Origin of the sequence: Pseudonocardia sp. NPDC049154, from assembly GCF_040648315.1 — a bacterium.
GTDB lineage: Bacteria > Actinomycetota > Actinomycetes > Mycobacteriales > Pseudonocardiaceae > Pseudonocardia.
On record NZ_JBEZDN010000012.1, the window covers coordinates 1 to 54,715 of the forward strand.

Sequence of the window (54,715 nt, forward strand, 5' to 3'; positions counted from 1 at the left end):
GTGTTTGTGTTTTTATCCGGTCTCTTCTACGAAACCCCCACTCCGCAGTTTTGGGGGCTTAATGGCCCACCCCCCACCCCCGCCACTCACAGGGTGGGGACGGGCGGGCTGAGCAGGGTCACCACCGTGCCGTCGGAAGGCGCCGGGCCGCCGCGGTGGATCAGGACCTCGGCCATCAGCACGGACATCATCGGCAGCCCGCGGCGCCGGTTGACGTCCTCCTCGGGGCCGGGCCGCGGGAGCCAGCGACCGGTGTCGCGGATCCGGACCCGGAGGCGCCGCTGCCGGTCGACCGGCTCGACCTCCGCGACGACCTCCACCGTCCCGTCCGGCGCCCCGGGCGGGAAGGCGTGCTCCACGGCGTTGCTCACCGCCTCGTTGACCGCGAGGAGGACGTCCAGGGCGGCGTCGTCCGGCCACTCGAGCTGCGCCAACCGGCGTCGCAGCCCGGTGCGTACCAGGCCCAGCGTCTCGAGTACGGCCGGGAGCCGGATCTCCCAGGCGTGCCCGTGGCGGGCGGCACGGGGCGCGGCACCACCCGGACCCGCGCCGGGGAGCGGGCCCGCACGGTCCGACCGGTCCCGATGCGCTGGCACTACCCGAGAGTGTGACGCGCCCCGCCCCCGCAGGACCAGCCGGGCCGCCGCACGCCGGTCCCGCCGGGTCAGCCCCTGCTGCCGCGCGGCTCGCCGAGCGCCTCCGCCACGTCGTAGTACAGGGCCAGGACGCGTTCCAGGCCAGTGATCTCGAGCGGCCGGACGACCGGCCGGTTGTGGTCGACGACCACCCGCAGCGGCTCGTCCTGCCGCTGTGCCGCCCGGTGCGCGGTGACCAGCGCGCTCAGGCCGGCCTGGTCGAGGAAGTCGACCCGGGTCAGGTCGACCACGATCACGTCCACCGCGGGGTCGGCGAGCGCCCGGCCGACCGCCGCCTCCACGCGCGGGGCGGTGAACATGTCCACCTCTCCCGCCACCGTCACCACCATCGCGGGCCCCGCCCGGCGCGACTCCACGCGCAGCAGCTGCTCGGCCGCGGGAGCCTGGTCACCCGTCACGCGGCCAGTCTTCCCTGCGACGCGGCCGTCCCGACAGGGCCCCACGCCTCGGGTTCCGGGTGGCGGCCCTCACCCGACGTGCGCGTGGTCGGGCTCGGCGAGGGCGTGCCGGAGCCACTGGTGCATGGCCGGGTGCATCGCCAGCCCGTCGAGCCGGTCGATGGTCACCCAGTCCGCCTCGCTCGTCTCCTCGCCGTCGGGCCGCGGCTCCCCGGACACCGGCCGGGCGTGCACGCAGACCGCGAACTGCTGGCGCACCTCGCCGGTGCCGTCGACGACGACGTGGCCGGGGTCGCTGTAGACCCCGGCCACGCGCACCACCTTGATCGCGACCCCGCTCTCCTCCGCCACCTCCCGCTCCGCCGCGTCGACCGCCGACTCGCCGATCTCGACGCGGCCGCCGGGGAGCTCCCAGAATCCGTCGTCGACGCGCCGCACGAGCAGGACCCGGTCGGCGTCGTCGCGCACCACGGCGAAGACGCTCGGCGCGACGAGGGTGGGCCGCGGCGGGTCCGGATGGTGGTAGTACTCGGTGCGGGCCATGGTCCCGGCACGGTCGCATCGCGGCCGTAGGGCTGTGAAGTGGCCAAAGCCCTGTTCGCGGCCGTGCCCGGCTACTCCGATCGCTCCCACTCCCGACCGACCTTCACCCCGCCGGGGCGAGGCGCGCGGACGTCGGGCCGCCCATCGTCCGACGGACGGCGAGCGGGGGAGGTCGCGGTGCCTGCGGGGGACGAACGGACGGCCACGCCCGGCACGGGGCGTGCACCGTGCTGAGCGGCGACGAGGAGCGCCTGCTCACGGCGATCGAGCGCCAGCTGCGCGCGGAGGACCCGGAGCTGGACAGACGGCTCGGGCGCGGCCTCGGGCCGCCCGCCGGCAGGCGTCGCTGGCTCCTGCCGGTGCTGGTCACGCTGGCCGTGCTGTGCATCCTCGTCGGCCTGGTCGTCGCGGAGGCGGCGGTGTTCCTCGGCGGGCTGGCGCTGGCCGGGACGGCGTGGATCGTCGTCCACCGGCAGCGCCGGGGCCGGCGGACCTGACCGTCACCCCGGCCGCGGCGCGGTCCACCGCGCGCCGGTCTCCCGCCGGAAGACGTCGACGGCGGCGTCGAGGGTCGGGAAGAAGTGCGCGGGGTCGATGGTGCCGGTCAGCTCGTAGCGGTCGATCTTGCGACGCACCGGGTCCTTCATCTCGGCGAACACGAGGTGCACACCGCGGCCGTTGAGGGCGACGTCCAGGTCGTGGAGCATGTCCGCCGCGGTCGTGTCGACGTCCGTGATCGGCTCCGCCGCCACCACGATCCAGCGGAGCGCCGGGTCGCTCCGGCTCCGCCGCTCCAGCTGCTCGCGGAAGGTCCGGGCGTTCGCGAAGAAGAGCGGCGCGTCGAACCGGACGAGGACGCAGCCCGGCAGCAGCTCGGCCTCGGGGTAGCTGCGGACGTCGTGGAAGCCCGGCAGGCCGGGGACCCGGCCGAGCACGGTCTGGTACGGCCACCACGCGCGCCGGAACACGTTGCCGATCGAGAGTGCGACGGCCACCGCGATCCCCGGCAGCACGCCGAGCAGCACCACCCCGAGGAAGGCCGCGACCGACAGCGCGAACTCCGTCCGCCGCACCCGGTACAGCCGCACCGTCCCGCGGACGTCGGCGAGCGAGGCCGACGCGGCGATCACGACCGCCGCGAGGGTCGGCTGCGGCAGGGTGCGCAGCAGGCCCGGGGCCAGCAGCAGGATCAGGGTGATCGCGGCCGCCCCGACCAGGCCGGTGACCTGCGTGCGCGCCCCGACCTGCACCGCCACGGCCGTCCTCGACCCACTCGTGCTGACCGGGAAGCCCTGGAAGAAGCCGGCCGCGAGGTTCGCCGCGCCGATCCCCACCATCTCCCGGTTGCCGTCGATCGTCCGGCCCTCCCGCGCGGCGAACGACGAGGCGGTCGAGATCGTGTCGGTCAGCGAGACGAGCGCGATGCCGGCGGCACCGGCGAGCAGCGGGAGGAGGTCCGACAGCCCGATCAGCGGCAGGGTGGGCGGCGGGAAACCCTGCGGCAGCGTGCCGACCAGCACGACGCCCCGCTCGTCCAGCCCGAACAGGGCCGCCGCGAGCATCGACAGCACGACCACGACCAGCACCCCGGGGATCCGCGGGAGCACCCGCTGCAGCACCCCGATGAGGATCAGGCCTCCCAGACCGACGGCCAGCGCCGCCGGCACGACCTCGCTGCCGAGCACGCCCCGCACGAACCCGGCGACCTCGCCGCCGAACCCCTCGGCGTCGACCGAGAACCCGCAGAGCTTCGGGAGCTGCCCGACGAGGATCGTCAGGGCCAGCCCGTTCATGTAGCCGATCATGGTCGGCTTCGAGATCAGGTCCGCGACGAACCCGAGGCTGCCCAGCCCGGCGACCACCATGATCACGCCGGTCATCAGCGCGAGCGCCGAGGCCAGCGCGACGGCGCGCTGCGGGTCGCCGTCCGCCGCGACGAGCGGGAGTACGGTCGCCGCGATCATCGGGCCGAGCGAGGAGTCCGGCCCGAGCACGAGGATCCGCGACGGGCCGAGGACGGCGTAGGCGAGCAGGCAGAGGATCGACGTGTACAGGCCGGTGATCGCGGGCAGCCCCGCCAGCTCCGCGTAGGCCATGCCCTGCGGCACGAGCAGCGCGGTCAGGACCAGGCCGGCGACGACGTCGCGGGGCAGCCACGCCCGGCGGTAGGACCGCAGCATCGTCAGTCCCGGGACCGGCGAGGACTCCCCACTCACGCCGCCCAGCATGGCGTGACCGGCCGCGCGCACCCTCACCCCGGCGGTGTGGGCGGTTCCTCTCACCCCTGTTGGGTGACGGCCCCCGGCCGCCGCCGGTCCATCGTCGGGCCGTGGCCCGCACACCCGACCGTGACGGCAGCGGGGTGGCGACGGGTGCCTCCCCCGGCGCGTCGACCCCCGCCGCGTCGGCACCGCCCGGCCCGTTCCGCAGGCTGTTCCGCCACACCCCGCTCAGCCGGTACCGGTGGCACAGCGAGGAGGACCTCTCCCAGGCGATCTACGGCACCGTCATCGGCGCGGCCGGGATCGCGGTCGGCAGCGCGCACGGCGACCTCCGCGAGATCGTCCTCACCGTGGTGGTGACCGTCGCCGTGTACTGGGCCGCCGAGCGGTACGCGGACGTGCTGGCCGCCGCCGTCCACGCCGCCGGTCGGGGCGAGCGGGTCCGGGCGGCGCTGCGGCGGGGGCTCCCCGTCGTGGAGGCGGGACTGACGCCGCTCGTGCTCCTGGTCGTCCTCGCGCTGCTCACCGGGCGCCTCCCGCTCGCGGTGTTCGTCGCGCTCGGCCTCGCCACGGTCATGCTCGGCGGCTTCGGGCACGTAGCGGCCCGCCGGGCCGGCGCCTCCGTGGTCCAGGCCGTCTGCTGGGGTCTGTGCAGCGCGGCGCTGGGCGGACTGGTCATCGGGCTGAAGATGCTGCTCCACTGAGGAGGGGACGACTCAGGGGGGCGGCATGGAGATCGTGGTCGTGGGCGCGGGGGCCGCCGGGTTGATGACCGCGTTGCTGGGCGCGCGTGCCGGGCACCACGTCACCGTGCTGGAGCGCGAGCCGCTGGAGCCCGCCGGCTCGGTCGAGGAGGCCGCCGGCCGGGCCTTCCGGCCCACCGCGCCGCAGATCGTGCAGCCGCACGTGCTGCTCGCCCGCTACCGGCTCCTGCTGCGCGATCACCTGCCGGACGTCCACGCGGGGCTGGTCGGCGACGGCGCCGTCGAGTCCCGGCTCGAGGCCCAGCTCCCGCCCACGCTCCGCGACCTCGCCCCCGAGCCCGGCGACGACCGCTTCACCATGCTGCTCACCCGCCGGTCGACGCTCGACCGGGTCCTCGACGCGGGCGTGCGGGCCGAACGCGGGATCACGCTGCACACCGGCGCGACCGTCCGCGGGCTGCGGACCCGGGGCGGCGCCCCGCCGAAGGTCACCGGGGTCCGCCTCGACGACGGCGAGGTGGCCGCCGACGTCGTGGTCGACGCGTCGGGGCGGCGGTCCCGGATCGACGGCTGGCTGGTCGACGCGGGTGCGCGGCCGCGGCCCGTCGTCACGGCCGACTGCGGTCTCGCCTACTACAGCCGGCACTACCGGTTGCGGAGCACGGACGGCCTGCCCGGCCGGGCGGACAACCGCACGATCCTCCCGCTCGACGAGTTCGTCGCCGGGATGTGGGGCGCCGACAACGGGACCGTCGTGCTGGGGCTGTGCCCGCTGGCCGAGGACCACCGGTTCCGCGTCCTGCGGGACCCGGAGGTGTTCACCGCGGTCTTCGACGCCGTGCCGGGTCTGCGGGGCTGGCTCGACGTGCTGGAACCGATCAGCGACGTGTTCCCGATGGGCGGCCTGCACAACACCCTGCACCGGCTGGTCGACGCGGCGGGCCCGGTCGCCCTGGGGCTGCACGCCGTGGGCGACGGCGTCTGCACCACCAACCCGACGCTCGCCCGCGGGCTGGGCGTGGCCCTCCGCACCGCGCTGGACCTCGTCGACGTGCTCGCCGCGCACCCCCGCGACCCGCACGCCCGCGCCCTGGCGCACGACGCGGCGATCACCGAGGGCGTCGAGCCGTACTACGTCGACCAGGCACGCACGGACGCGGCCCGGCTCGCCCGGGTCCGCGGGGTGCTGCACGAGCGGGGCGTGCTCGCCGGCCGGCCCGCCACACCGGCGGCGCCCCCGCCGCCGGCGCCGTCGGCGAGCCGGGTGGGGTTCGACGAGCTGTCCGCCGCGGCCCTGGTCGATGCGACCCTCTTCCGCGCCGCCACCTCGGTGCGGGGCATGCTCGCCCGCCCCGAGGACGTCTACACAGACCCCGCCGTCGTCGCCCGGGTCCGGGAGGTGCAGGCCACGCACCACGACGGGGTCCCCGCACCCGCCCAGCCCGATCCCGACCGCCTCTCCTCGGCCCTCGCCACGCGGGCCTGAGCGGCGGTCAGGCCGGCTCCTCCCCCGCCCGCTTCCGGGCGGCGCCGAAGCGCTGCTGGACGTTCTGCTTGGTGGTGCCGTAGAGCGCGCCGATCTTCGACCAGCTCGCGCCGGCCTCGCGGGCCTCGGCGGCGCGGCGGCGCTCGACCTCCTCCGCAGCACGGCGGAGGTCCCTCGCCGCGGCCAGGGCCTCGAGGGGGCTCCCGGCGGCCGCGAGGGCGTCGAGGGCCTTCTGCACGTGCTTGAGGCCACCGTCAGCCGACACGCGTCAATGCTAGCTTGACGTCTCGGCCGTCAATGATAGGTTGACGAACGTCAACTCGGTATTGACGGGACACCGACGCAGGAGGTGTGTGCGGATGGACGGGCGGATCCACCAGCAGGGCCGGGCGGAGCGCGACCGGCGCGGGACGGCGCCGGACCGGGAGCTGCGCCGCGCTCTCCGCGCGGTCTACTTCGCGGTCGCCGCGCTGCGGCACTCGCCGCGGTCGCCGCAGGTCTCCCGGGCCATCTCGGAGGCGAGCACGGCCGTCGCCACGCTGCCCGGCGGCTTCGTGGCCGAGGCCCTCTACCGGCTCATCGGCACGATCGAGGACTGTCACCGCGCGGGCACGGCGAACTCGACGCGGCTCGACGAGCGGTGGCGCACCGCCACCGCCGCGGTGCGGCTGGCGGACTGAGCCGGACCGGTCAGGTCCGCTCGGCCACCAGCAACTGCCGACCCTCGGGGTCGGTGACGTTCACGAACGTGCCCCAGCCCTCGGTCGTCGGCTCGGTCACCTCGACGCCGGCGGCGCGGACCTCGGCGGCGAAGGCGGCGACGTCCTCGGTCGCGAAGGTCATCGGGTAGCCCTGGTCCGGGTCGCGGCCGAAGTCCTTCGCCGCGCTCAGCACCACCGACGTCTCCGCGCCCGGCGGCCGCACCTCGACCCAGCGCGCGCCAGGCCACATCTCGGCGTCGGTCACGGTCTCGAACCCGAGCCGCCCGAAGAACTCCAGCATCCGGTCCTGGTCGGCCACGGCGAGGATGGCGCCCGCCACCCTCCTGATCCCGCTCATGCGGCCATCGTGGCAGCGACCCGCCGCGGGCGGAAGCGGTCCGTGTGGTCATTTGCGAACGTCGTACGCGATCGGTACCGTCATTTGCGAACAACGATCGCGAAGGAGGCCCCGGTGGTCACGCGGTACGCCGACAACGGTGAGGTCCGGATCGCCTACGAGGACCTGGGCGGGGGCGGAGGCGAGCCGTTGCTGCTGGTCATGGGCCTCGGCGCCGCCCGCGTCCGGTGGCCGGAGGGGTTCGTGGCGGCCCTGGTGGAGCAGGGCTTCCACGTCGTCTCCTACGACCAGCGGGACGCGGGCGAGTCCACGCGTTTCCGCGAGCACGCGCAGGTGCACCCGTTCGTCGGACTCTTCCGGCGGCGGCCGGTGGCCTACACGGCCGAGGACATGACGGACGACGCCGTCGCGGTGCTCGACGCGCTGGGCTGGGACAGTGCACACCTGTTCGGCCACTCGCTGGGCGGCCTGCTCACACAACGCATCGCGCTGCGTCATCCGGACCGGGTCCGGAGCATCACGGTCTCCGGCGCCATGCCGAGCGACGCCCGCGGGCTCGCGCAGCTGCGGCACGTCCGCCTCGGCTTCGTGCTCTGGGCGTCCCGGCTCGGCACCCCGGAGGACGACGAGGGCCACCTCGCCGCGGGGGTGGCCCTGGCCCGGCGGATCTCCTCGCCCGGTTACGCCTTCGACGAGTCCGCCGCCCGCGCCGCCGTCGGGCGGGAGCTCGCGATCTCCCGCGGCGTCCACGACGCCGGGGCACAGGGCAGGCAGACGGGCGCGCCGTGGAGCGGCGGCCGGCTGGCCGAGGTCCGCACGCCCACGCTGGTCCTGCACGGCGAGCAGGACCCGGTCGTCCGCCCGTCGGCGGCCCGCGCCACCGCGGCCGCGATCCCGGGCGCCCGGCTCGTGCTGCTGCCCGGCGTCGGGCACGATCTCCCGCGGGAGCTCTGGCCGCGCGTCACCGGCGAGGTCCGGGCCCTCGCCGACCGCGCCGCACCCACGGCCGGCACCGGACGCTGACCGGCGGCGCCGACCTCACCGCTTCCGGGCGGCGCAGGCCACCAACCGGGCGGGTCAAGCCGGCGGACCGCGGGTACCGGGGATCGCGGAGGAGGTCGAGGCTCACCCGAGGGCCGCCAGCACCGGCTCCTCGACCGGCGTCGGATCCGCGGCGTGCAGGTCCAGCAGGCCCGTCGGGTCGAGGGGCGGCTGGGCCATGAACCGCGGCCGGGTCCCGCGGTGCCGCTGCGCGGAATGCACCAGGAACGGGTGGACGAGGTAGACGTCCCCGGGCAGGCCGGTGGCGAGCGCGACGGGCAGGTCCTCGGTGGCCGGGACGGCCTCGCCGGCGAAGGCGAAGAAGTCCGCGCCCTCGTCGCCGTGCGGAGCGAGCAGCCGGGCTGCCTCGCGGTGCGAGCCGATGCGCACCGTCGTCGGGGCGTCCGCCTCACCGACCTCGGAGAACAGGAAGAGCAGCAGCAGCGCCCGGCCCCGCGAGCGCAGGTTGAGCCGGAACCCGCCGTCGGGTCCCGCGAAGCTGCCCTCGACGTGCCAGCCGGCGTCGCCCGGGTCGTCCGGGTGCGGGAACCGGATCGGGAAGGTGCCGAGCCCGCGCCGCGGCCGCCACCGCCCCGGCCCGACGAGCTGGTCGAGCGCCCCGTGCAGCCGCTCGGTCGTGGCGGCCCGCTGGAAGGGCGGATCGCCCCGGCCGGAGATGCGGTGGACGGGCACGGTCCAGGTGGCGGGGTCGTCGGGCGAGGCGCCGGTCTCGGTGCGCACCTGCTCCCACAGCAGGGTGCGGCACTCGTCGGCGAGCGCGCGGGGGAAGGCCTCCTCGAGCCGGACGAACCCGTCGTCGACGAAGGCGCGGACCTGGGCGGCGGAGAGGACGGTCATCGGCGGTGAAGGGTGGGGCGGTCCGGGTGTCGCCGCCACCGATTTCCCGCCGGGGCGCGGCTACGGTGGATCGGTGCTGCCAGTTCCCCCGTCGCCCCCGGAGCGGGCATGACGGCCGCCGCCCCGTCCGCGCGCGGCTCCGAGATCCAGTCCGTGGCCCGCGCGGCCTCGGTGCTCGGCGTGGTCGTCGACAGCCCGCACGGACTCACCACCACCGAGATCGCCAAGATCACCGGGCTGACGGTGAGCACGGTGCACCGGCTGGCGCACACCCTCGTCTCGGGCAACCTGCTGTGCCGTGACCAGGGCAGCGAGCGCTTCCTCCCGGGCCCGCTGCTGCTGCGGCTGGCGCGCAAGGCCCTCGGCGCCTCGGGCGTCCCGGAGGCGGCCGACGTGCTCAAGGAGCTCGCCGACCGCACCGGCGAGACGGCCAGCATCGGCATGCGCCGCGGCGACGAGGTGCTGGTGCTGCTGTCCGTGCCGTCCACGAAGGCCCTGCGCTACACCGGCCGCCCCGGTGCCCGCGTGCCGCTGCTGGAGTCCGCCATCGGCTGCGCGATCGTGGCGTTCGGCACCGATCCGGTGGGGCAGGCCGCGGAGGTCCTGACGCGGACGGGGAGCGGCAGTCCCGAGTCGTGGGCGACGGAGATCGACCTGCTGGCCACCCAGTTCCGGGGCTACGCCGTGCTCGACGACCCGCACGACCCCGCGTTGCGGGCGGTCGCGGCACCCGTGGTCGGGGCGAGCGAGCACGTCCGGATGGGGGTCGAGATCCAGGGTCCGGCCAGCCGGTTGCCCGACGGGCGGCTCGACGAGCTGGGCTCGGTCGTGCGGTCCGCGGCCGACGCGCTGGAGGGCCTGCCGGTGTCGATGGCGTTCGGGGATTTCTGACCGGACATTTGCTCCACGCCGCTGCTCCTGACCGGACATTTCGCGATGCGCGAATGTGTCCCGCATCCCGCAAAGGGGCGTTGACCATCGCCGCGGGGCCTGCCTACTCTCGGCTCACCCGATCGGGACAGGAGGCGAACGCACGTGACCACGGACCGCGACGACGAGATCGTCGTGTCGCCCAACCACGTCGTCTTCGACCTCCCCGAGATCGTGGCCGTGCAGGAGGGGCTCTTCGAGGCCGTCGGGCTCCGGGTGCGCTTCGCCGACGCCGCGGACCGCTCCGCCGACGCCGAGCGCAACCCGGCGGCGCGGCACAAGGAGTCGCAGTTCACCGCCGCCCGGGCGGACGTCTACAACGTCTGCGAGTGGGGCGGCATCGACCGGCTCGAGCGGGACACCCGCGGCGGCCGGATCGGGCACCTGCGCGCGGCCGTCGTGGCGCAGGCGTTGGTCAGCCTCGACGACGACCTCAACGAACCGCACGACCTGGCCGACGTCCCGGTCTCGGTCAACGAGTACACGGCCTCGCACTACACCGCGCTGCACGTGCTCGAGGGCACCGTGCCGCGCGAGCGGATCACGCTGGCGCACACCGGCCCGCCCGCGACCCGGCTCGACCTGCTGCTGGCCGGCGAGTCCCGCGCGACGATGCTGATGGAGCCCTTCCTGTCCGTCGCGCTGGCCCACGGCGCGCACGTCCTCAGCACCTACGCCTACCGCGGCTCCCAGGTCGTCGCCCCGCACCTCACGGGCGCGCAGCAGGAGGCCTACCGCACCGCCGTCGACAAGGCCGTGGACCTGATCAACGCCGACCGGGCCCGCTGGGCGCCGACGATCGCCGCGGAGGCCGGGGACCGGCTCGACCCGGCCGACCTGCGCCCGGACTACTACCGCTACACGCACATCGCGCCGTTCACCGAGCGCCGGTTCACCGAGACCTACGCCTGGATGCGCTCCTGGCGGCTGACCGACGGCCGCTCCGGCTACGAGACCCTGCGGGCCCTGCGATGAACAGGGTGACCACACCGCTGCTCACCCGGCGCCGGCACGTCGACCTCTGCCTGATCAACGGCGGGACGTGTCCGGGGCGCTGAGCGCCCCCGACCCCGTCCTCGCCCCTCCCTCGAGACCGCACGCGTCGCGTGCCGGTCCGCTGTCGCGCGCCCCCGCGCGCCCTCCCTGGAGTACCCCCATGCCCGCTCGTCCCCTGCTGCTCGACCGGCGGGCCGTGCTGCGCGCCGGCCTGTTCGGTGCCGCCGGCCTCGCCGGTACGTCCCTGCTCGCCGCGTGCGGCGGCTCGTCCGGCTCCTCGGGCTCCGGCCCGGCGCTCGCGGCCCGGGTCGAGGACACCCAGGCGGGCACCGCGGGCGCGGTGATCCGCCCGATCAGCGAGCAGAACAACCTGGTCGGGAACCTCGACCTCACCTACGTGGCCGGCACCGGGCCCGGCGACGTCCAGAACAAGCTGCTCTCGGGCGCGCTCGACGTGGCGAGCATGGGCCCCCTCGGTGCCGTGGTCGCGGCCGAGGCCGGCGCCGACGTCGTCCTGTTCAGCACCAGCCTGAACAACCACGTCCGCTGGCTGGTCCCGGAGAACAGCCCCTACCGCACCCCCGCCGACCTGCGCGGGAAGAAGGTCGCGACGCCGCCGAACAACAGCGACGCCTTCCGCTCCACCCAGCTCGCGGCCGCGGTCAACGGCGGCGACCTCAACGCCGACTACCAGCTCTTCCCGGGCGCGGTGCTGGCCGGGCTGGCCCTCCTCGACCGCGGCGACGTCGACGCGATCGTCACCATCGAGCCCAACGCCACCCGGCTCGTCGGCAAGGGCGCGCGGCAGATCGCGACCGTCGGCGAGCTGTGGGCGCAGGGCACCGGGGAGGACCCCGACGCGCTGTTCCTCAACGGGCAGGGCGCCACCCGCGCCTGGGTCGACGGCAACCGCGAGACCGCCGCCGCGCTCGCGACCCTGCGGCTCGAGGCGCACGAGATCATCCAGCAGCGCCCGCAGGTCCTCGCCGAGCTGTACGACGCCTACGGCATCCCGGCCGACGAGAAGGCCGCGATCGACCTGCTCCCCAGCCGGATGCGCGACGTCTACCCGGTCGCCTGGGGCGAGTCGGTGTTCGCCAACCTCCGCAAGCAGACCGAGGTGGCGCAGCAGGTCGGGCTGATCAAGGCCGCACCCGCGCAGGTCCCCTGGGTCGACCTGGGAGCACCCGCGTGACGGCGACCGACCTCCGCCCCGCCCGCCCCACGGCCGTGCCCGCCGCGCCGGCGCGGCCCCGGCGGCGGCTGCGCGCGCTCCCCGCCCTGCTGTTCCTCGTGCTGCTCGCCGGCGCCTGGCAGCTGATGTCCGTCCTGCTCGACACCGTGCTGGTGCCCGGCGTGCCGCAGATCGTGACCGAGCTGGTCGAGATCGTGTCCGACGGGTCGTTCGCCGAACAGCTCGGCATCACCGTGCTGCGCGTCGGGCTCGGTTTCGCGCTGGCCTTCGTGGTCGCGGTCGCGGTGGGGATCGCGATGGGGCGCAACGAGTTCGCCCGCCGATTCTTCGAACCCGCGGTGCTGCTCGGGCTGACCATCCCCGGCCTGGTCTGGGCGCTTCTGTGCGTGATCTGGTTCGGGATCGACCTGGTCAACCCCGTCGCCGCCGTCGCGCTGTCCTCGGCGCCCGCGCTGATGCTGCAGATCTACCAGGGCACCCGGTCCGTGGACCCGGACCTGCTGGAGATGGCGCACGTCTACCGCTTCTCGCGCGCCACCCGGCTGCGGAGGCTGTGGCTGCCCGCGCTCGCACCCTCGCTGTTCGCGGGCGCGCGGCTCGGGCTCTCGCTCGGTTGGAAGGTGATCGTGCTGGTCGAGGTGTTCGGCATGTCCTCCGGTGTGGGCTACCAGCTCAACAACGCGTTCGCCGCGCAGAACGTCGCCGCGGTGCTGGCGTGGACGCTGCTGTTCGCCGTGGTCATGGCGGTCCTGGAGTACGGGGTCCTGCAGGGCCTCGAACGCCGGACCAGCCGGTGGCGGAAGGCGGTGTCCGTGTGAGCGAGATCGCGAGCGAACCGTCGGCGCTGCGCGCCCCGACCACCACCCGCGTGCGGCTCGACGGGATCGGCAAGACCTTCGTCGACGCCCGCAGCGGCGCCCCGCAGCACGTCCTCGCGGACTTCTCGCTGACCGTCGACCCCGGCGAGCTGGTCGCGGTCGTGGGCGCCTCGGGCACCGGGAAGACGACCCTGCTGCACCTGGTCGCCGGGCTCGTGCAGCCGGACACCGGCACGGTCGACATCGGCGCGCCGCAGCTCGGCGTGGTCTTCCAGCAGCCGCGGCTGCTCGACTGGCTGCCGGTCCGGCAGAACGTCGCGCTCGCGCTGGAGGCCGCCGGGCTCGACCCCGCCGCGGCCGACGACATGCTCGCCGCCGTCGGCCTCACCGAGTACGCCGGCTCCTACCCGACCGTGCTCTCCGGCGGGCAACGCCAGCGGGTCGCCGTGGCCCGGGCGTTCGCGGTGGAGCCCGACCTCGTGCTGCTCGACGAGCCGTTCTCCGCGCTCGACGAGCTCACCGCCCGCAAGCTGCGCCTGCTCCTGCAGGAGCTGTGGATGCAGCGCCCGCGCACCGGACTGCTCGTCACCCACAACCCGCTCGAGGCCGCGCTGCTCGCGGACCGCGTGATCGTCCTCGCCGGGCGGCCCGCGCAGGTGGCCGCGGAGTACCGCGTCGACCGCGATCGCCCCCGGTCCGCCGAGGACCCGCACCTCTTCGACCTGCACTCCCGCATCGTCGCCGCGCTCTAGAAAGGACGTGCCCATGACCCGCCCCAAGGTGACCATGGAGCTGCTCTCCCTGGTCTTCTCCCTGCCCCAGCTCGTCGCGAAGGACGAGGGCTACTTCGACGACGAGGGCGTCGACGTCGAGTTCGTGACCAAGGACTACGCCCGCGCCGGGATCTCCCCGGTCGAGGACCACCAGCTGCTCAGCTCGTTCGGCTCCACCAAGTCGCACTTCGAGTCCGGCGAGGCGTCCCTCTACCGCGCCTGCGAGTGGGGCCAGGTCCGCCGCACCCAGGACACCGCCGTCGGCGGGCGGATCGTGTCCAAGCGCGCCGCCGTGAACGGTCAGGCGATCATGGTCCGCGGCGACCACCCGGCCACCCACCCGCAGGACCTCGCGGGCAGGACCGTCGCGGTGAACTTCCACCACGGCTCGCACTACGTCGCGCTGCAGACCCTCGAGGGCTTCCTGCCACGCGAGGAGATCAAGGTCGCGCACTACGGCGGCCCGCAGGTCCGCTTCGAGGCGCTGCGCGACGGCACCGTCGAGGCCGCCGCCCTGATGGAGCCGTGGATCACCCTCGCCGAGAAGCAGGGCTACAAGGTGCTCGCGGAGGCCTTCTACGTCGGCGCCGAGATCGCCAGCCCCGAGGTCGACGAGGACACCTACGCGCGCATCAACCGCGCGGTCGTCCGGGCAGTCGCGAAGATCAACGAGGACCCGCGCCCGTACCTGCACCACCTCACCGGGGAGATCCCGGCCGAGCTCGGCTCGGTCTCGCCGGAGGAGATCCCGCTGGGCCGGCTGCGCTACGTCGACCCGGCGCCGTACCCGCAGGACCAGTTCCAGCGCACCTACGACTGGATGGTCTCCTGGGGCCTGATCGAGGACACGAACTCCTACGACTCCGTCGTGAAGAACCTGGTGAATGTCTGACGCCGTCTCGGCGGTCGTGCGGCCACGCCCGGCGGTCCGGGCGTGGCCGTTGTACGTCGGGGGGTTCCTCGGCCCCTACGCCAGCACGATGGTCACGCCGATGGTGCACGAGGTCGCCGCGGGCCTGGACTCCACACCGGAGCTCGCGGCCGGGGCCGTCACGGCGTACATGCTCCCGTTCGCCGCGTTGATGCTGGTCTCCGGGACGTTGGCGGAGCGGTGGGGCCGGGCCCGCACCATGCAGGTCTCGCTGCTGCTGTTCGTGCTGGCCTGCGGCCTGTGCGTGCTCGCGCCGAGCATGGGCTGGTTCCTCGCGGCCCGCGCCGCGCAGGGCGCGACCAACGCCTTCACCACCCCGCTGCTCGTCGCGGCGATCACCGACCTCGTCCCGCGGGCCCGGCTGGGCCGCGCGCTGGGTCTGTTCGCGGGGCTGCAGGCGGCCGGGCAGGCGTCGAGCCCGCTGGTGTCCGGGCCCTCGGCGGTGGTGGACTGGCGGTTGGCCTTTGCGTTCCCCGCGGCGGTCGCGCTGGTCCTGGCGCTGTTCCCGCCGACCATGACCGCCGGGGTGCGCACCGGCCCGCCGTCGATCCGCGCGTTGGCCAACCGGGACCTGGCGACGGCGTGCGGGCTGTCGTTCCTCTGCTACCTGGGCGCCGTCGGGCTCACCGTCCTGTCGATCCTGCGGGCGGAGGAGGAGTTCGGGCTGGGGCCGTGGCAGCGCGGGCTGCTCGCCGCGGCGTTCGGCGTCGCGGGGTTGCTCGCCGCACCCCTGCTCGGCCGCCGGCTCGACGCCCTCGGCCCGCGGCGCACCGGCGTCACGATGAACCTGCTGCTCGCGGCCGGTCTGCTGCTCGCCGCGCTCGGCCCGTCGGTGCTGCTGCTGGGACTCGGGATCGCGGCGGTGGGGATCGCGGTGACCGGCCTGCGCACCACGATCAACTCGGTGGCCGCGACCAGCGCGCCGACGAACCGGGCGGGGGCGGCGTCGCTGGCGCTGTCCTTCCAGTTCTTCGGCGGCGCGCTCGCCCCGCTGGTGTGGGTGCCGCTGCACGCCGGGTACGGCGCGCTCGGCTTCGCCGCGACCGTCGCGGCCCCGGCCCTCGCGCTCCTGCTGCTGGTGGGCACGCGGCGAGGGGTGCGGCCCGGAGCCGGGAATCCGCTGGACGGGATCGGGTCCCTCGGTACGGTCGAACGGTGACCGCCGCCGTGCCCGACGATCTCGAACCCCGACGCCGCGACGCGCAGCAGCGGCTGGAACGCGCGGTTGGCGAGGGCCGGTTGACCCTCGACGAGTTCACCGACCGCGTGGGGCGGGTCTGGGCGGCCGACGAGGGCGTGGCGATCGAGCGGCTGCTCACCGACCTGCCCACGCCGGTGGTGGGCGCGACCCGTCCCGGTCGATCGGTGCTGGTCAGCGTGCTCGGCGACCTGCGGCGCAAGGGCCGCTGGTCGCTGCGCCGCCGCACCACCGTGCTGCTCCTGCTCGGCGACGTCGACCTGGACCTGCGCGGCGCGGTGGTCGAGCAGGGCACGTCCGACGAGCCGATCGTGGTCGACACCTGGTCGCTGATCGGGGAGGTGCAGCTCACCGTGCCGGAGGGCGTCGAGGTCGAGATCGGCGGGTTCTCGCTGCTCGGCGACCAGAAGGTGGACCTCGCGCCGGTGCCGCGGGTTCCCGGCGCACCCGTCGTCCGGCTGCGGGTGTGGTCCCTGCTGGGCGACCTGACGGTCCGCAGCGCGGGCTGACCGGCGCTCACCCGGCGCGGCGGTGCCCCACACGGGCTGCTGGTGGACGTCGACGTGCCGCCCGGGACCCGGGCGGAGATCCATCTACCCGACGGGCGGGTGGTCGACGCCGGCCCGGGCCGGCACGTGCACCGGTTCGGGAGCTACGCCGCCTCGGTGGACCGGACCGTGAGCACGTGCAGGGTGCGCTCGCCCCGGTAGCCGTCCCGCCCGTGCAGGAACCGGTAGTTGTCCAGCACGAACAGGTCGCCCGCGTCGAGCCGGAAGCGCGGGGCCACCTCCATCGCGGTGGCCAGCACGTCCGCGTACCGGTCGATCAGCCCGAGGTGCCGGTCCCACTCCGGCTCGCGCGGGACCGGGGCCGCGTAGTCGCTCGCCCGCACCACCCGGCGACCGGCGCGGGTGTACTCGACCAGCCGCCGCACCAGCGGGGTCCCCGGCACCCCTCGAGCCGGGTTCACCCAGGTGCCGAAGTAGTCGACGTCCGTGCCGACGACGAAGTCGTGCACCTCGCGCAGCTCTGGCTCGGCGGCGGTCCGCAGCGCCTCGACCAGGGCGTACCCGTCGATCAGCACGGAGTCGCCGCCGTCGTCGGCCGCCCTGCCGCACAGCATGAGCAGCCAGTCCTCGTCCGGGTCCCGCAGGCGGACGGACCGGCCGTGCACGTCGACGACGACGTTGGCCCCGTCCGAGTGCAGCCCGAGCGGGGGCGCGTCGGGCCCGCCCTGCGGCCGGATGCCGAAGAGCTCGCGCAGGCGGCCGCCGAGCGCGGTCGCGGCCGCGTCGACCAGCCGCTCGGGGTCCGTGGCGTAGCCGGCGACGATCGCCGCGCCCTCGGCCGCGAGGCCCGCGCGCAGGTCGGTCACCACCGGCGGGACGACGCCGACCCCGCCGAGCGTCTCCTTCCACTCCGGCCGGACCTCGCCGCGCCGCCGCCCGCCCGCACCCGTGACCGCCACCCGGAGCCCCTTTCGCAAGTTACTGGCAGGAGCACCCTATCGGCCGGACCACCGCGCCTCCAGCCTCCGGCCGAGCAGCGTGACGGCCAGCGACACCGCCACGACCGCCACCGCGGGCACCAGCACGAGCTGCGGGGCGGCGAACAGGTACTGCCGCCCCTCGGCCAGCATCGCGCCCCACTCCGGGGTGGGCGGCTGGGCGCCCAGCCCCAGGAACGAGAGGCCGGCGAGCGAGAGCAGCACGTTCGCGAACCGCAGGCAGGTGTGTGCGGTCAGCGGGCGCAGCGCGTTGGGGAGGATGTGCCGCACCGCGATCCGTCCCGCCCCGGCACCGACCGCGACGGCCCCCTCCACGTACTCGCGGGCCCGTTCCCGGACCGTCAGCTGGTAGGCGAGCCGGGCGAACGGCGTCCAGCCGGTGAGCAGCACGGCGATCAGCAGGGTGGTCGGCCCGGGCTCGCGGACCGCCGCCACGACCAGGCCGACGATCACGGTCGGGATCGCGACCAGGACGTCGAGCGTGCGTTGCAGGAGCTGCCCCGCGGCCCCGCCCGCGTACCCGGCCAGGATCCCGAGCAGTGTGCCGACCGCGGCACAGGCCAGCACCGCGACCAGGGTGAACCACACGGACAGGCGGGTACCGGCGAGCAGCCGGGCCGCCACGTCCCGGCCGAGGTTGTCCGTGCCGAGCGGATGGGCGAGGGAGGGCGCGGCGAACCGGTCGGACAGGTCGGTGGTGAGCGCGTCGACCGGCAGCAGCGCGGCCACCACCAGCAACGCGGCGAGCACCGCGAAGGCGACGAGCACGGGATCGCGCCTCACACCTCCACCTCCGCCCGCGCGACGGGGTCGAGGGCGAGCTGCAGCAGTTCGGCGGCGACGCCCGCCAGCAGCGCCACCGCGACCACGGCCAACAGCCCGGCCTGCAACATCGTCAGGTCCTGGGCGATCACGGCGTCGTAGAGCAGCCGGCCCAGCCCGGGGATCCCGAACGCCACCTCGACCACCACCGCACCGCCGAGCAGGCCGGCGAAGAACATCCCGGAGAGCGCCGTGACGCCGGTCAGCGCCAGCCGCGCACCGTGCCGCCAGAGCAGCTGCGATCCGCCTATCCCCTTGGCGAGGGCGACGGTGACGTGCGGACGGGAGAGGGCGTCGATCGTCTCCGCTCGGGCGAGCTGGGCGGCGAGCGCGACGGGGAACGCGGCAAGGGTCAGCACCGGCAGAACGGCCTGCGCGGGTGTGCCCCAGCCGGTCGCCGGGAGCAACGGCACCGCGACCGCGAGCAGCAGCACCAGCACCGGCGCGAGCACGAACTCGGGCACGGCGACGCCCAGCACCGAGCACCCGGTGACCACGCGGTCCAGCCCGCCGCCCGGGCGTCGGGCCGCCCGCACGCCGAGCGGGATCCCGACCACCGCGGCGACCAGCAGCGCGAGCGCCGCCAGCACCGCCGACACCCCGAGCGCCGCCGCGAGCTGCGGCGCGATCGCCGTACGGGTGGCGTACGAGAAACCGAGGTCGCCGGTGAGCGCGTGGCCGAGCCAGCGCAGGTACTGCACTGTCCACGAGCGGTCCAGGCCCAGCTCGGCCGCCACCCGTGCGGCCACCGCCGGGTCCGGCTCGGCCTCCGCGACGCGGCCGCGCAGCACCGCCCGGACGGTGTCGACGCCGGCCAGCCGCGGCAGCAGGAAGATCAGCAGCGAGGCGCCGAGCAGGACCGCCGGGAGGGTCGCCAGCCGGCGCGCGAGGGTGCCGCCCACTCAGCCGGTGCGGGTCAGCTCGGGCGTGATCAACGACTTCGCCAGCGGGTCCACGGTGTACCCGGAGACGCCCCTGGTCACCGCGTTCTCCTGCGAGTGCACCAGCGGCAGGCCCACGGCGTCCGCGGTCAGCTTCGCCGCCGCGGCCCTGAACACCTCCTGGCGCTGCGCCGGGTCCGCGGTCGTGGCCAGCGGGGCGAGGAGCGCGTCGTACTCGGCCGAGCAGTACCGGTTGATGTTGTACGAGCCGGCGCAGGAGTAGTCCGTGACCAGCGTGGACCCGGTGTCCGGCACGTCGGTGAGGTAGTTGCGGGACAGCAGGAACATGTCGTAGCGCCCGGCCAGCAGCTCCGGCTCCTGCGGCCCGTACTCGCCGATCCGGATCTGCGCGTCGACGCCGACCTCGCGGAGCATCCCCTGGACCGCGGTGGCGAGCGTGGGCAGCTCGGGGCGGTTCGGGTAGGTCTGCAACCGCACGGTCAGCGGCCGGTCCGGCCCGAACCCGGCCTGGGCCAGCAGGGCCTTGGCGCCCTGCGGGTCCGGCGCGGGCGGCGGGTCCTGGCTGCCCCACGCGACGGCCGGGCCGAAGAGCTCCGACGCCGGCAGGGCCGAGCCCGCCAACGCCTGCTCGGCCAGCGCGGTGCGGTCGATCGCCGTGGCGACGGCCTGCCGCACCCGGATGTCCGAGAACGGCTCGGCGGACTGGTTGAGCATCAGCGAGACGGTCCGCGGGGCGGCGACGGTCTGGTCGTCGTAGCCGCCGTCGGGGGTGAACTCGAGCAGCGCGGACTCGGGCAGCCCCTGCGCGACGTCGACGTCCCCGGCCCGCAGCGCCAGCGCCCGGGCCGCCGGGTCGGTCACGTACCGCACGCTCACCGTCGCGAGCTGCGGCCGGCCGCCCCAGTAGGCGTCGTTGCGCTCGAGGGTCGCCTGCTGGGTGCCGTCCGCGGCGACCAGCCGCATGGGTCCCGTCCCCGTGCCGACCACGGCGGGCGGCCCGCCGGTGTAGGCGGACGGGGCGAGGATCGCGGTGTTCACGCTGCTCAGCCGCAGGGGCAGGATCGGGTCCGGCGTCGTCGTCGTGATCGCGACGGCGGCCGGGCCGTCCTCGGCGACCTGCAGCCCGATGCCCTTGATCGCCCGCGGCGGGGCGGCGACGCCGGCGACCCAGGACAGCGCGGTGACCACGGCCGCCGGGGTGAGCGGGGTGCCGTCGTGGAAGGTGACGCCGGGCCGCAGCGCGAACCGCCAGGTGCGCGGGTCGGCGGTCTGCACCCAGGAGATCGCGAGGCCGGGCTGCGGGGCGCCGTCCGGCCCGGCCTTGACCAGTGCCTCGGCCGAGCCCAGCTGCGCGACGACGAACGCGTCGTCGGTGTCCATCGCGTAGCCCGAGCGCGGCGCGAACTGGGCCGCCAGGCGGAGCTCGCCGTCCGGAACCGGGGTACCGGTCGGCGCGGCGCCGGACCCGCAGGCCGTGACGAGGCCGACCAGGGCGACGACGGCGAGGGCGACGACGAGCCGCACGCGGGCGCGCAGGCCCGGACGGGGTGTGGTGGGGCGGGGCATCGGGGCCTTCCTGGTCGCGACCCTGGTCTCGGCTCCGTGGCCGGCACGGCGCCGGGGCCGGCGGGCGCCGCCGGACCGCCGAGATCGTCTGTGCATCGGAACAGGCTGTCAATCATGTGCGCCGACCTGCATGAATGTCGCGGACGTGATCAAGTGCGTCCCTCTGTCGCGTGATGGCGGCAAATGCTAGTAATAGGCGGTTATGCCCGAAACCCGGCCCGAGGAGCCTTCCCCTGCGCCGGCCGGGCTGCGCCGATTCGCCGCCCTGGCCGACTTCGGCCGGCTGCCACCCGTCATGCGGCTGCTCGTGGTCACGCAGCTGGCGTTCAACGTCGGCTTCTCCATGGTGCTGCCGTACCTGGCGACGCACCTCGCCGAGGACCTCGCGCTCGCGGGCGGCGTCGTCGGGCTGGTGCTCGGGCTGCGGACGTTCAGCCAGCAGGGCCTGTTCGTGGTGGGCGGGGCACTCGCCGATCGGTGGGGGGCGAAACCGGTCGTCCTGGCGGGCTGCGTGCTGCGCGTCGCGGGGTTCGTGCTCCTCGGCGTCGCGACGGCGCTGCCGGGCGTGCTGGCCGGGGCGCTGCTCACCGGGTTCGCGGCCGCCCTGTTCTCGCCGGCCGTCGAGTCGTCGCTGGCCCGCGAGGCCGGGGCGCAGGAGGAGGTCGGCGGGGTCGCGCGGGCGGACGTCTTCGCGATGTTCGCGGTCAGCGGCCAGATCGGCTCCGTGGTCGGGCCGCTCGTCGGCACCGCGCTGCTGCTCGTCGACTTCCGGCTGGCCTGCCTGGTCGCCGCCGGCGCGTTCGTGCTGATCCTGGCCGCGCACGCCGCGTGGCTGCCGCGCCGGCCCGCCCCGCACGCGGGCGAGCCGCTCCTCGCCGGGTGGGCGGAGGTGCTGGCCAACCGGCGCTTCCTCGCGTTCGCGGCGGGCTACTCCGGCTACCTGCTCTGCTACAACCAGCTCTACCTGGCCCTGCCCGCCGAGCTCACCCGCGCGACCGGCGGCCAGGCGGCGCTGGGCTGGCTGTTCGTGCTGGCCTCGGTGATGGTGATCGTCGGGCAGCTGCCGGTCACGCGGTGGGCGCGGCGGCGCGGCGGGCTGCGGCCGCTGGTGCTCGGGTTCGTGCTCATGGCGGCGGCGTTCGCGGTCGTCGCGGTGGCGGTCGCCGCGCTCCCCCCGGCGCTCTGGCCCGCGGTCGCGTTCGTCGTGCTGCTCACCGCGGGGCAGATGCTCGCCGTGCCGATCGCACAGGACCTCGTGCCGCGGCTGGCCGGGGAGCGCCGGCTCGGCGCCTACTTCGGCGTGCTGTCCTCGGCGGGCGGGCTCGCGGTGCTGGTGGGCAGCACCGGCGCCGGAGCGCTGCTCGACCCGTCCGTCGCCCCGCCCGTGGTCGGGTGGGTGGTGCTGGCCGCGGTGCCGCTGCTCAGCGCGCTGGTGATCGGCCGGCTGGCACGGCGCGGTGCCCTCGACTGATCACCGGTACCCGGTCGTGTCGGCCGGCTTGCCCGGGTCCTGGACCTCCACGACGTAGCGCCAGGCGTCCGGCCGGGAACCGTCGAGGTCGTCGACGCCGTAGACCTGCGCGAGCTCGCCGCTCGACGTCGAGCGCCCGGTCCAGCGCGCCCGGTCCGGGTCCGCGGCCAGCGCGGCGATCCCGCGGCCCACGAACCGCGGCGTCTCGGAGATCGCGAAGTGCGGCACCGTCGTCAGGGCGTCCCGCCAGGTCTCCTCGGTCACGCCGTAGTGGTCCAGCATCGCCTCCGACCGCAGCCAGCCGGGGGTCACGGCGACCGCCGTGCCGCCGTGCTCGCGCAGCTCGTGCGCCCAGCTGCGGGCCAGCCGGATCGGCGCGACCTTGGCCAGGTCGTAGTACACGGTGAGCCGGTAGTTCTCGGCGTTGTACTCCGCGGTGCCGTCGGTGATCTCGACGACGAGCCCGCCCGGCTCGCGGACGAGGAGCGGGAAGGCGTACCGCGCCGTGACGATGTGGGTGTCGATCGCGAGCCGCAGCAGGCGCAGGCCGTCGTCGAGGGAGTGCTCCCACACCGGACGGAACCACTCGGTCAGCGGGTCGCCGCCGAAGATGTCGTTGACCACCACGTCGAGCCGGCCCTGCTCGGCGTCGATCCGCGCGCACAGCGCCTCCACCTGCGCCGGGTCCAGATGGTCGACGACGGCCGGGACCACCCGCCCGGCGAGCCCCGCCGCCAGCTCCGCGGTCTGCTCGATCGTCTCCGCACGGCCGTACTCCGACGGCCTCCCGGTGGTGCTGCGTCCGGTCGCGTAGACCGTCGCGCCCGCCGCCGCGAGCTCCAGCGCGATCCCCCGCCCCGCGCCCCGGGTCGCCCCCGCAACCAGCGCGACCCTGCCCTGCAATGGTGCCGTTCCCGCCGTCATGCACCCCACGCTCCCCCGCATCCCTGACAGGTGCGGTCAGGAAACAGCCGCGGACCACGAGGCCCCCAGCGCGCACACCCCGCGGAGCGTCCCGCGGGCGGGGTGCGTCGGCCATCCGCTACGCCGCCCCACCACCCTGGTCGTCGACGGGGAGGGGAAAGGCCAGCCGGACCGTGGTGCCGCGGGACGAGTGCAGGACGGTGACCTCCGTGAGCTCCGTGGCCACCCGGAGACCGTCGGCGGCGGGCGGGTCGGTGCACGGGCCGTCGCCCACGTCGACCCGGATCCGGACGCCGTCGGCGCGGGAGCACCACCGGACCCGCACCAGTCCTTCCGCCGTCCGGATCGGCGTCCACGTCGCCGCCCGGATCGTCGCCCACATGCCCCCGACGGGACCGGCCAAACACCCGGCCGGTGAGGCACAGGAAACCTCCGCGTGGCCGGTTTGGCCCGCCCGACCCCGGGCACCCGCCCCGCACTCCCGGCGCTCCCGCGCGGCGGGCCCGCCGTTCGGCAGGCGGCGGCGGCAGCGGGCGGCCGCGTCCCGCCCTCGCCTCCGGCCACGCCGGGTCCACCCCCTTCCGCGGAGGAGGCTGCGCGCACCGTGGACGCCCCCAGCGACTACGCCCGGCTCCTGCCGACGCTCGCGGAGTACGCCGCTCTGCCGGACGACGACCCGCGCCGGGCGGCCCTGCGGTCCACGCTGATCCTCGCCTTCCTGCCGGTCGTGCAGCACCTCGCGCGGCGCTACGGCGACGAGGCCGCCCGGGAGGACCTGACGCAGGCGGGCGTGATCGGCCTGATCCACGCGGTCGACCACTGGGATCCCGACGCGGCGCGCGGCGACGCGCTCGGGTACGTCGTGCCTTGCGTGCGCGGGGAGATCCTGCGGCACCTCCGGGACCGCACGTGGTCGGTGCGGGTGTCGCGGCCGGTGAAGGAGCTGGTCGTGACGGTCGACAAGGCCGTCGGCCCGCTCACGCAGCGGCTGGGGCGGGCGCCGCGGCCGAGCGAGCTCGCCGAGCACCTCGGGGTGCGCGTCGACGACGTGATCGACGCGATCGCGGTCCGGGCCGAGCGGCGCAGCGCCAGCCTCGACGCGTCGATCGAGCCCGGCGAGTCCCCGCTCGGCGAGCGGCTCGGGGACGCCGACCCCGCGATGGAGGACGTGGAGTTCCGCCGCAGCGTCTGGCCGCTGCTGGCCGGGCTGCCGGAGCGGGAGCGGCGGATCGTGCTGCTGCGCTTCTTCGGCAACAAGACCCAGTCCGAGATCGGGGAGCTGGTCGGGCTCTCGCAGATGCACGTCTCGCGGCTGCTCGCCCGCGCCCTCGCGACCCTGCGCCGCGGCCTGATGTCGTGACGGGCTACGGGGTGGCCGCGCGGGCGGCGATCTCATCGGCCCGGACGCTCGCGGCGGCGACGCCGCCGATCGCCCAGTTCTCCGGCGCGACCTCGACGATCCGGCCCCGTACCAGCCGTCGCTCCGCCCCGAGCACGTCGACGACCAGGTCGGTCAGGCGCGCGAGCAGTTCCTGGCGCTGGGTCGCCGGCCTGCCCGCGAGCACGATCGCGGTGAAGTAGGGCGCGGCCGGCGCGCCCTCGGCCACGACCTCGCCGCCCACGGCAGCGCTCTCCGGGTCGTACTCGACCACGAACACGCGCACCCGCTCGATCGGCGAGTCCAGCACCTCGGCGTAGACCCGGCTCGCCTCGACCAGCAGCCTCCGTCGCTGCGCGGGGTCGACGCCGCGCCGCACGATGTGGAAATGGGCGACGGGCATGCGACCTCCTCCGCGTGACGACGGCACCGATCCTCACGCCACCGCCCCGCCGGGTCGACCCTGCCGTTCGCCGGTGGGGAAGGGCGGCCGCCCCACAGCCCGTTCACAGCCCGCACACCGTCGCCGCCCACCAAGGCCCCGGACGCTGGTCCTCGACCGATGCCGAAGGAGCACCGTGAGCAACGACCTGTCGCCCAGCGGGTCCCGCTGGGAACCCTTCTCCTCCCCGCGCCCCGTCCTCGCCCACCCCGACGACCGCCCCGACGACCGCCCCGAAGGAGTGATCACGGACGACCGCACGGAGGCCCACGCGCCGCACCCCGTCTACGACATCACCTCGACGCCCACGCACGCCGTCGCGGGGCCGCCCGGCCGGAAGGGCGTGCGCCGGGCCGTCGTGCTGGTCGCCGCGGCCGCCGGCCTCGTGCTCGCCGGCGGGGCCGGCGGGTACGCGATCGGGCACGCCACCGGCGGCACCACCGCGGCCGGGATCGACGGCGGGGCCGGTGGGTTCGGCGGGGACCGTCATCGCGTCGGCGGGAAGGCCCCGGGCGACGGGCAGGGCGGCCTCGGCGTGCCGGACGGCGGGGCCCTCCCGCAGGGCGGCACCGGGACGGGCGGCACCGGAACAGGCACCGACACCGGCGGGACCGGGTCGGGCGCAGGAACGGGAACCGCCACCACGACCGCCACCTCCGGGCTCTCCGCGTGAGCATCACCCTCGACCCGCGCGTCCCCCGGCACGGCTCCCGCATCGACACCCGCCCGGCCCGCACCGACGCCGCCGTCCGCCACCTCGCCGGCACCCTGGTCGCGGCGAGCCTGGTGGTCGTCACGTACCTCTGGCTCGCGGGCGGCGGGATCCAGGCCCTCGCCTCCTGGGCCGACGGCCTGACCTCGCTGGGCCGGTGGACGGGCCTGCTCGCCGCGGACCTCCTCCTGGTCCAGGTCCTGCTGATGGCCCGCATTCCGCCGCTGGAGCGCGCGGTCGGCCAGGACCGCCTCGCCCGCGTCCACCGGTCGCCGGGTTCAGCTCGTTCACGCTGATGCTCGTCCACCTGGCGCTGATCACGTGGGGCTACGCCGGCGGCCGGGTCACCGCGGTCCCCGGCACCTTCTGGACTCTCACCGTCGACTACCCCGGCATGCTGCTGGCGCTGGCCGGCACCGTCTGCCTGATTCTCGTCGTGGTGACGAGTGTGCGCGCCGCCCGCAGCCGGCTCCGCCACGAGTCCTGGCACCTGCTGCACCTCTACACCGTCAAGGACCTGGGCGACGGCAGCCGGCTCGTCCGCAGCCTGCGCCCCGGCACCCGCGTGCTGGTCGAGGGCCCCTACGGCCGGCTCACCGCCCGCCCGCGCACCCGCGACCGGGTCGCACTGATCGGTGCCGGCGTCGGGATCACCCCGCTCCGGGCGCTGGCCGAGGGACTGCCGTACGCCCCCGGTGACGCGGTGCTCCTCCACCGCGGCGCGCCGCTGTTCACCGCCGAGTTCGACGTCCTCGCCCGCGAGCGCGGCCTGCAGGTGCACCGGCTCCCCGGCCCGCGCCGCGCCGCGGACTCCTGGCTCGGCGACGGGGCCGGCCCCGGCGACGACCGGGCCGTCCTGCTCGGCCTGGTCCCCGACGTCGCCCAGCGGGACGTCTACCTCTGCGGCCCCGACGCCTGGTCCGCCTCCGTGCGCCGGACCCTGGCCGCCGCCGGGGTGCCGGCGAGCCGCATCCACGTCGAGAAGTTCGGATGGTGACCGCGTGCGCCGCATCCTGACCTGGTTCCTGGGCACGGTCGCCGTCGTCGCGCTGCTGTTCGGCTACAAGACATCGACCGGCGCCTCCGTCACACCCACTTCGGACACCGTCGTGGCCGCATCGGGCACGGGCCCGAGCACCGGCAGCACCGGCGCCTCGGACAGCACCGGCAGTACCACCTACACCGGTTCCGTCGCCCAGACCCGGTGGGGACCCGTGCAGGTCACGATCACCGTGGCCGGCGGGCGGATCACCGACGTCTCCGTCCCGCAGTACCCGGACGGCAACGGCAAGGACCAGCAGATCAACGCCTCCGCCCTGCCCGTGCTGACCCGGGAGACGATCAGCGCGCAGAGCACCGACATCGACATGGTCAGCGGCGCGACCGTGACCTCGGAGGGCTACGTCGAGTCCCTGCAGAGCGCCCTCGACCAGGCCGGCCTCGCGTGACCGCACCCGCCGCACCCCGCCCGGCCCGGTACGTCCCGCACGTCATGGGGATGCCGGTCAGCCTCGCCCTGCGCGGCCGGCACACCACCGACGCCCCCGCCCGCGCCGCCTGGGCCGAGGCCCTCGCCGTGCTGCGCGAGGCCGACCGCGTCTTCAGCACCTACCGGCCCGACTCGGTGGTGTCCCGGCTGGGCCGCGGCGAGCTCGACGAGCGGGACTGTCCGCCCGAGGTGCACGAGGTCCTGGCGATCGCCGAGGCCACCCGCCGCGACTCCGACGGCGCGTTCGACGTCCGGCGCGACGGGCGCCTGGACCCCTCCGGCGTGGTCAAGGGCTGGGCCGTGGAGCGGGCGGCCGCGCCGCTGCGGGCGCTGCCGGACACCGACTTCTGCCTCTCCGCGGGCGGCGACCTGACCTGCCGCACCCTTCGACCCGACGACGCCCCGTGGCGGGTCGGCGTCGAGGATCCGCGCGACCCGCGGCGGCTGGTCGCTTTGGTGCCGGTCCGCACCGGGGCCGTCGCCACCTCGGGTGCGGCCCACCGTGGCGCGCACGTGGTCGACGCGCGGACCGGGCTCCCGCCGACCGGCCTCGGCTCCGTCACCGTCGTCGCGCCTTCGCTCACGGACGCCGACGTCGACGCCACCGCCGCCTACGCCCTCGGGCCGGACGCCGCGCGCTGGCTCGCCGCGCGCGGCCGGACGGGGCTGGTGGTCGGCGACGACGGCGTCACGACGGTCGTGGGGTAGTCACTCCTCGCGGGCCGCGGGCTCGAGCCGGGCCGCGATGTCGCGGCGCTCCCGCTGCCGGTGGCCGTAGGCGACCAGCCGGACCGTGGCGTCGTCCTCCAGCCCGGACCCGACCGCCCCGGCGACGACGCCCATGATCGTCGCCAGGACCACGATCCGCACGTAGTCGGCGAGCCCGGCAGGATGCCCGAGCACCTGGGCCAGGTACGACGCCGGGATGATCACCGACGCGACGATCGAGTTGAGCACGAGCAGGGCCAGCGAGAACAGGCCCGTACCGGTCACCAGCGTGAGAACCGTGCCCAGGTTGAGCAGCCGGTCCAGGCCGAGCTCGGGGGACCCCCGCTCCCACAGCCGGTGGCCGACGATCAGCCAGGCCACGAACACCGCGATCGAGCCGACGAACGCGAGCCCGAGTCGCCACGGTTCGAGCGCGGCGGCGAGCGTCCAGAGGTTGGAGTAGAGCAGCCCGAAGGCCGAACCGGCGGCGGCCCCGGCCAGCGCCGTACCCAGCCCGACGGTCAGCCGCCACGGCCGGTTGGTGCGCACCATGCCGGCGAGCAGCCGCAGCGAGCCGCGCCGGGTCAGCACGGTCTCGTCGGAGTCGTCGCTCAGCGCGCCCGGCTCGGTCAGCAGGGCCGCGCGCCGGGTCGGCCGGCGGGCCGCCGCGGCCGTGTCGATCCCGAGCAGCCGCCCCACCAGCTCGACGACGGCGTCGCGGACCCGCGGGAGCAGCCGCACCCCGCCGAGGGCGGGCACGGACACGACCGCGACCCGGTCCCGCTCCCCCACCTGCGCGACGACCGGGACGCCGCTGGACCTGGCCGGCACGTCGGTCAGGCAGACCGCGACGTCCCAGCGCGTCCGGCGCACCCGCTCGCGCGCCCGGTCCAGGGCACGCTCGCCGCGGTCGTTGGCCTCGAAGGGCTCGACGACGGTCTCGACCTCCCAGGTCCGCGCGGCGTCCAACCGCGCGGCCAGGACCTGCGGCAGGCCCTCGGCGAGCCGGGTGGCCAGCTCGCCGGGCAGGTTCGGGTCGGCCAGCAGGCCGACGACGGTGACGGTCTCGGTGTCGGTCCGGGTGTCGCTGTCGGCGGCCACGTGGCCGAGGGGCTCGCGGATCGGCTCGTCCGGCATGCCGGAGGACTACCCACCGCATCCCGCGCCCCACCCGGGTGGGTGAGCCGGGCCTCACCGCTCACCCGATGTCGACGAGCACCTTCCCCGTCGTACCGGACTCGACGGCCTCGTGGGCGGCGGCGATGTCGTCGAGCCCGAAGCGGTGCAGCGGCAGCGGGCTCAACGCCCCCTCCGACACCGCAACCGTGATCTCGCGCGCGGCCGTGACGAGGTCCTCGCGCGGCACGGCGTAGAGCAGCACGAACCGCAGCACGGCGTTGGCGGTCATGAGCCGCCGCACCGGGATGGTGGGGTCCTGCGGCGTGGCAGCGTAGGTGACGATCGTGCCGCCGTTGGCCAGCAGTGCCAGGTCGAGATCGAGGTTCGCCCCCAGCGCGACCTCCACGATCCGGTCGACGTGGGGGACCAGCGCCCGGATCCGCTGCTCGGCGTCGGGCTCGCGGTAGTTCACCACCAGGTCGGCACCGGCCCGCGAGGCCAGCTCCGCCTTCTCCGGGCCCGACACGGTCGTGACGACCGTGGCCCCGGCCCAGGTGCCGAGCTCCACCGCGTAGTGGCCGACGGCGCCCGCACCGCCCGCGACCAGCACGTTCGACTTGTGCGGGGAGCCGCCGGTGAACAGGCAGTGGTACGCCGTCATGGCCGGGACACCGAGGCAGGCGCCCAGCTCGTCCGACGCCGACTCCGGCAGCGGAACGGCCTGCTCCTGCGGGACGACGCAGAACTCCGCCGCGGTGCCCCACTCGGCGACCGGCGCGGGAGCCGGCCCGCCGGGTGAGGCGAGCCAGAGCCACACCCGCTGGCCGACACGCACCGGGTCGACGCCCTCGCCCACGGCGTCGATCTCGCCGACGCCGTCCTGGTGCGGCACGCGGACGCCCTGGAACGGCCGGGCGGTCGTGCCGTCCCGGGTCTTGACGTCCGTCGGGTTGACCGCCGACACCCGCACCCGGACACGAACCTGCCCCGGTCCGGGCTCGGGGGTGTCGACCTCGCCGACGGACAGGACCTCGCGCGCGGGTCCGGTGTGGTCGTAGAACGCAGCCCTCATACCGACAGGCCTACCCCCCGGACGGCGCGAGCACCACGGCCGCAGCTCACGGGCAGGGCGTCAGCGCGCCGGCCCCTGGCCCGCCACCTCCGCGACGCGCCCGCCGGGCAGGACCGCGTGCACCGCGTCGTCGCTCTCGACCAGCACCGCGCCCAGGTCCCGCAGCACCGCGACCGCGGCCGCGTTGTCGGCGGTGGTCGCGGCGACCACCGGCCGGCCCCCGGCCCGGGCGACCAGCTCGCGGACGGCGCCGTGGCCGATCCCCCGCCCGCGGGCGCCACGGGCGAGCCAGAGCCCGACCTCCAGGCCGTCGGCCACCGGCTCGAGCCGGCCCGCCCCCACCACCGTCTCCCCCTCGAGGATCACCCAGGTCCGCTCCACCGGCGCGACGGCACCGACCGACCGGCTGCGGTGGAAGGTCAGGAAGGCGGCGCGAGCCGCGTCGCTCCAGCCCGCGGCGCCGGCGACCGGGGGCATGACCTCGGCCGGCTCGGCTCCCGCGACGGCGGCGTCGAGCAGGGCGACGAGCAGCGGCTCGTCGAGGGGACGCAGGGTGACGGACACGGCCCGAGTCTGCGGGGTGGGCGGTCCGCGGTCGACCGAATTCGCGGTGAACGAACCGGATCGGGGCCCCGTACCGGCGGCGACGGCGGCGGACCGTGAGCGCGACCACCGGGCGGGCGTCTTGCTTCCGGGTCGGGCTCGCCCGTATGGTCCAACGCAGACAGCGATCGGTGGCGCACGCTCGGTGACCGACGCTGGCGCCCCGAACGCCCCGAACGCGACGGCCGTCCGCGGAGGTCCGGAGTGCTCCACCACCCCCACCGGTACGGCCCGCGCCGTCCGGTGCCGTGCGGGCGGACCGCACGGACGGCGGCGGTCACGCTCACGGCCCTGGTCACCGCGATCGGCGGGCACGTGCTCGGCGGCGGCGACCTGCCCTCGCCCGCCGGGGTCCTCCTCGCACTGCTCGCCCTGGCCGGTCCCGGCTGGTGGCTCGCGCGGGACGAGCGCGGGTGGGAACGGCTCGCCGCGGCCCAGCTGGCCGCGCAGCTCGGGGCGCACCTCCTGTTCGAGGCGACCGCCGCCCCGTCGGTCGGCGCGCATGCCCACGGTCACGACGACGGCCTCGGCCCCGGGATCGTGCTCGTCGCCCACCTCGCCTCCGCGGCGGTCGCCGCGGCGTGGCTGCGCTGCGGCGAGCGCCGCGCGCTCGAGCTGTCCCGCCGCGCCCTCGCGGCCCTGTTCGTCCTGGTCACCGCCCTGGTCGGGCGGGTCCTCCCACGCCCCGCCGGACCGGTCGTCCGGCGCCCCGCCCCGGCCGCGCCCCGCGTCCGGGGTGTGCGGCTGCGCCACGCGATCGTCCATCGCGGCCCGCCGCTCGCCGCCTGAGCCGGCCGCGCACACCCCGCAGTCGGACGCGTCCCCACACGGATCCGTCGCCGACGGGAGCCGCGGCGCCGCGCGCTGCACAGCCCGGACCGGATCCGCCCGCCCTCCCCGCCGTCGTCCCACCTCCCCGGGATCCGGCGGTGCCCCCGCGCGCCCACGCGCCCTCCCACCCGGAGACCCCATGTCGCTCGTGTCCGAACCCACCCCCGAGGGGACCGCCTCCCCACCGACCATCCCGCCCGCACCCGGCGCACCGCCCGCCCGGCGCTCGGCCTGGAAGGGCCTGGCCCGGCGGCTGCACTTCTACGCCGGGCTCCTCGTGGGCCCGTTCATCCTGGTCGCGGCCGTGACCGGGGTGCTCTACGCGCTGGCCCCGCAGCTGGAGTCGTGGATCTACGACGAGCAACTGCACGTCCCCGCCGCCTCCCGCGAGCTCCCGCTCGCCGACCAGGTCGCGGCGGCGCTCGCCACGAACCCGGCCGGCACGCTCGACGCCGTCCGCCCCGCCCCGAACCCCGGCGACACCACCCGCGTGCTCTTCACGCAGGAGGGCCTCGGCGAGTCCGAGCGCTGGACCGTCTTCGTCGACCCCGGCACCGCGGAGGTCCGGGGCGAGCTGGTCACCTACGGCACCACCGGCGTCCTGCCGCTCCGGATGACCCTCGACCAGCTGCACCGCAACCTGCTGCTCGGCGAGCCGGGCCGGCTCTACTCCGAGCTCGCGGCCTCGTGGTTGTGGGTGGTCGCGCTCGGCGGGCTGGTGCTGTGGATCGCCCGCTGGCGCGCGCGGCGGGTCCGGCGCGCGGCCGACCTGGTGCTGCCGGAGCGCGGGGTGAAGGGCCGGCGCCGGCTGCTCGGCCGGCACGGCGCGCTCGGCGTGTGGCTGCTGCTCGGCATGCTGTTCCTCTCCGCGACCGGGCTGACCTGGTCGACCTACGCGGGGGCCGGGATCAGCGACATCCGGGCCCAGCTCGGCTGGAGCACGCCCTCGCTCGACACCGGGGGCGGCGACCACGCCGGCCACGGCGGTGGTGCCCCGGGCGCTCCGGTCCCCGTCCGTCCGGGACAGTTCGACGGCGTGCTGACGGTCGCCCGCGGCGCCGGCATCGACGCCCGCCAGGTCGAGGTCGGCGTGCCCGCGGAGGCGGGCGGGCCCTGGACGGTCACCGAGGTGAAGCGCAGCTGGCCCACCCAGGTCGACTCGATGGCGATCGACGCCGGCACCGGCACCGTCGTCGACGAGGTGCGGTTCGCCGACTACCCGTTCATGGCGAAGCTGGCCCGCTGGGGCATCGACGCCCACATGGGCACGCTCTTCGGCGTGGCCAACCAGGTCGTGCTCGTCGCGTTCGGGATCGGGCTGGTCACGGTGATCCTGCTGGGCTACCGCATGTGGTGGGTCCGGCGGCCCGACGCCGGCCGCCCGGCCCCGCTCGTGGGGCGCGGGCAGTTCCGGAGGCTGAGCCAACCCGTCGGCTTCGCCGTGGTGCTGGCGGCGGTGGCGATCGGCTGGCTGGCCCCGCTGTTCGGCCTCAGCCTGCTCGCCTTCCTGCTGGTCGACGCCTGGCGGGGGCACCGCGCCGCGCAGCGGGGGCCCGCGGCAGGCTGACGCCGTGACAGTCGTGACGGCGGCGGCCGGCGCCCTGCCCGACCTCGTCCGGGAGCGTCCTCCCGGGCCGGGCGGGTGCCGGCTCGTCACCGTCGACGGCTGGTCCGGTTCGGGCAAGAGCGTGCTCGCGGAACAGCTGGGCCGCGCGCTCGACGCCCCGGTCCTCTCGATCGAGGAGCTCTATCCCGGTTGGGACGGCCTCGCGGCCGCGATCCCGCTGGCCCGCGAGTGGATCGCCGAGCCGCTCTTCCACGGCCGGCCGGCGCGCTGGTGGCCCTGGCTCTGGGACCGCGACGAGCGCTCGCCGGACCCGCGGACCCAGCCGTGCGTGCCTGTGGTGGTGCTGGAGGGCTGCGGCTCGGGGGCGGCCGCGCTGCGCCCCTTCACCAGCACCGCGATCCGGGTGGACTGCCCGCCCGAGGAGCGGGAGCGGCGGCTGCGCGCCCGCCCCGACTGGCCGGGGTACGCCCCGCACCGCGCCCGCTTCCTCGCCCAGGAGCACCGGTACTTCCCCACTGCCCCCGAGCCCGACGTCGTCGTCCGGGCCCGATGAGGGACGTCCTGAGAACGCCGGAGGCCGCCGCCCCGGATCCCCCGATCCGGGACGACGACCTCGGCTCCCCCCTCCGGCGGTCCCCCACCGCCGCGTGCGCTACACCGAGGCGCGGCGCAGGAACAGGTAGGCGACACCGGCCGCCAGGGCCGCGATGATCGCCGGGTAGCCGGCGAACAGCACCGCAGCGGGCGTGTCACTGAAGAAGCGACCCACCGCCGGCCACGCCTCCTGCCACGTCACGATCACCGTGGCGACGCCGGCGAGCAGAAGCAGCCCCACGGACGCGATCCACATCCCGAGCTGGCCGAACCGCTTGAGGATCGTGCCCGCGAGGATGCTCACGAAGGAGAGGAACACGAAGGGCACCGTGTAGATCAGCCACTGCAGCGCCCAGTTCTGCTGCGTCAGGAACGGGATGCCGAAGAAGTGCAGCCCCATCCCCCAGCCGCCGGTGACCTGCTCGAGCGCGAGCAGCAGCGTCAGCAGGAGGCCCTGCACCGCGGACTGCGCCAGGACGAACAGCGCCGTGCCGGTGAAGAAGTCGCGGCGGGTCACCGACAGCCCGAGGGCGAACGGGAAGACCTGCGTCATGGTCACCAGGTGGGCGACGATCACGAAGATGTAGATCGACAGGAGCCCGCCGGTCACCTTCGGCTCCCCGGCCGGCGGATCCGGGACCAGCGCGAAGATCACCAGGTTGATCGCGAAGGCGAGACCGAGGATCAGCCACGGCATGCCCAGCTGTACCGGCAGGTTGACCAGCTGCATCCGCGCCACGGCGAGCGGGCGGCGGCGCCGGCCCGGCGTCTCCAGGGCGGCGGGGACGGAGTCGAGTGCGGCGGTCGGAGCAGTCATCGCGCGGCCACCTCCCGGCCGTCGTGGTTCTCGCGCCGGGGTTCCGTCGCGAGCTGGGTCGTGCGGACCACGAGCTGCTGCAGCGAGACGGGCTCGAACTCCAGCCCCTCGGAGCGCAGCCGGGTGTCGGGGTCGGCGCCCTCGAGCGTCACCCGCAGGAAGCCCCCCAGCTCCTCGCGGTGCAGCTCGGTGTATCCCTCGGCGAACGCCTTCACCGCGGCTGCCGGCCCGGTGACCGTGACGGCCCGGCCGCGCAGCACGTCGGCGTCCTCGTCCATCAGGATCCGGCCCCGGTCGATCAGCACGACGTGCTCGATCAGGTCCGAGACCTCGTCGATCAGGTGCGTGCTCAGCACGATCGTCCGCGGGTGCGCGGCGTAGTCGGCGAGCAGCCTGTCGTAGAACAGCTGCCGCGCGACCGCGTCCAGGCCCAGGTAGGGCTCGTCGAAGAAGGTCAGCGGCGCCCGCGAGGCCAGCCCGATGATCACCCCGACGGCCGAGAGCTGGCCGCGCGAGAGCTTCTTGATCATCTGCTTCGGCCGCAGGTGGAACTCCTCGACCAGCGACGCGGCGAAGCCGGCGTCCCAGTTCGGGTAGAGCATCGCCGCCGTGCGCAGGGCGTCGCCCACCCGGAAGTTGTCCGGGTACTTCTGCGCCTCCCGGATGAAGCAGACCCGGTCGAGCACGGTCGGGTTCTCGTACGGGTGCAGGCCGAAGACCTCGACCTCGCCCGCCGTCTCGAAGCCCTGCCCGGTCAGGATCTGCATGATGGTGGTCTTGCCGGCACCGTTGCGGCCGAGCAGGCCGTGGACGGTGTTCTCCCTGAGCTCGAGGTTCACGCCGTCGAGCGCGGTGAAGCCGCCGTAGCGCTTCACGACCCCGCGCATCCGCACCGCCGTCATTCGTCGTCCCCCCAGACGTCGATCATCTTCTTGATCTGCTCGGCGTCCATTCCGAGCCTGCGGGCCTCCGCCAGCAGCGGCGCGACGAACTGCTTCGCGAACTCCTCGCGGCGTCGCTCCAGCAGCTGCGTGCGTGCGCCCGTGCTGACGAACATCCCGATCCCCCTCCGCTTGTACAGCACCCCGTCGGCGACGAGCTGGTTCACGCCCTTCGCGGCCGTCGCCGGGTTGATCCGGTGGAACGCGGCCAGCTCGTTGGTCGACGGGACCTGGCCCTCCTCCTGCAGCGAGCCGTCGATGATCGACGCCTCGATCTGCTCCGCGATCTGGAGGAAGAGGGGCCGCCCGTCGTCGATCACGGCGACCGCCCCGCCCTGTCCCGGTCCGTTGGTTCGTTACTCATGTAGGTAACCATGCAGCCACTGGGGCAGTGGTGTCAAGCGGGCAGCCGGAAGCGCCGGACCTCCTCGCGTGCGAGAGGAGATCCGGGGCGCGCAGAGAGGGCGGCTGACCTGCGAGGATGCGTCGTGAGTGGCGATAGTCGCTCTGGCAGCTATCCCCACTCACGAGGTGTCAGAGGCGGAACTGGATGCGGGAGATGGACTCCGAGATCGGGGCGAAGAGCTCGCGTCGGATCCGGTTGTGCTCGGCGTCCCGGTCGTAGATCCGGTACGCCTCCTCGTCGTCGAGGTCGACGGTGAGGGCGTAGGAGGCGTTGCCCTCCCGCAGCCCCAGGTCGACGCCCGCGACCATGCGCAGCTCGACGCCCTCGACCCGCAGGTCGAGCAGGGCCTGCAGCGCCTTCTCGATCTCCTCGCGCGGCACGCCCGGCTTGACCGTCCCCACCACCACGTTGCGAATCACGGAGGTGAGGCTGTCACACCGCCCCCGCCCGTGCCTCCGTCGGGAACGCCCGGTGGTGGGGCTACCCCCACCCCGGAGGACCGGGTGGGCCGTCGCGGAAGAGACCGGCTGACCCCGCTGATCATGCGGCCCGATCCGGCGAGGCTCGGTGACGGACGAAGGGGGACCGATGGCCGTCATCGAGGGGCGCCGGAGCACGGCGTCCGGACGCGGGGATTCGGGTCGGGACGTGCTGCTCGACCTGGTGCGCAGCGGCGCGATAGCGCTGGTGGTGCTGCAGCACTGGCTCATGCCGGTGGTGAGCTGGGACGGCGCCGAGGTGCGCGCGGGCAACGCCCTGGCGGCGCCGGGCGCGTGGGTCTGGACGTGGATCGGCCAGGTCATGCCCCTGGTCTTCTTCGCGGCGGGCGCGGCCGGGGCGCTGTCGTTGCGCCGCCGGCCGGTGCCGCAGGCGTGGGTCGCTGCGCGGGTGCAACGCCTGGTGCTGCCGGTGTTCGCGCTGCTCGCGGTGTGGGTGCCGCTGCCGGCGCTGCTCATCGCGGCCGGGCTGCCTGCCCAGCCGGTGGACTTCGCCGCCGGGGTGGTGCCGCAGCTGCTGTGGTTCCTCGTGGTGCAGCTGGTCCTTGTCGCACTGACGCCGCTGATGGTCGCCGCGCACGCCCGGCTCGGGCACGCCGTGCTGGTGCCGCTGGTGGTGGGCGCCGCCGCGGTCGACGCTCTGCGCTTCGCCGGGGTGCCCGTCGTCGGGTTCGTCAACGCGGTCCTGGTCTGGGTCGCCGTGCACCAGCTCGGCATCGCCTACGCGGAGGGCCGGTTCGCTGGGCTGACCGGGGTGCGGGCCGCCGGGGTCGGTGCCGCCGGGCTCGCCGCCACCGCCGCGCTGGTCCTCGCGGGCCCCTACCCGGCCAGCATGATCGGGATGCCCGGCGCGCCCGTGTCGAACATGAGCCCGCCGACCCTGTGCCTGGTCACCCTGGCCGTCTTCCAGCTCGGCGCCCTGCTCGCGCTGCGCCCACTGCTGGTCCGCGCCGCGGCCGCGCCCCGGGTCGCCGGGGCGCTGGCGCTGCTCGCCCCGCGCACCATGACGGTGTTCCTCTGGCACATGTCCGCGCTGGTCGCGGTCCTGGGCGTGTCCACCCTCGCCCTCGGCCGGTCCACTCCGGAGCCGTGGAGCACCGGCTGGCTGCTCGGCGCCCCGCTGTGGGTGGCCGCGCTGCTGGCGGTGCTGTGCGGGCTGGTCCGCCTCGCCGGCCGCCTGGAGACGCGGTCGGCGCGCCACCCGGCGCCCGGGCCCGCCCTCTGGACCGGCACGGCGCTCTGCGCCACGGGCCTGCTCGGCCTCGCGGCCCGCGGCTTCGACGCCGGGGTGGTCGAGCCGCTGGCCTGGTCGGCGGCCGTGGTGCTGGGCTATTTGCTGGTGACGGCCCGGTTCACAGCTCGGACCGGCGGCTGGCGAGCGTCTCGGCGACCTGCGCGAGCTTGACGTTGAGCGACTGGGAGGTGCGCCGCAGGACGTCGAAGGCCTCCTCGGCGGAGATGCCGCGGCGCTCCATCAGGATCCCCTTGGCCTGGCCGATCACGTCCCGGCTCTCCAGCGCCCGGCGCAGCTGCGCGACCTCCAGGTCCGCCGCCGCACAGGCCTGGGTGGCGGCCAGCGCGGTCGATGCGTGCGCGGCCAGCACCAGCGCCACGTCCCGCTCGGCCACGTCCAGCCCGCCGACGTCCCGCGAGTAGAGGTTCAGCGCACCCATCCGCGGGGCGTCGCCCTCGGGGAACAGGCCCACGGCCAGCACCGAGCGCACGCCGAGCGCGGCCGCGGCCGGGCCCCACCGCGGGAACTCGGGCGAGTCGGCGAGGTCGGCCACGTGCACCAGGCCCATCCCCTCGCGCCGGGTGGCGGCCACGCAGGGCCCCTCGTCGAGCCGGTACTGCAGCCTGTCGAGCCGGGTGGCCAGCTCCTCGGTCTCGACGGGCGTGTGGAAGCCGCGCTCCGGGTCGCGCAGCGTGACGCTCACCAGGTCGGCCCCGGGGACGACGGCCTTCGCCGACCGGATCACCCGGTCCAGCACGTCCGCCACGGTGCCCGCCTCGAGCAGGGCGGAGGCCAGTGCCACGAACTCGCCGGCCAGCGGCCCGACGGTCCGGTCGTCGGGGGAGGCGAAGCGCCGCCGGTCCTCCGCCCAGTCCTGCTCCGTGGTCACCGCACACCCCTCCGCCGTCCGCCGGTGAGCGATCGTCGCCCGTCCGGCCCGCGGGGGCAACCTCATCGGGCGCGGTGTGCGCCACCTCGCCGGTTCCGGCCCCGCAGGCGGCGCACGACCAGCCACCCGAGCCCCAGGACGCAGAGGACGAGCATGACCGTGGAGACGGGCGCGAGATAGCCCTCGACCCGCTCCCAGTTCTCCCCCAGCAGCCAGCCCAGGCCGAGGAACACGGCGTTCCACACCCCGCTGCCGATGGCCGTGAGCAGGGTGAACCGCCAGAGCGGCATCCGGGCGAGCCCGGCGGGGATGGAGACGACGCTGCGGATCAGCGGCACGCACCGCGCGAGCAGCACGATCGCGCCGCCGCGCTTGGCGAACAGCGAGTACCCGCGCTCGAGGTCCTTGCGGCTGGACAGCACGAACCAGCGCTTGCCGGCCAGCTCGTAGAGCCGCTCGTAGCCCAGCCAGGCGCCCAGGCCGTAGAGCACCAGCGCCCCGGCGACGGAGCCCGCGGTCGCGGCCGGCCAGACCCACAGGGCGTCGATCGCGCCGACCCGGGCGCGGAAGCCCGCGAGCGGCAGGATCACCTCCGACGGGATCGGCGGGATCACGTTCTCGAGGAAGATCAGGAGCCCCACCCCGGCGGCTCCGAGACGGTCGACGATCGAGAACACCCAGTCGGCCACGGATCCAGGGTGCCCGATTTGCCTGAAAATAAGCTGAGCCGTGATGCGCGAACGGCACTTCCGCTCACCAGATGTGAGCGAAAGTGCCGTTCGCCGTGCTTCTGACTATGGCGCGATCAGGCCGCGGCCACCGCCTCCTGGGCGCGCTTGCGCAGGGACTCCGGGACCTCGAAGCGCGGGCCGTACTTGGCCGCGAACTCGTCCGCCCGCTTCACGAAGCCGGCGACCCCGCCCGGGTAGCCCTCGATGTACTGCATCACGCCGCCGGTCCAGGCCGGGAAGCCGATGCCGAAGATCGAGCCGATGTTGGCGTCGGGCACGGTCTCGAGCACGCCCTCGTCGAAGCAGCGCACCGTCTCGAGCGACTCGATCACCAGCATGCGCTCGGACAGCTCCTGCAGGTCCACGTCGTGGTTCGTGGCCCCGAACCGCTCGCGCAGGCCCGGCCACAGCCGGACCCGCCTGCCCTCGGCGTACTCGTAGAACCCGGCGCCCGAGCTCTTCCCCTTGCGGCCGAACTCGTCGACCATGCGGTCCACGATCTCGTCGGCCGGGTGCGGGACCCAGGAGTCGCCGGCGGCTGCCTGCGTCTCCTTGCGGATCTTCTGCGGCAGGGTGAGGGTGAGCTCGTCCATCAGCTGCAGGACCGGCGCGGGGTAGCCGGCCTGGGCCGACGCCTGCTCGATCGTCTGCGGGTCGATGCCCTCGGCGAGCATCGAGATGCCCTCGTTGACGAACGTCCCGATCACCCGGCTGGTGAAGAAGCCGCGCGAGTCGTTGACGACGATCGGGGTCTTGCGGATCCCGAGGGTGACGTCGAACGCCTTGGCCAGCGTGGCGTCGGAGGTCCGCTCGCCCTTGATGATCTCGACCAGCGGCATCTTGTCCACCGGCGAGAAGAAGTGCAGGCCGATGAAGTCGCCCGGCCGGTCGATGCCCGCCGCCAGCTCGGTGATCGGCAGCGTGGAGGTGTTCGAGCAGAGCAGCGCGTCCGGCTCGACCACCTTCATGGCCTCGCGGAAGACCTCCTGCTTGAGCTCCACCGACTCGAACACGGCCTCGATGACGATGTCGCAGCCCGCGAGGTCGTTGTAGTCGGCGGTCGGGGTGATGCGCTGGAGCAGCGCCTCACCCTTCTCCAGGGTCACCTTGCCGCGCTTGACGCCCTTCGCGACCAGGCCCTCGGAGTAGCCCTTGCCCTTCTCGGCCGCCTCCAGCGAGACGTCCTTGAGCACGACCTCCCAGCCGGCCTGGGCGCAGACGTAGGCGATGCCCGCGCCCATCATCCCGGCGCCGAGCACGGCGACCTTGCGCGGCGTGTACTTGTCGACCCCGTCGGGACGGGACTTGCCGCCGTTGATCGCGTTGAGGTCGAAGAAGAACGCCTTGATCATGTTCTTCGACGTCTGGCCGACGACCAGGTCCACGAAGTAGCGGCTCTCGATCCGCAGCGCGGTGTCGAAGTCCACCTGGGCGCCCTCGACGGCCGCGGACAGGATGTTGCGCGGGGCCGGCATCGGCGCGCCCTTGAGCTGCTTGCGCAGGTTCGCCGGGAAGGCCGGCAGGATCGCGGCGAGCTTCGGGTTCGACGGGGTGCCGCCCGGGATCTTGTAGCCGGGGGTGTCCCACGGCTGCGTCGCCTCGGGGTTCGCGGCGATCCAGGCCTTGGCCTTGGTGATCGCCTCCTCCTTCGAGGCGGCGAGCTCGTGGATCACGCCGAGCTCGAGGGCCTTCTCCGGCGTGAGCCGCTGGCCCTGCGCGAGCACGTTCATGAACCCGTTGGCGATGCCGAGCAGCCGGGTGATGCGGGTGACGCCGCCGCCACCCGGCAACAGGCCCAGGGTGACCTCGGGCAGGCCGTAGACCACGCCCTTCGCGTCGAGCCCGATCCGGTGGTGGCAGGCCAGCCCGATCTCCAGGCCTCCGCCGAGCGCGGTGCCGTTCATCGCGGCGACGACAGGCCGGCCGAGCTTCTCCAGGCGGCGCAGCTGCGCCTTGACCTCGGTGACGTTCTCGAACACCGCCGGGCCGTCGCCGGGGCCGGCGGCGAGCAGGTCGTCGAGGTTGCCGCCCGCGAAGAAGGTCTTCTTCGCCGAGGTGATCACGACGCCGGTGATGTCGTCCCTCGCGGCCTCGAGCTCGGTGATCACCTCGCCCATCGCCTGCTTGTAGGCGTCGTTCATCGTGTTCGCGCTGGCGTTCGGGTCGTCGAGGGTGACGATCGCGACGCCGTCGGCGTCGGACTCCCAGCGCACTGCCTTCTCGGTCACCGGAATCCCTCTCAGACCCGCTCGATGATGGTCGCGATGCCCATGCCGCCGCCCACGCACAGCGTGGCGAGGCCGCGCTGCAGGTCCCGGCGCTCCAGCTCGTCGAGCAGGGTGCCGAGGATCATGGCGCCGGTGGCGCCCAGCGGGTGGCCCATGGCGATGGCGCCGCCGTTGACGTTGGTCTTGTCGTGCGGGATCCCCATGTCCCGCATGTAGCGCAGGGCCACGGCGGCGAACGCCTCGTTGATCTCGAACAGGTCGATGTCGTCGACCGTGAGACCGGCCTTGGCGAGCGCCTTGCGGCTGGCCGGGGCGGGCCCGGTGAGCATGATCGTCGGGTCGGCGCCGGAGAGCGCGGTGGAGACGATCCGGGCGCGCGGGGTGAGGCCCGCGGCCCTGCCGGCCGCCTCGGTGCCGATCAGGCAGAGCGACGCGCCGTCGACGATGCCGGAGCTGTTCCCGGCGTGGTGCACGTGGTCGATCTTCTCGACCCAGTGGTAGCGCTGGAGCGCGACGGCGTCGAAGCCACCCTCCTGCCCCATCATCTCGAACGACGGCTTGAGCCCGGCCAGGCTCTCCAGCGTCGCGCCGGCGCGGATGAACTCGTCGTGGTCGAGGACGGTGAGGCCGTTGCGGTCCTTGACCGGCACGACGGACTTGGCGAAGTAACCGTTGGCCCAGGCCTTGGCCGCCCGCGCCTGCGACTCCACCGCGAACGTGTCGACGTCCTCGCGGGAGAAGCCCTCGATCGTCGCGATCAGGTCGGCGCCGATGCCCTGGGGCACGAAGCCGGTGGTGTAGCTGGTGTCCGGGTCCATGGCCCAGGCGCCGCCGTCCGAGCCCATCGGCACGCGGCTCATCGCCTCGACGCCGCCCGCGAGGACCATCTCCTCCATGCCCGAGCGGATCTTCTGCGCGGCGGTGTTCACCGCCTCCAGGCCGGACGCGCAGAACCGGTTGAGCTGCACGCCGGCGACGGTGTGCGGCAGCCCGGCGGCGATCGCGGCGGTCTTGGCGATGTCCCCGCCCTGGTCGCCGATCGGGGAGACGACGCCGAGCACGACGTCGTCGACGACGTTCGGGTCCAGCTCCGGGTACCGGGCCCGGAGCTCCTGGATCAGGCCGATGACCAGGGAGACCGGCTTGACCTCGTGCAGGGAGCCGGAGGCCTTCCCGCGTCCCCGCGGGGTCCGGATCGCGTCGTAGACGTACGCCTGTGGGATCGATGGGGCGGTCTCGCTCATGCGAACCCTCTCGTGAAGAAGTCTGCCCGGAGCGCAGGCGGCGGCGCCGCCCCGCGTCCGATCGTGACAGCAGAATTGTTACAGCAGGACTGTCACATGGGTCAACCCGTGCCGTAATCTGCCGCCATGGCAGCACCAGCGCCTACGGGACCCGATCCCGAGCTCCTCACGGTCGACCAGCTGGCCGCCCGCACCGGCACCACGGTGCGGACGATCCGCTACTACGCAGGTCGCGGGCTCCTCCCCCCGCCGCAGCTGCGCGGCCGCACCGGGCTGTACGGGCCGGACCACGTGGCCCGGCTGCTCCTGGTCGCCGAGCTCTCCGACCTCGGGTTCACTCTGACGGCGATCGAACGGCACCTCGAGCGGCTCCCCCAGTCGGCGGGGCCGGAGGAGCTCGCGCTGCAGCTCGCGCTGCTCACACCATGGGCGCCCGAGCAGCTCGACGAGGTCGACCACGCCGGGCTGGAGGCACGGGCCGGGCGGCGGCTCGACGAGGGCGCCGTCGACAAGCTCGTCGCGTACGGCGCCGTCGAACCCGTGGACGGGGACCGCTACCGGGTACAGGGCCCGATCGCGCTCGGCGCGGGACTCGACGCCCTGGACTTCGGGCTGCCGGCTGATTTCTGGCGCCGCTCCCGCGAGGTCATCGACCGGCACACCTCCGCGCTCGCCGACGACCTGATGACGCTGTTCCAGGAGGAGGTCCTGCAGCCCTACCGGGACGCGGGGCGCCCGGCCGCGCAGCGGTCCCGGCTGGCCGCGGCGCTCTCCCGGCTCAAGCCGGTCACGGTGCAGGGCGTGGTCACGGCGTTCGGGCGCGCGGTGAACCGGACGATCCGGGAGCGCGCCGAGCACCCGCCCGCGCGGCGCTCGACGCAGACCGGGGCCACCTCCGGCGGGTGACCCGCCGCCCCGGATCCGGGGCGAGACTGGCCGCTCGTGTGGGAGGGAGGCACGGGTGGGAGGCGTGGGGCGACCGGCCGGGCACGGCGGATGAACGGCCGCCCGGAGCGCCGCGGGTCCCGGCGGCGCCAGGCCGCGGCCTCGCTGGTCCGCTCGGTGCTCACCACCGCGCTGCTGGTCGTCGTCTACTTCAAGGCACCGCTCGACCGGGGGATCAATCCCGGCACCCTGTTCTGGTTCGTGGCCGGCCTCGTCGCGCTCGCCCTCGCCGTCGTGTGGCAGACCCAGGCCATCATCCGGTCCGACGTACCCCGGCTGCGCGCGGCCGAGACGGCGATGATCGGCCTGCCCGCGCTCCTGCTGCTCTACTCGTCGGTCTACACGGTGATGTCGACCGCCGCGCCCGCGTCGTTCACGCAGAACCTCGGCCGCACGGACGCGCTGTACTTCACCGTGACCGTGTTCGCGACGGTCGGCTTCGGCGACATCACGCCCGTCACGCAGGTCGCCCGGATCATCGTGACGACGCAGATGGTCACCGGGCTGCTCGCCGTCGGCGTGGTGGCGAAGCTGCTGCTCGGTGCCGTGCAGCGGGCCACGACGAAGGACGAGTGACGGACCGGCGTCGGGACCGGCCTCAGGACCGCCGGACGCGCGGGCGGGCCGTCCGGCAGGAGGGCAGCGTCGGGCCGGGCGCCGGGCCGGACGCCGGGCGCGGGACCACCCGGGCGGGCCGGGCCCGCGGCCTCGCGACCGCCGCCGCCCGTGAGCGCGGGTTCCGCGCCGCGCCGGGCGCGGGCCGGCGCGGCGCCGGGACGAGCAGGGCCGCCTCGAGCCGGGCGAGCAACAGGACGGCCAGCATGAGCAGCACCGGCAGGCCGAGCGCGACCGGCAGCAGGACGAGCAGCACGTGGAACCCCCTCCCGGTGCGGCCGTCCCACGCGGCGACCGCACCTCCCCCAGGCGTCGTCCATCGTCCGGCCCCGCCGGCCGGTCGCATCACCTCGCGCAGGTGATCCCGTCAGGCCCTCACCCTCCCCCGCCGGCCGTAGCGCCGGCTGCCCGCGTACCCCGACAGGTCGATCAGGAGCGCGATGGCCAGCCAGACGGCGTCGAACCCGTGGAGCCCGCCGGGCGCGACGAGGACGTAGACCAGCGTCGTGAGCGGCAGGAGCACGATGCCGAGGATCGGCCACAGGACGTTGTCGAAGGTCGCGTTCCAGCGGACGGGGTCGACGAGCCACCACAGCACGTCGACGATCCGCGGTCCGAACAGCAGCAGCCCGACGAACAGGCACACGGTGTCCTCCCCTCAGCGCCGGCGGTCCAGCGCTGCGTCGAGCGTGGTGGCCGCGTCGATCAGCGCGAGATGGGTGAACGCCTGCGGGAAGTTGCCGATCTGCTCACCGGTGAGGGCGATCTCCTCGGAGTAGAGGCCCAAGTGGTTGGCGTAGGTCAGCATCTTCTCGAACGCCTGTCGCGCCTGGTCGAGCCGGCCCGCCCGGGCGAGCGCGTCGACCCAGGCGAAGGAGCACAGGGAGAACGTGCCCTCGGAGCCGCGCAGCCCGTCCGGCGAGGCGGCCGGGTCGTAGCGGTACACCAGGCTGTCGGTGACCAGCTCGGCCTCCATCGCGTCGAGCGTCGAGGTCCACATCGGATCCTCCGGCGTGATGAAGCCGACGGTCGCCATGCGCAGCAGGGAGGAGTCGAGGACCTCCGTGTCGTAGTGCTGCACGAACGCGCCGCGGCGGGCGTTCCAGCCGCGCTCCATGACCTGGCGGTAGATCCGGTCCCGTTCCTCGCGCCAGCGCTCCAGCGGCGCGGGCCGGCCGGTCTCGATCGCCTGCCGGATCCCGCGGTCGAGCGCGACCCAGCCCATCACGCGGCCGTAGGTGAAGGACTGCCGGCCGCCGCGGGTCTCCCAGATCCCCTCCTCCGGCTGGTCCCAGTGCTCGCAGAGCCAGTCGAGGACCTCCACCATCGCCGTCCACCCGCGGTGCGGGGCACGGAGCCCGGCCCGGTCCAGCGCCGCGATGCTGTCCGCGGCCTCGCCGTAGATGTCGAGCTGGAGCTGGTCGGCCGCGCCGTTGCCGATCCGGACGGGGGACGAGCCGCGGTACCCGGACCAGTGCTCGAGGATCTCCTCCTTCAGGTCCGAGGAGCCGTCGACCCGGTACATGATGTTGAGCGGGCCGCCCTCGCCGCCGATGCGCTCGCGCACCCGGTCCCCGAGCCACCCGCCGAACCGCGAGGCCTCGTCGACGAAGCCCATCTTGAGCAGGGAGAACACCGAGAACGACGCATCGCGCACCCAGGTGTAGCGGTAGTCCCAGTTGCGCTCGCCGCCGACCTGCTCGGGCAGGGCCGCGGTCGGGGCGGCGACCAGCCCGCCGGAGGGGTCGTAGGTCAGCAGCTTCAGCGTGATCGCCGACCGGTTCACCATCTCCCGCCAGCGCCCGCGGTAGGTGGAGCGGGAGAGCCAGGTGTGCCAGAAGGCCACGGTGTCGTCGAAGAGCCGGTTGATCTCCTCGACCCTGATCTCGCGCGGCGGGTCCGTGGCATCGGCCTCGAGGACCACCCCGCGCAGCTCGCCGGCCGCGAGCTCCAGGGTGAAGCCGACGTCGCCCTCCTCGACCTCGACCTGGGCGATGCGCGGGTCCTCCGGCTCGCGGACGACGTGCACGGTCAACGTGAGGGCGTCCGTGGCGAACACCGCGCCCTTCTCCGTGACCTCGGTCCGGTGCGCGCGGCGGCCGTAGTCGAAGCGCGGCGCGATGTGCCCCGCGAAGCGCATCCGTCCCCGCACGCAGCGCACCATCCGGACCAGCCGGCTCCCGCCGTTGTGCCGGCCCAGGACCGGCATGAAGTCGGCGACCTCGCCGACGCCGGACTCGGTGAAGAAGCGCGTGACCAGCACGGCCGAGTCCGGGAAGTACATCTGCCGGGAGGTGTGGGGGTCGATGGGGGCCAGCCTGAAGTGGCCGCCGCGCTCGTCGTCGAGCAGGGCGCCGAACACGCTGGGCGAGTCGACGCGCGGGCAGCAGAACCAGTCGACCGTGCCCTCGGTGCTGACCAGGGCGGAGGTGTGCAGGTCGCCGACGAGTCCGTGGTCGGCGATCGCGGTCTCGGTCATGGGCTCCTCCTCGGCGGGGCTGGTCGGGCCACCGTCGCCCGGTGGGACGGGAGCGACATCACCCGCCGCGAACGATCCCCCTAGGCTCCGGGCGTGGCGACGGCGCAGGAGTACGTCCATCCGTGGCACGTCCGGTACCACGAGGTCGACCAGCAGGGCGTCGTCTTCAACTCCTGGTACCTGGTCTGGTTCGACGAGGCAATGTCCGGTTTCCTCGCCCATGCCGGGCTCGCCTACGCCGACCTGGTCGCGGCGGGGTTCGACGTCCAGCTGGTCCGGTCGGAGATCGACTGGCGGGCCGGCGTCGGCTGGGGCGACCCGGTGGCGATCGCGGTGTCGGCCGGGCGGATCGGCACCACAAGCTTCGACCTGCACTTCGAGGTGCGCCGCGGGGACGAGGTCACCTGCACGGGCCGCACCGTCTACGTCGTGATCGCCGCGGACGGCTCCGGCAAGCGCGCGATCCCCGACCTGCTGCGCAGGGCTCTCGAGAAATAATGGACAGCGGCGCTATCGGATAGTTAAAGTATCGGTCATGCGCATGGCCGAGCTGAGCCGCGTGACCGGGGTCCCGGTCGCGACGATCAAGTACTACCTCCGCGAGGGGCTCCTCCCCCGCGGGGAGGTCACGACCTCGCCGAACCAGGCGCGGTACGGCGAGGAGCACGTCCGCAGGCTCGCGCTCGTCCGGTCGCTGGTCGAGGTCGGCGGCCTCTCGATCGCCGCGGTGCGGGCCGTCCTCGCCGCGATCGACGACCCGGCCGTGCCGCTGCACGACACCCTCGGCCTCACCATCGACGCCGCCGACGCACCCGCGCCGGCCGTCGACGACCCCCTGCACGCGGCCGCCGCCGCACGGATCGACGCGATCGTCGCGGAGCGGGGCTGGCGGCTCTCGCCGGACCCGCTGGCCCGCCGGGCCGCGATCGACGTCCTCGCCACGATGCAGCGCGTGACCGGCGACCGGCTCGCCGGCCTGGCCGACGTGTACGCCGAGGCCGCCGAACGCATCGCCGAGGCCGACCTCGACACGGTCACCGCCGTCGAGGACGCCGAGACCCGCGTGGAGACCGCGCTGGTCGGCACGGTCCTCGGCGAGCGGCTGCTCGCCGCCCTCCGCCGGCTCGCGCAGGAGCACGTGTCCGCCCAACGGTTCCCACCGCCCTCCCGGGAGACGCCATGCCCGCCACCACCGGATCCGTCCCGTCCCTGACCCTCCGCGGCGCCCTCGGCTGGCACCGGCCGCTGATGGTGCTCGCCGTCGCCATGGCCGCCCTGAGCGTCGTGGGCCTCGTCGGGCTCGTCGCCGACGACCGGGTGCTCACGGGGCTGCCGATCTGGGCCAAGCCCACCAAGTTCGCCCTCTCGACCCTGATCTACGCCGTGACCTGGGCCTGGCTCGTCGCGCTCGTCCGCGAGCACCGGCCCGGGGCGGCCCGGTGGACACACCGGGCCGGCACCGTCGCCGCGGTGCTGCTCGGGGTGGAGCTGGTGATCATCGTCCTGCAGGTCGTGCGGGGCACCACCAGCCACTTCAACCGCACGACCGCGCTGAACTCGACCCTCTTCACGATCATGGCGGTCTCCATCGTCGCCGTCTGGCTCGCCTCGCTCTACGCCGCGGCCCAGCTCCACCGGGTCCGTGGGCTCGATCCCGCCCGCGGCCGGGCGGTCCGCGCCGGCGCGCTGCTCGCCGTCGTCGGGATGGGGCTGGGGGTCCTGATGACGCTGCCGGGGATCGCCGGGCCCACCGCGGCGGCCGGGATCACCGGGGCGCACACCGTCGGGCTGGCCGACGGCGGGGCCGGGCTGCCGCTGCTCGGCTGGAGCACCGAGGCGGGTGACCTGCGGATCCCGCACTTCGTGGGGATGCACGCGCTGCAGGTGCTGCCGCTCGTGCTCCTCGGGCTGGAGCTGCTGGCCGCGCGGGTCGCGGTGCTGCGGTCCGTCGACGTCCGGGCCGGGTTGGTCGGCGTCGCCGCGGCCACCTACGCCGGGCTGCTCGCGGTCGTGACGTGGCAGGCGTTGCGGGGGCAGTCGCTCGTCTCCCCCGACGCCGCGACGCTCGCGGTCACCGGGGCCGTCCTCGTCGGTGCGGCGCTGGGCGTGGTCGTGGTGCTGCGGCGGAGGAGCCCGGTCGCGGTCTGAGGCGGGCGTCGCCGTGGATCCGTCGCCAGGCGCCTGATGTGCCCCACGGCGTTCACGGTGGGCGAAAACCGCAGGTCCCGGATTCGCCGTGGGCGAAGCACGGTTCCCCGCGGCCCGGCCGACCCTAGCGTCGGCCGGGTCAGGTCCCGCCGTCGTCGCACCGCGTTCCGGTCCGCGACGTCGTCCCGCGAGGAGGCACCCGTGCCCGTCCCGATCCCGTCCCCGAACCCGCCGTTCCACCTGCCCGCCACGCCGTTGTCGGCTCCGTTGACCCCGGCCCGGATGAGCGCACCCGCCTCCGCGCCCGGCCTCGCCGACTCGGTGTTCGAGCGGCTGCTGACCCACCGGATCGTCGTCCTCGGGCAGGAGGTCGACGCCGACATCGCCAACCGCATCGCCGGCCAGATGCTGCTGCTCGCCGCCGAGGACTCCGAGGCGGACATCTCGCTCTACATCAACTCGCCCGGCGGCTCCGTGCACGACGGGCTCGCCGTCCTCGACACCATGCGGTTCATCCCGTGCGACGTCGCCACCTACGCGATGGGGCTGGCGGCCTCGATGGGGCAGGTGCTGCTGTCCGCCGGGACGCGCGGGAAGCGGTACGTCCTGCCGCACACGAAGGTGCTGATGCACCAGCCCTCGGCCGGGGTCGGGGGCGCGGAGACCGACATCCGGATCCGCGCGGAGCTGTTGCGGCGCAACAAGGAGGAAGTGGCCCGGCTGATCGCGGAGCACACCGGGCAGACGGTCGAGCGGATCACCGAGGACTTCGACCGCGACCGCTGGTTCTCCGCCGAGGAGGCCCGCGCCTACGGCTTCGTCGACCACGTCGTGACGAGGGCGGGCGAGGTGAGGTGAGAGCCGCGCGGAGGTGAGGGACCCGCGAGCCGCGCCCTCCCCCCGCGAGTCGGCGGTTTCACGTCACCGGGTCGGCCGACTCCGGGACACATGATCGTGGGCTTGCCGGGAGCCGCGGGGCCCGGCAACGTCGGGGCGTGATCGAGGTGGTGCAGGAGTCGCTGGCCCTGCCGGGCGGCGAGATCGTCGTCGTGCGGCCGGCGCCCGGGGCCGAGGTGCCGTTCGACGAGGTCGGCGACGAGCTGCTGCCCCCGCACTGGGCCGAGATCTGGCCGAGCGGGATCGCGTTGGCGGACGCTGCCGCCGCGGTCCCGCCCGGCACGCGGGTGCTCGAGATCGGCTGCGGTCTCGGGCTGCCCGCCCTCGCGGCGGCGCGGTCGGGTGCCGACGTGCTCGCCACCGACCTGTCGTCGACCGCGATCGGCCTGGTCCGGCGCAGTGCCGAGCTGAACGACCTCGTGCTGCGGGCCGACGCGCGCAGCTGGTCCGATCCGGCGTTGGAGCCCGTCGACCTGGTACTCGGCGCCGACCTGCTCTACGGGCACCGCAACGTCGTCGAGCTGCTGGCGGTCCTCCCCCGGCTCGCCGGGGAGGTGTGGCTGACGGACCCCGGCCGCCCGCTGGCCCCCGAGTTCCTTGCCGACGCCCGGAGGACCTGGACGGTGACCAGCCGGCCGACCGGACAGGACGGCGTCACGCTCCACCGCCTCACCCACGCCGCGACCTGACCAGGATCTCCCGACATCGCACATCCGGTCGCCCGGAGCCCCCGACTCGCGGTGCCGGAAGTACCGACTCGCGGTGCCGGAAGTACCGACTCGCGGTGCCGGAAGTACCGACTCGCGGGTGGAGGGGTACCCCTCAGCTCATGGTCAGCCCGCCGCTGACGCTGAGGGTCTGGCCGGTGATGTAGGCGGCGTCGGGCGAGGCGAAGAAGGCCACCGCGCCGGCGAGGTCGGTGGGCCGGGCGAGCCGGCGGAACGGGATCGCCCGGGTCAGGGACTCCCGCAGCTTCGGGTTGTCCCCGCCCATCGACGCGAAGAGCGCGGTGTCGGTCGGCCCCGGGCACACGACGTTGGCGTTGATCCCGTGCCGGGCCGTCTCGCGCGCGACGGTCTTGGTGAAGGCGATGACCCCGCCCTTCGCCGCGGAGTACACGGCCTCGCCGGACGAGCCGACCCGCCCGGCGTCGGACGCGAGGTTGACCAGCGTGCCGCCGCCCTGCTCGATCATGATCGGCAGCACGGCCTTGCAGGTGTGCAGGACACCGTAGAGGTTGATCCGGATGACCGTGTCCCAGTCGGCCGGGTCGGAGTCGACGAACGGGCCGGCCTTGTCCCAGCCCGCGTTGTTGACCAGGACGTCGATCCGGCCGAACCGCCCCTGGACCTGCGAGACCATGGCGTTCACGGACTCGCGGTCGGTCACGTCGGCGCGGAGCCCGACCCCGCCGACGGCCTCGCCGGTCTCCTTCGCGGTGGCCTCGTCGACGTCGGTCGCGACGACCGTGACACCGTCGGCGGCGAGCCGCTCGGCGATGGCCCGGCCGATCCCGCGGCCGGCGCCGGTCACGATGGCGATCCTCGACACTGTTCCTCCTTACGGGGCGAGCTCGCGGCCGACCCGCTGCCGGGCGATCACGAGCTTCATGATCTGGGCGGTGCCGTCGCCGATCTGCAGGCCGAGCACGTCGTTCATGCGCTGCGCGATCGGCAGCTCCGTGCGGTAGCCGTACTGGCCGTGCAGCAGCAGGCACTGGGTGATGGCGTCGTGGGCGACCTTCGGCGCCCACCACTTGCACTTCGCGGCCTCCGCCGTGTGCGGGAGGTCGTGATCCTTGAGCCACAGCGTCTTCAGGCAGAGCAGGCGGGCCGCGTCGAGCAGGGTCTCCGCCTCGGCGAGCGGGAACGCGACACCCTGGTTCGTCGACAACGGACGGTCGAAGGCCTCGCGGCGGGTGACGTACTCCCAGGTCTCGTCGAGCGTCTGCGCCGCGCAGCCGAGGACCTGCAGGCCGATGAGCGCGCGGCTGAAGTCGAAGCCCCGCATGACCTGCGAGAAGCCGTGGCCCTCGGCGCCGATCAGGTGGTCGGCGGGGATGCGGACGCCGTCGAGGTGCGCCGCGCCCCGTCCCACCGCGGTCGTGCCCACGTCCGGGTACGGCTCGCGGGTCACCCCGGGCCGGTCCAGCGGCACGAGGAACGCGCTGACGTCGCGGCCCCGCTCCGCCGACGGCCCGGTCCGGGCGAAGACGACCACGGCCGCGGCGTCGGCGGCGAAGGACAGGGACTTGACGCCGTCGAGCACCCAGTCCGGCCCGTCGCGCCGGGCCGTGAGCCGGGGCGCCCCGGCGTCCGACCCGGCGTGCGGCTCGGTCAGCCCGATGCCGACGACCTCCTCCCCCGAGCAGATCCGGGGAACCCACTCGGCGGCCAGCTCCGGGGCGTTGCCCGCGAGGATCTGCCCGACGAGCGAGCCCACCACCTGCAGGTACCCGACGCAGACGTCGCCGCGCCCGATCTCCTCGGTGACGAGCCCGGAGGTGACCCGGTCCGTGCCGCGGCCGCCGAGCCCGGCGGGCAGCTCGGGGGCGATCAGGCCGGCGGCGCCGATCTCCTTGCGCAGCTCCGGCTCGATCCGCTCCCGCCCGCGGTAGGCCGGCAGCAGCGTCCCGACGGCGAGGGCGCGGGCCCGGTCCCGGAAGGACTCCTGCTCGGCGCTGAGCGCGAAGTCCACGGTCAGTGGGCCCGGTAGTACTTGGCGAACTCGGGCGGGCGCTTCTCGGCGAAGGCGCGCGCGCCCTCCATGCCCTCGTCCGACACCGCGAAGAGGTCCAGTGCGGACATCGCCATGTTGGACAGTCCGGCGTGGTGGTCGGTGTCGGCGTTGAACGAGTGCTTGAGCACCCGGATCGCCGTCGGGCTCTTCTCGGCGACCTCGGCGGCCCAGGCCTTGGCGGTGTCCAGCACGTCCGCGGCCGGGACCACGGCGTTCACCAGGTTCATGGCGAGCGCCTCCTGCGCCGAGTACTGCCGGCACCAGAACCAGATCTCGCGCGCCTTCTTCTCCCCCACCACGCGGGCGAGGTAGGCGGAGCCGAACCCGGCGTCGAACGAGCCGACCTTGGGCCCGCTCTGGCCGAAGCGGGCGGTGTCGGCGGCGATCGAGACGTCGCACAGCACGTGCAGCACGTGCCCGCCGCCGATCGCCAGCCCGTTGACGGCGGCGATCACGGGCTTCGGCACGTCCCGGATCAGCTTGTGCAGGTAGCCGATCTCGAACATGCCGCTGTCGCTCGGCCCGTAGTCGCCGGTCTCGGCACGCTGCTTCACGTCCCCGCCGGTGCAGAACGCCTTGTCGCCGGCTCCCGTGAGGATGATCGCCCGTACCTCGTGGTCCGCCCACGCCGCACGGAACGCCCTGGTCAGCTCCTCGACCGTCTTCGCGCGGAAGGCGTTGTACCGGGCCGGGCGGTTCATGGTGATCACGGCGGTGGTGCCGTCGACCTCGTAAACGATGTCCTCGTACACGTCGACTCCCTCGTCTCGTTCGCTGACCACCGTGACAAACTTTGACTCTTGGGTCAAGATGTGAAGCGTGAGTCAGCGAGTGGCGCGCAAGCGCGGGCAACGGGTGCGGGCGATCCTCACGACCGCTGCCGAGCTGTTCGGCGAGCGGGGCTACCGGGAGGTGAGCCTCGAGGACGTCGCCGAGCGGCTGGACGTCACGAAGGGCTCGCTCTACTACTACTTCGCCAGCAAGGACGAGCTGGTCACGGCAGCCATCGAGACCCTGGGCACGGACTGGACGGACCGTCTCGAGGCCGTGCCCGCCGCCGGCACCCCGACCGAGCGGCTGCGGGCGCTGCTGCGCGAGCACATCCGGATCGCCGTCCGCGAGTACCCCGCCGCGCTGCGTCTGTTCCTGGTGCCGGACGACTGGCCGGAGGAGCAGCGGGCGCGTATCAAGGCCCTGCGCCGACGGCACGACGCGGTGTTCCGCGCCGTCGTCGAGGAGGGACTGCGGACCGGCGAGTTCACCGTGGTCGCCGTCGACCCGACCCTGCAGGCGATGCACGCCGCGATGTCGCAGGCACCGGTCTGGGTGCGCGACGACCGGGGGATCGACCAGCTCGCCGACACCCTGATGATGCTGGTGGGGGTCAGCGCGGGAACTGCGGCATGAGAGTGCCGGCGCGGCGGCGCAGCCCGTCGATCGTCGCGATGTCGTCGTCGATGTCGGTGAGGTCCGCGGCCACCTTCTCCAGCCCCTCGACGGCGGACACGGCGGCACCGAGCCGGCGGTCGAGCTCGTCGTCGCGGCGGGTCAGGGCGGTCGTGATCGCGCGGCGCAGCTCGGCGTTGGCGGAGCGCGCGGCGTCCCGCGCCTGCTTGCCGACGGTCAGCTGGAACTCGTCGACCATGGTCCGGACCGCGGTGCGCACCTCCGCCCGCCGGCGGTCGAGGCCGCGCTTGCGCTCCCCGCTCAGCGCCGCGCCGCCCAGCCCGATCGCGCCCAGGCACGCGCCCGTGACCAGCATCCACACCGGCACGGCGACGCCGAGGAACCGGGTGAGCACGAAGGCCATCATGATCCCGCCGTACGAGGGCATGACGACGGTGAGCAGGCGCGCCGGGATCGGGGTCCGCCCGGCGTCGCCCGGGGGCGGCTCGGCGATCAGCGCGACGGTCTCGGCGCCCGGCGGGATCGGGATGCGCGGCATCGGCAGCCGCTCGGTCAGCTCGGTGCCCTCGGTCAGCCGGTCCGCGACGACGCGCACGCCGTAGTCCAGCTCCACGTGGAGCCGGTCCGCCTCGGCGGCGAGCCGCTCCCGGAACCGGCCCATGATCTCGACCCGCTCCTTGCCCGGATCGTGCTCGCCGATGTCCCGCTCGGTGTCCGTGAGCACCGCCCGGGTGCGCGTGCGCAGGGAGAACTCGACGTCGGAGCTCAGCCCCGCGAAGCCGTCGCCGAGGATCTGGGACCACTCCCGGGACACGGCCCGCAGCCGGGACGACCGCGTGCGCAGCGCCTTGAGCTCGGCGCGCAGCCGGGCGCCGCGGGCGGGATCGGCGAGGGCGGCGCGGCGATAGCGCAGGTCCGAGCGGAGCGAGTCGAGCGCCCGGGTCAGCTCCTGCGAGGCGGTACGCATCGCGGCGACCCGGCGT

At 74.7% G+C, this 54,715-nt stretch carries 64 protein-coding genes (1 of these 64 cut by a window edge); 32 read left to right on the top strand and 32 right to left on the bottom strand.

The features are described from left to right. Positions 1-86 precede the first annotated feature (86 nt). The 3 genes from AB0B41_RS09105 to AB0B41_RS09115 form a co-directional block, all read right to left on the bottom strand. A complete protein-coding gene (locus AB0B41_RS09105) occupies positions 87-596 on the bottom strand; it encodes an ATP-binding protein (protein ID WP_358200726.1) in 510 nt (169 codons plus the stop codon). A gap of 68 nt (positions 597-664) precedes the next feature. Next, positions 665-1,054 carry an STAS domain-containing protein gene (locus AB0B41_RS09110; RefSeq protein WP_358200728.1) on the bottom strand — a complete coding sequence of 130 codons (390 nt, stop codon included), beginning with the start codon at positions 1,052-1,054 and terminating at the stop codon, positions 665-667. A 69-nt stretch (positions 1,055-1,123) separates the two neighbouring features. Then, entirely contained in the window at positions 1,124-1,597 is a 474-nt protein-coding gene (locus AB0B41_RS09115) for an NUDIX domain-containing protein (protein ID WP_358200730.1), read from the bottom strand. 227 nt (positions 1,598-1,824) lie between these two features. On the opposite strand from AB0B41_RS09115, the gene AB0B41_RS09120 reads away from it, so the two are divergent. Next, entirely contained in the window at positions 1,825-2,094 is a 270-nt protein-coding gene (locus tag AB0B41_RS09120; protein WP_358200732.1) for a DUF3040 domain-containing protein, read from the top strand. A 3-nt stretch (positions 2,095-2,097) separates the two neighbouring features. Here the strand turns inward: AB0B41_RS09120 and sulP are convergent, their stop codons facing one another. Next, positions 2,098-3,813: a sulfate permease gene (gene sulP, locus AB0B41_RS09125; protein WP_358200734.1), complete on the bottom strand. Its 1,716-nt coding sequence runs from the start codon at positions 3,811-3,813 to the stop codon at positions 2,098-2,100. A gap of 113 nt (positions 3,814-3,926) precedes the next feature. On the opposite strand from sulP, the gene AB0B41_RS09130 reads away from it, so the two are divergent. Continuing rightward, complete coding sequence (locus AB0B41_RS09130) at positions 3,927-4,523, top strand: hypothetical protein (RefSeq protein ID WP_358200736.1); 597 nt, start codon at positions 3,927-3,929, stop codon at positions 4,521-4,523. 25 nt (positions 4,524-4,548) lie between these two features. Continuing rightward, positions 4,549-6,009: an FAD-dependent oxidoreductase gene (locus AB0B41_RS09135; protein WP_358200738.1), complete on the top strand. Its 1,461-nt coding sequence runs from the start codon at positions 4,549-4,551 to the stop codon at positions 6,007-6,009. Positions 6,010-6,016: 7 nt separating this feature from the next. On the opposite strand, the gene AB0B41_RS09140 is transcribed toward AB0B41_RS09135, so the two are convergent. Next, a complete protein-coding gene (locus AB0B41_RS09140) occupies positions 6,017-6,274 on the bottom strand; it encodes a hypothetical protein (RefSeq protein ID WP_358200741.1) in 258 nt (85 codons plus the stop codon). A gap of 94 nt (positions 6,275-6,368) precedes the next feature. Between AB0B41_RS09140 and AB0B41_RS09145 the strand changes: the two genes are divergently transcribed. Further along, entirely contained in the window at positions 6,369-6,689 is a 321-nt protein-coding gene (locus tag AB0B41_RS09145; protein WP_358200743.1) for a hypothetical protein, read from the top strand. A 10-nt stretch (positions 6,690-6,699) separates the two neighbouring features. Here the strand turns inward: AB0B41_RS09145 and AB0B41_RS09150 are convergent, their stop codons facing one another. Continuing rightward, the gene (locus AB0B41_RS09150; RefSeq protein ID WP_358200745.1) at positions 6,700-7,068 is read right to left on the bottom strand and encodes a VOC family protein; all 369 of its coding nucleotides are present in this window, start codon (positions 7,066-7,068) and stop codon (positions 6,700-6,702) included. 114 nt (positions 7,069-7,182) lie between these two features. Here AB0B41_RS09150 and AB0B41_RS09155 point away from each other — a divergent pair, with 114 nt between their 5' ends. Beyond that, positions 7,183-8,091: an alpha/beta hydrolase gene (locus AB0B41_RS09155; RefSeq protein ID WP_358200747.1), complete on the top strand. Its 909-nt coding sequence runs from the start codon at positions 7,183-7,185 to the stop codon at positions 8,089-8,091. 102 nt (positions 8,092-8,193) lie between these two features. On the opposite strand, the gene AB0B41_RS09160 is transcribed toward AB0B41_RS09155, so the two are convergent. Further along, on the bottom strand, positions 8,194-8,967 hold the full coding sequence (locus tag AB0B41_RS09160; protein ID WP_358200749.1) for a phytanoyl-CoA dioxygenase family protein: 774 nt from the start codon (positions 8,965-8,967) through the stop codon (positions 8,194-8,196). Between the two features lie 108 nt (positions 8,968-9,075). Here AB0B41_RS09160 and AB0B41_RS09165 point away from each other — a divergent pair, with 108 nt between their 5' ends. From AB0B41_RS09165 to AB0B41_RS09200, 8 genes are all read left to right on the top strand, one after another. Continuing rightward, a complete protein-coding gene (locus tag AB0B41_RS09165; RefSeq protein ID WP_358200751.1) occupies positions 9,076-9,858 on the top strand; it encodes an IclR family transcriptional regulator in 783 nt (260 codons plus the stop codon). A gap of 144 nt (positions 9,859-10,002) precedes the next feature. Beyond that, a complete protein-coding gene (locus tag AB0B41_RS09170; protein WP_358200753.1) occupies positions 10,003-10,872 on the top strand; it encodes a nitrate ABC transporter substrate-binding protein in 870 nt (289 codons plus the stop codon). A gap of 181 nt (positions 10,873-11,053) precedes the next feature. Beyond that, positions 11,054-12,088, top strand: a complete 1,035-nt coding sequence (locus AB0B41_RS09175; RefSeq protein ID WP_358200755.1) for an ABC transporter substrate-binding protein — start codon at positions 11,054-11,056, stop codon at positions 12,086-12,088. Beyond that, positions 12,085-12,906: an ABC transporter permease subunit gene (locus AB0B41_RS09180; protein ID WP_358200757.1), complete on the top strand. Its 822-nt coding sequence runs from the start codon at positions 12,085-12,087 to the stop codon at positions 12,904-12,906. The genes AB0B41_RS09175 and AB0B41_RS09180 overlap by 4 nt, the downstream gene beginning before the upstream one ends. Continuing rightward, on the top strand, positions 12,903-13,658 hold the full coding sequence (locus tag AB0B41_RS09185) for an ATP-binding cassette domain-containing protein (protein WP_358200759.1): 756 nt from the start codon (positions 12,903-12,905) through the stop codon (positions 13,656-13,658). Before AB0B41_RS09180 ends, AB0B41_RS09185 begins: the two co-directional genes overlap by 4 nt. A 13-nt stretch (positions 13,659-13,671) precedes the next feature. Beyond that, on the top strand, positions 13,672-14,571 hold the full coding sequence (locus AB0B41_RS09190) for an ABC transporter substrate-binding protein (protein ID WP_358200761.1): 900 nt from the start codon (positions 13,672-13,674) through the stop codon (positions 14,569-14,571). After that, entirely contained in the window at positions 14,564-15,769 is a 1,206-nt protein-coding gene (locus AB0B41_RS09195; protein WP_358200763.1) for an MFS transporter, read from the top strand. Before AB0B41_RS09190 ends, AB0B41_RS09195 begins: the two co-directional genes overlap by 8 nt. Further along, positions 15,766-16,317, top strand: a complete 552-nt coding sequence (locus AB0B41_RS09200; protein ID WP_358200765.1) for a DUF1707 domain-containing protein — start codon at positions 15,766-15,768, stop codon at positions 16,315-16,317. Before AB0B41_RS09195 ends, AB0B41_RS09200 begins: the two co-directional genes overlap by 4 nt. 143 nt (positions 16,318-16,460) lie before the next feature. Here AB0B41_RS09200 and AB0B41_RS09205 read toward each other — a convergent pair whose 3' ends face one another. From AB0B41_RS09205 to AB0B41_RS09220, 4 genes are read right to left on the bottom strand one after another with little or no spacing between them, the layout of a single operon-like run. Continuing rightward, entirely contained in the window at positions 16,461-17,276 is an 816-nt protein-coding gene (locus AB0B41_RS09205; protein ID WP_358200767.1) for a TauD/TfdA family dioxygenase, read from the bottom strand. 36 nt (positions 17,277-17,312) lie between these two features. Continuing rightward, positions 17,313-18,098, bottom strand: a complete 786-nt coding sequence (locus AB0B41_RS09210; RefSeq protein ID WP_358200770.1) for an ABC transporter permease — start codon at positions 18,096-18,098, stop codon at positions 17,313-17,315. After that, positions 18,095-19,039 carry an ABC transporter permease gene (locus AB0B41_RS09215; protein WP_358200772.1) on the bottom strand — a complete coding sequence of 315 codons (945 nt, stop codon included), beginning with the start codon at positions 19,037-19,039 and terminating at the stop codon, positions 18,095-18,097. The genes AB0B41_RS09210 and AB0B41_RS09215 overlap by 4 nt, the downstream gene beginning before the upstream one ends. Beyond that, positions 19,040-20,605: an ABC transporter substrate-binding protein gene (locus AB0B41_RS09220; protein ID WP_358200774.1), complete on the bottom strand. Its 1,566-nt coding sequence runs from the start codon at positions 20,603-20,605 to the stop codon at positions 19,040-19,042. It abuts the gene before it with no gap. 202 nt (positions 20,606-20,807) lie between these two features. Between AB0B41_RS09220 and AB0B41_RS09225 the strand changes: the two genes are divergently transcribed. Then, positions 20,808-22,076, top strand: a complete 1,269-nt coding sequence (locus AB0B41_RS09225) for an MFS transporter (RefSeq protein ID WP_358200776.1) — start codon at positions 20,808-20,810, stop codon at positions 22,074-22,076. Here AB0B41_RS09225 and AB0B41_RS09230 read toward each other — a convergent pair whose 3' ends face one another. Both AB0B41_RS09230 and AB0B41_RS09235 read right to left on the bottom strand, forming a co-directional pair. Further along, the gene (locus AB0B41_RS09230; RefSeq protein WP_358200778.1) at positions 22,077-23,000 is read right to left on the bottom strand and encodes an SDR family oxidoreductase; all 924 of its coding nucleotides are present in this window, start codon (positions 22,998-23,000) and stop codon (positions 22,077-22,079) included. Between the two features lie 118 nt (positions 23,001-23,118). Further along, positions 23,119-23,382: a hypothetical protein gene (locus AB0B41_RS09235; protein WP_358200780.1), complete on the bottom strand. Its 264-nt coding sequence runs from the start codon at positions 23,380-23,382 to the stop codon at positions 23,119-23,121. Positions 23,383-23,604: 222 nt separating this feature from the next. Between AB0B41_RS09235 and AB0B41_RS09240 the strand changes: the two genes are divergently transcribed. Further along, positions 23,605-24,360: a sigma-70 family RNA polymerase sigma factor gene (locus AB0B41_RS09240; protein ID WP_358200783.1), complete on the top strand. Its 756-nt coding sequence runs from the start codon at positions 23,605-23,607 to the stop codon at positions 24,358-24,360. A 4-nt stretch (positions 24,361-24,364) separates the two neighbouring features. Here the strand turns inward: AB0B41_RS09240 and AB0B41_RS09245 are convergent, their stop codons facing one another. Continuing rightward, positions 24,365-24,781: a tautomerase family protein gene (locus tag AB0B41_RS09245; RefSeq protein WP_358200785.1), complete on the bottom strand. Its 417-nt coding sequence runs from the start codon at positions 24,779-24,781 to the stop codon at positions 24,365-24,367. Positions 24,782-24,956: 175 nt separating this feature from the next. On the opposite strand from AB0B41_RS09245, the gene AB0B41_RS09250 reads away from it, so the two are divergent. From AB0B41_RS09250 to AB0B41_RS09270, 5 genes are read left to right on the top strand one after another with little or no spacing between them, the layout of a single operon-like run. After that, a complete protein-coding gene (locus tag AB0B41_RS09250; RefSeq protein WP_358200787.1) occupies positions 24,957-25,493 on the top strand; it encodes a hypothetical protein in 537 nt (178 codons plus the stop codon). After that, entirely contained in the window at positions 25,490-25,828 is a 339-nt protein-coding gene (locus AB0B41_RS09255; protein WP_358200789.1) for a hypothetical protein, read from the top strand. Before AB0B41_RS09250 ends, AB0B41_RS09255 begins: the two co-directional genes overlap by 4 nt. Then, the gene (locus AB0B41_RS09260) at positions 25,828-26,529 is read left to right on the top strand and encodes a hypothetical protein (RefSeq protein ID WP_358200792.1); all 702 of its coding nucleotides are present in this window, start codon (positions 25,828-25,830) and stop codon (positions 26,527-26,529) included. Before AB0B41_RS09255 ends, AB0B41_RS09260 begins: the two co-directional genes overlap by 1 nt. Positions 26,530-26,533: 4 nt before the next feature. Further along, positions 26,534-26,980, top strand: coding sequence for an FMN-binding protein (locus AB0B41_RS09265; RefSeq protein WP_358200794.1), 447 nt, complete (start codon positions 26,534-26,536; stop codon positions 26,978-26,980). Continuing rightward, positions 26,977-27,729 (top strand): FAD:protein FMN transferase, encoded by a 753-nt coding sequence (locus AB0B41_RS09270; protein WP_358200796.1) that lies wholly within the window; start codon positions 26,977-26,979, stop codon positions 27,727-27,729. Before AB0B41_RS09265 ends, AB0B41_RS09270 begins: the two co-directional genes overlap by 4 nt. Here AB0B41_RS09270 and AB0B41_RS09275 read toward each other — a convergent pair whose 3' ends face one another. From AB0B41_RS09275 to AB0B41_RS09285, 3 genes are all read right to left on the bottom strand, one after another. Continuing rightward, entirely contained in the window at positions 27,730-28,866 is a 1,137-nt protein-coding gene (locus tag AB0B41_RS09275) for a hypothetical protein (protein WP_358200798.1), read from the bottom strand. Between the two features lie 61 nt (positions 28,867-28,927). Further along, on the bottom strand, positions 28,928-29,920 hold the full coding sequence (locus AB0B41_RS09280) for an NADPH:quinone reductase (RefSeq protein WP_358200801.1): 993 nt from the start codon (positions 29,918-29,920) through the stop codon (positions 28,928-28,930). Between the two features lie 60 nt (positions 29,921-29,980). Beyond that, positions 29,981-30,484 (bottom strand): GNAT family N-acetyltransferase, encoded by a 504-nt coding sequence (locus AB0B41_RS09285; protein WP_358200803.1) that lies wholly within the window; start codon positions 30,482-30,484, stop codon positions 29,981-29,983. Positions 30,485-30,727: 243 nt separating this feature from the next. Between AB0B41_RS09285 and AB0B41_RS09290 the strand changes: the two genes are divergently transcribed. The 3 genes from AB0B41_RS09290 to AB0B41_RS09300 all read left to right on the top strand — a co-directional run bounded on the left by AB0B41_RS09290 (position 30,728) and on the right by AB0B41_RS09300 (position 33,474). Then, positions 30,728-31,312 (top strand): hypothetical protein, encoded by a 585-nt coding sequence (locus AB0B41_RS09290; protein ID WP_358200804.1) that lies wholly within the window; start codon positions 30,728-30,730, stop codon positions 31,310-31,312. 181 nt (positions 31,313-31,493) lie between these two features. Next, entirely contained in the window at positions 31,494-32,921 is a 1,428-nt protein-coding gene (locus tag AB0B41_RS09295; RefSeq protein WP_358200806.1) for a PepSY domain-containing protein, read from the top strand. A gap of 4 nt (positions 32,922-32,925) precedes the next feature. Beyond that, entirely contained in the window at positions 32,926-33,474 is a 549-nt protein-coding gene (locus tag AB0B41_RS09300; RefSeq protein WP_358200808.1) for a hypothetical protein, read from the top strand. 99 nt (positions 33,475-33,573) lie between these two features. Here the strand turns inward: AB0B41_RS09300 and AB0B41_RS09305 are convergent, their stop codons facing one another. The 4 genes from AB0B41_RS09305 to AB0B41_RS09320 all read right to left on the bottom strand — a co-directional run bounded on the left by AB0B41_RS09305 (position 33,574) and on the right by AB0B41_RS09320 (position 36,098). Then, the gene (locus tag AB0B41_RS09305; RefSeq protein ID WP_358200811.1) at positions 33,574-34,332 is read right to left on the bottom strand and encodes a hypothetical protein; all 759 of its coding nucleotides are present in this window, start codon (positions 34,330-34,332) and stop codon (positions 33,574-33,576) included. Next, positions 34,329-35,234, bottom strand: coding sequence for an ABC transporter ATP-binding protein (locus AB0B41_RS09310; protein WP_358200813.1), 906 nt, complete (start codon positions 35,232-35,234; stop codon positions 34,329-34,331). The genes AB0B41_RS09305 and AB0B41_RS09310 overlap by 4 nt, the downstream gene beginning before the upstream one ends. Continuing rightward, positions 35,231-35,590, bottom strand: coding sequence for a GntR family transcriptional regulator (locus AB0B41_RS09315; protein WP_358200964.1), 360 nt, complete (start codon positions 35,588-35,590; stop codon positions 35,231-35,233). Before AB0B41_RS09315 ends, AB0B41_RS09310 begins: the two co-directional genes overlap by 4 nt. 217 nt (positions 35,591-35,807) lie before the next feature. Next, on the bottom strand, positions 35,808-36,098 hold the full coding sequence (locus AB0B41_RS09320) for a Dabb family protein (RefSeq protein ID WP_358200816.1): 291 nt from the start codon (positions 36,096-36,098) through the stop codon (positions 35,808-35,810). Between the two features lie 169 nt (positions 36,099-36,267). Between AB0B41_RS09320 and AB0B41_RS09325 the strand changes: the two genes are divergently transcribed. Beyond that, complete coding sequence (locus tag AB0B41_RS09325; RefSeq protein ID WP_358200818.1) at positions 36,268-37,581, top strand: acyltransferase family protein; 1,314 nt, start codon at positions 36,268-36,270, stop codon at positions 37,579-37,581. On the opposite strand, the gene AB0B41_RS09330 is transcribed toward AB0B41_RS09325, so the two are convergent. From AB0B41_RS09330 to AB0B41_RS09345, 4 genes are all read right to left on the bottom strand, one after another. Next, a complete protein-coding gene (locus AB0B41_RS09330) occupies positions 37,529-38,299 on the bottom strand; it encodes an ANTAR domain-containing protein (RefSeq protein ID WP_358200820.1) in 771 nt (256 codons plus the stop codon). The genes AB0B41_RS09325 and AB0B41_RS09330 overlap by 53 nt on opposite strands. Before the next feature lie 62 nt (positions 38,300-38,361). Further along, positions 38,362-38,988, bottom strand: coding sequence for a DedA family protein (locus AB0B41_RS09335; RefSeq protein WP_358200822.1), 627 nt, complete (start codon positions 38,986-38,988; stop codon positions 38,362-38,364). A 116-nt stretch (positions 38,989-39,104) separates the two neighbouring features. Further along, positions 39,105-41,258 carry a 3-hydroxyacyl-CoA dehydrogenase NAD-binding domain-containing protein gene (locus AB0B41_RS09340; RefSeq protein WP_358200824.1) on the bottom strand — a complete coding sequence of 718 codons (2,154 nt, stop codon included), beginning with the start codon at positions 41,256-41,258 and terminating at the stop codon, positions 39,105-39,107. Positions 41,259-41,269: 11 nt separating this feature from the next. Then, positions 41,270-42,502, bottom strand: coding sequence for an acetyl-CoA C-acetyltransferase (locus AB0B41_RS09345; RefSeq protein ID WP_358200826.1), 1,233 nt, complete (start codon positions 42,500-42,502; stop codon positions 41,270-41,272). 126 nt (positions 42,503-42,628) lie between these two features. Between AB0B41_RS09345 and AB0B41_RS09350 the strand changes: the two genes are divergently transcribed. Continuing rightward, positions 42,629-43,408: a MerR family transcriptional regulator gene (locus AB0B41_RS09350; protein ID WP_358200828.1), complete on the top strand. Its 780-nt coding sequence runs from the start codon at positions 42,629-42,631 to the stop codon at positions 43,406-43,408. Positions 43,409-43,498: 90 nt separating this feature from the next. Next, positions 43,499-44,023 carry a potassium channel family protein gene (locus AB0B41_RS09355; RefSeq protein WP_358200830.1) on the top strand — a complete coding sequence of 175 codons (525 nt, stop codon included), beginning with the start codon at positions 43,499-43,501 and terminating at the stop codon, positions 44,021-44,023. Between the two features lie 22 nt (positions 44,024-44,045). On the opposite strand, the gene AB0B41_RS09360 is transcribed toward AB0B41_RS09355, so the two are convergent. The 3 genes from AB0B41_RS09360 to AB0B41_RS09370 form a co-directional block, all read right to left on the bottom strand. Further along, a complete protein-coding gene (locus AB0B41_RS09360) occupies positions 44,046-44,318 on the bottom strand; it encodes a hypothetical protein (protein WP_358200832.1) in 273 nt (90 codons plus the stop codon). Between the two features lie 111 nt (positions 44,319-44,429). Beyond that, entirely contained in the window at positions 44,430-44,708 is a 279-nt protein-coding gene (locus AB0B41_RS09365; RefSeq protein WP_358200834.1) for a hypothetical protein, read from the bottom strand. Positions 44,709-44,720: 12 nt separating this feature from the next. Further along, entirely contained in the window at positions 44,721-46,541 is a 1,821-nt protein-coding gene (locus AB0B41_RS09370; RefSeq protein WP_358200836.1) for a glycoside hydrolase family 15 protein, read from the bottom strand. Between the two features lie 93 nt (positions 46,542-46,634). Between AB0B41_RS09370 and AB0B41_RS09375 the strand changes: the two genes are divergently transcribed. The 5 genes from AB0B41_RS09375 (at position 46,635) to AB0B41_RS09395 (ending at position 50,275) form a co-directional block, all read left to right on the top strand. Beyond that, a complete protein-coding gene (locus AB0B41_RS09375) occupies positions 46,635-47,039 on the top strand; it encodes a thioesterase family protein (protein WP_358200839.1) in 405 nt (134 codons plus the stop codon). A gap of 37 nt (positions 47,040-47,076) precedes the next feature. Continuing rightward, positions 47,077-47,754 carry a MerR family transcriptional regulator gene (locus AB0B41_RS09380; protein ID WP_358200841.1) on the top strand — a complete coding sequence of 226 codons (678 nt, stop codon included), beginning with the start codon at positions 47,077-47,079 and terminating at the stop codon, positions 47,752-47,754. Next, positions 47,721-48,689, top strand: coding sequence for a hypothetical protein (locus tag AB0B41_RS09385; RefSeq protein WP_358200843.1), 969 nt, complete (start codon positions 47,721-47,723; stop codon positions 48,687-48,689). The genes AB0B41_RS09380 and AB0B41_RS09385 overlap by 34 nt, the downstream gene beginning before the upstream one ends. A 282-nt stretch (positions 48,690-48,971) precedes the next feature. Further along, on the top strand, positions 48,972-49,547 hold the full coding sequence (locus AB0B41_RS09390; RefSeq protein WP_358200966.1) for an ATP-dependent Clp protease proteolytic subunit: 576 nt from the start codon (positions 48,972-48,974) through the stop codon (positions 49,545-49,547). 137 nt (positions 49,548-49,684) lie between these two features. Further along, a complete protein-coding gene (locus AB0B41_RS09395; RefSeq protein ID WP_358200845.1) occupies positions 49,685-50,275 on the top strand; it encodes a methyltransferase domain-containing protein in 591 nt (196 codons plus the stop codon). Positions 50,276-50,408: 133 nt separating this feature from the next. Here the strand turns inward: AB0B41_RS09395 and AB0B41_RS09400 are convergent, their stop codons facing one another. From AB0B41_RS09400 to AB0B41_RS09410, 3 genes are read right to left on the bottom strand one after another with little or no spacing between them, the layout of a single operon-like run. After that, positions 50,409-51,137 carry an SDR family oxidoreductase gene (locus tag AB0B41_RS09400; protein ID WP_358200847.1) on the bottom strand — a complete coding sequence of 243 codons (729 nt, stop codon included), beginning with the start codon at positions 51,135-51,137 and terminating at the stop codon, positions 50,409-50,411. Positions 51,138-51,146: 9 nt separating this feature from the next. Next, positions 51,147-52,283, bottom strand: coding sequence for an acyl-CoA dehydrogenase family protein (locus tag AB0B41_RS09405; RefSeq protein WP_358200849.1), 1,137 nt, complete (start codon positions 52,281-52,283; stop codon positions 51,147-51,149). A gap of 2 nt (positions 52,284-52,285) precedes the next feature. Continuing rightward, positions 52,286-53,077, bottom strand: coding sequence for an enoyl-CoA hydratase-related protein (locus tag AB0B41_RS09410; RefSeq protein WP_358200851.1), 792 nt, complete (start codon positions 53,075-53,077; stop codon positions 52,286-52,288). Positions 53,078-53,144: 67 nt separating this feature from the next. On the opposite strand from AB0B41_RS09410, the gene AB0B41_RS09415 reads away from it, so the two are divergent. After that, positions 53,145-53,732 (top strand): TetR/AcrR family transcriptional regulator, encoded by a 588-nt coding sequence (locus tag AB0B41_RS09415; protein ID WP_358200853.1) that lies wholly within the window; start codon positions 53,145-53,147, stop codon positions 53,730-53,732. Here AB0B41_RS09415 and AB0B41_RS09420 read toward each other — a convergent pair. Continuing rightward, positions 53,710-54,715, bottom strand: the 3' portion of a protein-coding gene (locus tag AB0B41_RS09420; RefSeq protein ID WP_358200855.1) for a hypothetical protein. It continues 152 nt past the right edge of the window; only the last 1,006 of its 1,158 coding nucleotides appear in the window; the start codon falls outside the window, past its right edge; the stop codon is at positions 53,710-53,712. The two genes, AB0B41_RS09415 and AB0B41_RS09420, sit on opposite strands and share 23 nt — an antisense overlap.

Excerpts from the sequence above, each read along its gene's own strand:
- AB0B41_RS09345 (WP_358200826.1), bottom strand. The coding sequence starts at position 42,502 with ATGAGCGAGACCGCCCCATCGATCCCACAGGCGTACGTCTACGACGCG.
- AB0B41_RS09220 (WP_358200774.1), bottom strand. The coding sequence starts at position 20,605 with ATGCCCCGCCCCACCACACCCCGTCCGGGCCTGCGCGCCCGCGTGCGG.
- AB0B41_RS09230 (WP_358200778.1), bottom strand. The coding sequence starts at position 23,000 with ATGACGGCGGGAACGGCACCATTGCAGGGCAGGGTCGCGCTGGTTGCG.
- AB0B41_RS09235 (WP_358200780.1), bottom strand. The coding sequence starts at position 23,382 with ATGTGGGCGACGATCCGGGCGGCGACGTGGACGCCGATCCGGACGGCG.
- AB0B41_RS09135 (WP_358200738.1), top strand. The coding sequence starts at position 4,549 with ATGGAGATCGTGGTCGTGGGCGCGGGGGCCGCCGGGTTGATGACCGCG.
- AB0B41_RS09190 (WP_358200761.1), top strand. The coding sequence starts at position 13,672 with ATGACCCGCCCCAAGGTGACCATGGAGCTGCTCTCCCTGGTCTTCTCC.
- AB0B41_RS09390 (WP_358200966.1), top strand. The coding sequence starts at position 48,972 with ATGAGCGCACCCGCCTCCGCGCCCGGCCTCGCCGACTCGGTGTTCGAG.
- AB0B41_RS09150 (WP_358200745.1), bottom strand. The coding sequence starts at position 7,068 with ATGAGCGGGATCAGGAGGGTGGCGGGCGCCATCCTCGCCGTGGCCGAC.
- AB0B41_RS09165 (WP_358200751.1), top strand. The coding sequence starts at position 9,076 with ATGACGGCCGCCGCCCCGTCCGCGCGCGGCTCCGAGATCCAGTCCGTG.
- AB0B41_RS09355 (WP_358200830.1), top strand. The coding sequence starts at position 43,499 with ATGAACGGCCGCCCGGAGCGCCGCGGGTCCCGGCGGCGCCAGGCCGCG.
- AB0B41_RS09145 (WP_358200743.1), top strand. The coding sequence starts at position 6,369 with ATGGACGGGCGGATCCACCAGCAGGGCCGGGCGGAGCGCGACCGGCGC.
- AB0B41_RS09305 (WP_358200811.1), bottom strand. The coding sequence starts at position 34,332 with ATGACTGCTCCGACCGCCGCACTCGACTCCGTCCCCGCCGCCCTGGAG.
- AB0B41_RS09350 (WP_358200828.1), top strand. The coding sequence starts at position 42,629 with ATGGCAGCACCAGCGCCTACGGGACCCGATCCCGAGCTCCTCACGGTC.
- AB0B41_RS09380 (WP_358200841.1), top strand. The coding sequence starts at position 47,077 with ATGCGCATGGCCGAGCTGAGCCGCGTGACCGGGGTCCCGGTCGCGACG.
- AB0B41_RS09115 (WP_358200730.1), bottom strand. The coding sequence starts at position 1,597 with ATGGCCCGCACCGAGTACTACCACCATCCGGACCCGCCGCGGCCCACC.
- AB0B41_RS09175 (WP_358200755.1), top strand. The coding sequence starts at position 11,054 with ATGCCCGCTCGTCCCCTGCTGCTCGACCGGCGGGCCGTGCTGCGCGCC.
- AB0B41_RS09310 (WP_358200813.1), bottom strand. The coding sequence starts at position 35,234 with ATGACGGCGGTGCGGATGCGCGGGGTCGTGAAGCGCTACGGCGGCTTC.
- AB0B41_RS09245 (WP_358200785.1), bottom strand. The coding sequence starts at position 24,781 with ATGCCCGTCGCCCATTTCCACATCGTGCGGCGCGGCGTCGACCCCGCG.
- AB0B41_RS09160 (WP_358200749.1), bottom strand. The coding sequence starts at position 8,967 with ATGACCGTCCTCTCCGCCGCCCAGGTCCGCGCCTTCGTCGACGACGGG.
- AB0B41_RS09260 (WP_358200792.1), top strand. The coding sequence starts at position 25,828 with ATGCTCGTCCACCTGGCGCTGATCACGTGGGGCTACGCCGGCGGCCGG.
- AB0B41_RS09295 (WP_358200806.1), top strand. The coding sequence starts at position 31,494 with ATGTCGCTCGTGTCCGAACCCACCCCCGAGGGGACCGCCTCCCCACCG.
- AB0B41_RS09275 (WP_358200798.1), bottom strand. The coding sequence starts at position 28,866 with ATGCCGGACGAGCCGATCCGCGAGCCCCTCGGCCACGTGGCCGCCGAC.
- AB0B41_RS09370 (WP_358200836.1), bottom strand. The coding sequence starts at position 46,541 with ATGACCGAGACCGCGATCGCCGACCACGGACTCGTCGGCGACCTGCAC.
- AB0B41_RS09280 (WP_358200801.1), bottom strand. The coding sequence starts at position 29,920 with ATGAGGGCTGCGTTCTACGACCACACCGGACCCGCGCGCGAGGTCCTG.
- AB0B41_RS09385 (WP_358200843.1), top strand. The coding sequence starts at position 47,721 with ATGCCCGCCACCACCGGATCCGTCCCGTCCCTGACCCTCCGCGGCGCC.
- AB0B41_RS09225 (WP_358200776.1), top strand. The coding sequence starts at position 20,808 with ATGCCCGAAACCCGGCCCGAGGAGCCTTCCCCTGCGCCGGCCGGGCTG.
- AB0B41_RS09325 (WP_358200818.1), top strand. The coding sequence starts at position 36,268 with ATGGCCGTCATCGAGGGGCGCCGGAGCACGGCGTCCGGACGCGGGGAT.
- AB0B41_RS09195 (WP_358200763.1), top strand. The coding sequence starts at position 14,564 with ATGTCTGACGCCGTCTCGGCGGTCGTGCGGCCACGCCCGGCGGTCCGG.